The sequence below is a fragment of the Geovibrio ferrireducens genome (genome assembly GCF_026226615.1).
Lineage (GTDB): Bacteria > Chrysiogenota > Deferribacteres > Deferribacterales > Geovibrionaceae > Geovibrio > Geovibrio ferrireducens.
Genome location: NZ_JAJAPB010000001.1, coordinates 172,523 through 229,904, shown reverse-complemented (window position 1 = coordinate 229,904; position 57,382 = coordinate 172,523). Strand labels below are relative to the sequence as shown.

At 50.2% G+C, this 57,382-nt stretch carries 56 protein-coding genes, 4 tRNA genes and 1 riboswitch (2 of these 61 cut by a window edge); of the genes, 25 read left to right on the top strand and 35 right to left on the bottom strand.

The window, feature by feature from the left end; translation table 11 throughout:
* From fabG to OSQ85_RS01015, 7 genes are all read right to left on the bottom strand, one after another.
* Positions 1-123: the 5' portion of a 3-oxoacyl-[acyl-carrier-protein] reductase gene (gene fabG, locus OSQ85_RS01045; RefSeq protein WP_265820783.1), read on the bottom strand. It extends 621 nt beyond the left edge of the window; the window shows 123 of its 744 coding nt (coding positions 1-123); the start codon lies at positions 121-123; the stop codon falls past the left edge of the window.
* A gap of 428 nt (positions 124-551) precedes the next feature.
* Positions 552-1,469, bottom strand: a complete 918-nt coding sequence (fabD, locus tag OSQ85_RS01040; RefSeq protein ID WP_265820782.1) for an ACP S-malonyltransferase — start codon at positions 1,467-1,469, stop codon at positions 552-554.
* A gap of 27 nt (positions 1,470-1,496) precedes the next feature.
* A complete protein-coding gene (locus OSQ85_RS01035; protein ID WP_407649287.1) occupies positions 1,497-2,468 on the bottom strand; it encodes a beta-ketoacyl-ACP synthase III in 972 nt (323 codons plus the stop codon).
* 31 nt (positions 2,469-2,499) lie between these two features.
* Entirely contained in the window at positions 2,500-3,582 is a 1,083-nt protein-coding gene (gene plsX, locus OSQ85_RS01030) for a phosphate acyltransferase PlsX (protein ID WP_265820780.1), read from the bottom strand.
* 1 nt (position 3,583) lies between these two features.
* Positions 3,584-3,766, bottom strand: coding sequence for a 50S ribosomal protein L32 (rpmF, locus tag OSQ85_RS01025; RefSeq protein WP_265820779.1), 183 nt, complete (start codon positions 3,764-3,766; stop codon positions 3,584-3,586).
* A gap of 49 nt (positions 3,767-3,815) precedes the next feature.
* Positions 3,816-4,304 (bottom strand): DUF177 domain-containing protein, encoded by a 489-nt coding sequence (locus OSQ85_RS01020; protein ID WP_265820778.1) that lies wholly within the window; start codon positions 4,302-4,304, stop codon positions 3,816-3,818.
* A 618-nt stretch (positions 4,305-4,922) separates the two neighbouring features.
* Positions 4,923-5,759 carry a pirin family protein gene (locus OSQ85_RS01015; protein WP_265820777.1) on the bottom strand — a complete coding sequence of 279 codons (837 nt, stop codon included), beginning with the start codon at positions 5,757-5,759 and terminating at the stop codon, positions 4,923-4,925.
* A gap of 186 nt (positions 5,760-5,945) precedes the next feature.
* Here OSQ85_RS01015 and OSQ85_RS01010 point away from each other — a divergent pair, with 186 nt between their 5' ends.
* From OSQ85_RS01010 to lpxK, 4 genes are read left to right on the top strand one after another with little or no spacing between them, the layout of a single operon-like run.
* Positions 5,946-7,253, top strand: a complete 1,308-nt coding sequence (locus tag OSQ85_RS01010; protein ID WP_265820776.1) for a UDP-glucose dehydrogenase family protein — start codon at positions 5,946-5,948, stop codon at positions 7,251-7,253.
* On the top strand, positions 7,234-8,223 hold the full coding sequence (locus tag OSQ85_RS01005) for a UDP-glucuronic acid decarboxylase family protein (RefSeq protein ID WP_265820985.1): 990 nt from the start codon (positions 7,234-7,236) through the stop codon (positions 8,221-8,223). The genes OSQ85_RS01010 and OSQ85_RS01005 overlap by 20 nt, the downstream gene beginning before the upstream one ends.
* A complete protein-coding gene (locus OSQ85_RS01000; protein WP_265820775.1) occupies positions 8,216-8,980 on the top strand; it encodes a glycosyltransferase family 2 protein in 765 nt (254 codons plus the stop codon). Before OSQ85_RS01005 ends, OSQ85_RS01000 begins: the two co-directional genes overlap by 8 nt.
* Positions 8,970-9,881, top strand: a complete 912-nt coding sequence (gene lpxK / locus OSQ85_RS00995) for a tetraacyldisaccharide 4'-kinase (RefSeq protein WP_265820774.1) — start codon at positions 8,970-8,972, stop codon at positions 9,879-9,881. The genes OSQ85_RS01000 and lpxK overlap by 11 nt, the downstream gene beginning before the upstream one ends.
* Here lpxK and OSQ85_RS00990 read toward each other — a convergent pair.
* Both OSQ85_RS00990 and OSQ85_RS00985 read right to left on the bottom strand, forming a co-directional pair.
* On the bottom strand, positions 9,878-10,153 hold the full coding sequence (locus OSQ85_RS00990; protein ID WP_265820772.1) for a type II toxin-antitoxin system RelE/ParE family toxin: 276 nt from the start codon (positions 10,151-10,153) through the stop codon (positions 9,878-9,880). The two genes, lpxK and OSQ85_RS00990, sit on opposite strands and share 4 nt — an antisense overlap.
* Complete coding sequence (locus OSQ85_RS00985) at positions 10,150-10,377, bottom strand: TA system antitoxin ParD family protein (protein ID WP_265820770.1); 228 nt, start codon at positions 10,375-10,377, stop codon at positions 10,150-10,152. The genes OSQ85_RS00990 and OSQ85_RS00985 overlap by 4 nt, the downstream gene beginning before the upstream one ends.
* Positions 10,378-10,551: 174 nt before the next feature.
* Here OSQ85_RS00985 and sugE point away from each other — a divergent pair, with 174 nt between their 5' ends.
* Entirely contained in the window at positions 10,552-10,866 is a 315-nt protein-coding gene (gene sugE, locus OSQ85_RS00980; protein ID WP_265820768.1) for a quaternary ammonium compound efflux SMR transporter SugE, read from the top strand.
* Here sugE and OSQ85_RS00975 read toward each other — a convergent pair.
* From OSQ85_RS00975 to OSQ85_RS00960, 4 genes are read right to left on the bottom strand one after another with little or no spacing between them, the layout of a single operon-like run.
* Positions 10,863-12,656 (bottom strand): chloride channel protein, encoded by a 1,794-nt coding sequence (locus tag OSQ85_RS00975; RefSeq protein WP_265820767.1) that lies wholly within the window; start codon positions 12,654-12,656, stop codon positions 10,863-10,865. The two genes, sugE and OSQ85_RS00975, sit on opposite strands and share 4 nt — an antisense overlap.
* 12 nt (positions 12,657-12,668) lie before the next feature.
* Positions 12,669-13,382, bottom strand: a complete 714-nt coding sequence (locus OSQ85_RS00970; protein ID WP_265820766.1) for a class I SAM-dependent methyltransferase — start codon at positions 13,380-13,382, stop codon at positions 12,669-12,671.
* On the bottom strand, positions 13,383-14,498 hold the full coding sequence (gene metX, locus OSQ85_RS00965; protein WP_265820765.1) for a homoserine O-acetyltransferase MetX: 1,116 nt from the start codon (positions 14,496-14,498) through the stop codon (positions 13,383-13,385). It lies immediately after the preceding gene.
* A 3-nt stretch (positions 14,499-14,501) separates the two neighbouring features.
* A complete protein-coding gene (locus OSQ85_RS00960) occupies positions 14,502-15,788 on the bottom strand; it encodes an O-acetylhomoserine aminocarboxypropyltransferase/cysteine synthase family protein (RefSeq protein ID WP_265820764.1) in 1,287 nt (428 codons plus the stop codon).
* Between the two features lie 68 nt (positions 15,789-15,856).
* Positions 15,857-15,958, bottom strand: a riboswitch (SAM riboswitch).
* Between the two features lie 117 nt (positions 15,959-16,075).
* Between OSQ85_RS00960 and OSQ85_RS00955 the strand changes: the two genes are divergently transcribed.
* Positions 16,076-16,672 (top strand): hypothetical protein, encoded by a 597-nt coding sequence (locus tag OSQ85_RS00955; protein WP_265820763.1) that lies wholly within the window; start codon positions 16,076-16,078, stop codon positions 16,670-16,672.
* Positions 16,673-17,053: 381 nt separating this feature from the next.
* Here OSQ85_RS00955 and OSQ85_RS00950 read toward each other — a convergent pair whose 3' ends face one another.
* The 8 genes from OSQ85_RS00950 to OSQ85_RS00915 all read right to left on the bottom strand — a co-directional run bounded on the left by OSQ85_RS00950 (position 17,054) and on the right by OSQ85_RS00915 (position 24,054).
* Positions 17,054-17,503, bottom strand: coding sequence for a universal stress protein (locus OSQ85_RS00950; protein WP_265820762.1), 450 nt, complete (start codon positions 17,501-17,503; stop codon positions 17,054-17,056).
* 77 nt (positions 17,504-17,580) lie between these two features.
* The gene (locus OSQ85_RS00945) at positions 17,581-17,943 is read right to left on the bottom strand and encodes a response regulator transcription factor (protein WP_265820760.1); all 363 of its coding nucleotides are present in this window, start codon (positions 17,941-17,943) and stop codon (positions 17,581-17,583) included.
* On the bottom strand, positions 17,940-18,779 hold the full coding sequence (locus OSQ85_RS00940) for a TatD family hydrolase (protein WP_265820759.1): 840 nt from the start codon (positions 18,777-18,779) through the stop codon (positions 17,940-17,942). The genes OSQ85_RS00945 and OSQ85_RS00940 overlap by 4 nt, the downstream gene beginning before the upstream one ends.
* Before the next feature lie 205 nt (positions 18,780-18,984).
* Positions 18,985-20,928: a methionine--tRNA ligase gene (gene metG / locus OSQ85_RS00935; RefSeq protein WP_265820758.1), complete on the bottom strand. Its 1,944-nt coding sequence runs from the start codon at positions 20,926-20,928 to the stop codon at positions 18,985-18,987.
* Positions 20,925-21,647, bottom strand: coding sequence for a PSP1 domain-containing protein (locus OSQ85_RS00930; RefSeq protein ID WP_265820757.1), 723 nt, complete (start codon positions 21,645-21,647; stop codon positions 20,925-20,927). The genes metG and OSQ85_RS00930 overlap by 4 nt, the downstream gene beginning before the upstream one ends.
* Positions 21,634-22,509: a DNA polymerase III subunit delta' gene (locus OSQ85_RS00925; protein WP_265820756.1), complete on the bottom strand. Its 876-nt coding sequence runs from the start codon at positions 22,507-22,509 to the stop codon at positions 21,634-21,636. Before OSQ85_RS00925 ends, OSQ85_RS00930 begins: the two co-directional genes overlap by 14 nt.
* On the bottom strand, positions 22,506-23,111 hold the full coding sequence (tmk, locus tag OSQ85_RS00920) for a dTMP kinase (protein ID WP_265820984.1): 606 nt from the start codon (positions 23,109-23,111) through the stop codon (positions 22,506-22,508). The genes OSQ85_RS00925 and tmk overlap by 4 nt, the downstream gene beginning before the upstream one ends.
* A 10-nt stretch (positions 23,112-23,121) precedes the next feature.
* Positions 23,122-24,054, bottom strand: a complete 933-nt coding sequence (locus OSQ85_RS00915) for an MOSC domain-containing protein (RefSeq protein WP_265820755.1) — start codon at positions 24,052-24,054, stop codon at positions 23,122-23,124.
* A gap of 172 nt (positions 24,055-24,226) precedes the next feature.
* Here OSQ85_RS00915 and cysK point away from each other — a divergent pair, with 172 nt between their 5' ends.
* The 8 genes from cysK (at position 24,227) to OSQ85_RS00875 (ending at position 35,266) form a co-directional block, all read left to right on the top strand.
* Positions 24,227-25,165, top strand: a complete 939-nt coding sequence (cysK, locus tag OSQ85_RS00910) for a cysteine synthase A (protein ID WP_265820754.1) — start codon at positions 24,227-24,229, stop codon at positions 25,163-25,165.
* A gap of 7 nt (positions 25,166-25,172) precedes the next feature.
* Positions 25,173-26,042: a hypothetical protein gene (locus OSQ85_RS00905; protein ID WP_265820753.1), complete on the top strand. Its 870-nt coding sequence runs from the start codon at positions 25,173-25,175 to the stop codon at positions 26,040-26,042.
* A gap of 248 nt (positions 26,043-26,290) precedes the next feature.
* Positions 26,291-27,685, top strand: coding sequence for a 3-isopropylmalate dehydratase large subunit (leuC, locus tag OSQ85_RS00900; protein ID WP_265820752.1), 1,395 nt, complete (start codon positions 26,291-26,293; stop codon positions 27,683-27,685).
* Positions 27,682-28,281, top strand: coding sequence for a 3-isopropylmalate dehydratase small subunit (gene leuD, locus OSQ85_RS00895; protein ID WP_265820751.1), 600 nt, complete (start codon positions 27,682-27,684; stop codon positions 28,279-28,281). Before leuC ends, leuD begins: the two co-directional genes overlap by 4 nt.
* A gap of 391 nt (positions 28,282-28,672) precedes the next feature.
* Positions 28,673-30,736, top strand: coding sequence for a glycine--tRNA ligase subunit beta (glyS, locus tag OSQ85_RS00890; protein ID WP_265820750.1), 2,064 nt, complete (start codon positions 28,673-28,675; stop codon positions 30,734-30,736).
* Between the two features lie 25 nt (positions 30,737-30,761).
* Entirely contained in the window at positions 30,762-33,389 is a 2,628-nt protein-coding gene (ppdK, locus tag OSQ85_RS00885) for a pyruvate, phosphate dikinase (RefSeq protein ID WP_265820749.1), read from the top strand.
* 64 nt (positions 33,390-33,453) lie between these two features.
* A complete protein-coding gene (locus OSQ85_RS00880; RefSeq protein WP_265820748.1) occupies positions 33,454-34,923 on the top strand; it encodes a sensor histidine kinase in 1,470 nt (489 codons plus the stop codon).
* Complete coding sequence (locus OSQ85_RS00875) at positions 34,916-35,266, top strand: response regulator (RefSeq protein WP_265820747.1); 351 nt, start codon at positions 34,916-34,918, stop codon at positions 35,264-35,266. Before OSQ85_RS00880 ends, OSQ85_RS00875 begins: the two co-directional genes overlap by 8 nt.
* A gap of 137 nt (positions 35,267-35,403) precedes the next feature.
* Here the strand turns inward: OSQ85_RS00875 and OSQ85_RS00870 are convergent, their stop codons facing one another.
* The 5 genes from OSQ85_RS00870 to OSQ85_RS00850 all read right to left on the bottom strand — a co-directional run bounded on the left by OSQ85_RS00870 (position 35,404) and on the right by OSQ85_RS00850 (position 39,695).
* Positions 35,404-36,039, bottom strand: a complete 636-nt coding sequence (locus OSQ85_RS00870) for an acetate uptake transporter (RefSeq protein WP_407649286.1) — start codon at positions 36,037-36,039, stop codon at positions 35,404-35,406.
* A gap of 175 nt (positions 36,040-36,214) precedes the next feature.
* The gene (locus tag OSQ85_RS00865; RefSeq protein WP_265820745.1) at positions 36,215-36,868 is read right to left on the bottom strand and encodes an acetate uptake transporter; all 654 of its coding nucleotides are present in this window, start codon (positions 36,866-36,868) and stop codon (positions 36,215-36,217) included.
* A 494-nt stretch (positions 36,869-37,362) separates the two neighbouring features.
* A complete protein-coding gene (locus OSQ85_RS00860) occupies positions 37,363-37,635 on the bottom strand; it encodes an EscU/YscU/HrcU family type III secretion system export apparatus switch protein (protein WP_265820743.1) in 273 nt (90 codons plus the stop codon).
* Positions 37,610-38,914: an aspartate aminotransferase family protein gene (locus OSQ85_RS00855; RefSeq protein ID WP_265820742.1), complete on the bottom strand. Its 1,305-nt coding sequence runs from the start codon at positions 38,912-38,914 to the stop codon at positions 37,610-37,612. Before OSQ85_RS00855 ends, OSQ85_RS00860 begins: the two co-directional genes overlap by 26 nt.
* 1 nt (position 38,915) lies before the next feature.
* The gene (locus tag OSQ85_RS00850) at positions 38,916-39,695 is read right to left on the bottom strand and encodes a DUF72 domain-containing protein (protein ID WP_265820741.1); all 780 of its coding nucleotides are present in this window, start codon (positions 39,693-39,695) and stop codon (positions 38,916-38,918) included.
* Positions 39,696-39,868: 173 nt separating this feature from the next.
* Here OSQ85_RS00850 and OSQ85_RS00845 point away from each other — a divergent pair.
* The 10 genes from OSQ85_RS00845 to OSQ85_RS00800 all read left to right on the top strand — a co-directional run bounded on the left by OSQ85_RS00845 (position 39,869) and on the right by OSQ85_RS00800 (position 47,579).
* A tRNA-Arg gene (locus tag OSQ85_RS00845) sits at positions 39,869-39,942 on the top strand.
* Between the two features lie 22 nt (positions 39,943-39,964).
* A tRNA-His gene (locus OSQ85_RS00840) sits at positions 39,965-40,037 on the top strand.
* 13 nt (positions 40,038-40,050) lie between these two features.
* Positions 40,051-40,130 (top strand) — tRNA-Leu (locus OSQ85_RS00835).
* A gap of 37 nt (positions 40,131-40,167) precedes the next feature.
* Positions 40,168-40,240: transfer RNA gene (locus OSQ85_RS00830), tRNA-Gly, on the top strand.
* Between the two features lie 166 nt (positions 40,241-40,406).
* On the top strand, positions 40,407-41,765 hold the full coding sequence (tig, locus tag OSQ85_RS00825) for a trigger factor (protein ID WP_265820740.1): 1,359 nt from the start codon (positions 40,407-40,409) through the stop codon (positions 41,763-41,765).
* Between the two features lie 3 nt (positions 41,766-41,768).
* Positions 41,769-42,365 (top strand): ATP-dependent Clp endopeptidase proteolytic subunit ClpP, encoded by a 597-nt coding sequence (gene clpP / locus OSQ85_RS00820; protein WP_265820739.1) that lies wholly within the window; start codon positions 41,769-41,771, stop codon positions 42,363-42,365.
* A 139-nt stretch (positions 42,366-42,504) separates the two neighbouring features.
* Positions 42,505-43,740 (top strand): ATP-dependent Clp protease ATP-binding subunit ClpX, encoded by a 1,236-nt coding sequence (gene clpX, locus OSQ85_RS00815; protein WP_265820738.1) that lies wholly within the window; start codon positions 42,505-42,507, stop codon positions 43,738-43,740.
* A 44-nt stretch (positions 43,741-43,784) separates the two neighbouring features.
* The gene (lon, locus tag OSQ85_RS00810) at positions 43,785-46,094 is read left to right on the top strand and encodes an endopeptidase La (protein ID WP_265820737.1); all 2,310 of its coding nucleotides are present in this window, start codon (positions 43,785-43,787) and stop codon (positions 46,092-46,094) included.
* 7 nt (positions 46,095-46,101) lie between these two features.
* The gene (gene rpsU / locus OSQ85_RS00805; RefSeq protein ID WP_265820736.1) at positions 46,102-46,329 is read left to right on the top strand and encodes a 30S ribosomal protein S21; all 228 of its coding nucleotides are present in this window, start codon (positions 46,102-46,104) and stop codon (positions 46,327-46,329) included.
* Positions 46,330-46,889: 560 nt separating this feature from the next.
* Positions 46,890-47,579: a hypothetical protein gene (locus OSQ85_RS00800; protein ID WP_265820735.1), complete on the top strand. Its 690-nt coding sequence runs from the start codon at positions 46,890-46,892 to the stop codon at positions 47,577-47,579.
* Positions 47,580-47,621: 42 nt separating this feature from the next.
* Here OSQ85_RS00800 and OSQ85_RS00795 read toward each other — a convergent pair whose 3' ends face one another.
* From OSQ85_RS00795 to OSQ85_RS00760, 8 genes are all read right to left on the bottom strand, one after another.
* Positions 47,622-48,602, bottom strand: a complete 981-nt coding sequence (locus tag OSQ85_RS00795) for a hypothetical protein (RefSeq protein WP_265820733.1) — start codon at positions 48,600-48,602, stop codon at positions 47,622-47,624.
* A gap of 90 nt (positions 48,603-48,692) precedes the next feature.
* Entirely contained in the window at positions 48,693-49,286 is a 594-nt protein-coding gene (locus OSQ85_RS00790) for a lysine exporter LysO family protein (protein WP_265820732.1), read from the bottom strand.
* Positions 49,280-49,552, bottom strand: a complete 273-nt coding sequence (locus tag OSQ85_RS00785; RefSeq protein WP_265820731.1) for a LysO family transporter — start codon at positions 49,550-49,552, stop codon at positions 49,280-49,282. The genes OSQ85_RS00790 and OSQ85_RS00785 overlap by 7 nt, the downstream gene beginning before the upstream one ends.
* A 3-nt stretch (positions 49,553-49,555) precedes the next feature.
* Positions 49,556-49,960, bottom strand: a complete 405-nt coding sequence (gene mce / locus OSQ85_RS00780; RefSeq protein WP_265820730.1) for a methylmalonyl-CoA epimerase — start codon at positions 49,958-49,960, stop codon at positions 49,556-49,558.
* 207 nt (positions 49,961-50,167) lie between these two features.
* Positions 50,168-51,607, bottom strand: a complete 1,440-nt coding sequence (gene gatB / locus OSQ85_RS00775; protein ID WP_265820729.1) for an Asp-tRNA(Asn)/Glu-tRNA(Gln) amidotransferase subunit GatB — start codon at positions 51,605-51,607, stop codon at positions 50,168-50,170.
* Positions 51,608-51,610: 3 nt separating this feature from the next.
* Positions 51,611-53,074 carry an Asp-tRNA(Asn)/Glu-tRNA(Gln) amidotransferase subunit GatA gene (gene gatA, locus OSQ85_RS00770; protein WP_265820728.1) on the bottom strand — a complete coding sequence of 488 codons (1,464 nt, stop codon included), beginning with the start codon at positions 53,072-53,074 and terminating at the stop codon, positions 51,611-51,613.
* Between the two features lie 85 nt (positions 53,075-53,159).
* Positions 53,160-53,447, bottom strand: coding sequence for an Asp-tRNA(Asn)/Glu-tRNA(Gln) amidotransferase subunit GatC (gene gatC / locus OSQ85_RS00765; RefSeq protein WP_265820727.1), 288 nt, complete (start codon positions 53,445-53,447; stop codon positions 53,160-53,162).
* A 151-nt stretch (positions 53,448-53,598) separates the two neighbouring features.
* On the bottom strand, positions 53,599-55,740 hold the full coding sequence (locus OSQ85_RS00760) for an ATP-dependent helicase (protein WP_265820726.1): 2,142 nt from the start codon (positions 55,738-55,740) through the stop codon (positions 53,599-53,601).
* 227 nt (positions 55,741-55,967) lie between these two features.
* Here OSQ85_RS00760 and rsgA point away from each other — a divergent pair, with 227 nt between their 5' ends.
* Positions 55,968-57,044: a ribosome small subunit-dependent GTPase A gene (rsgA, locus tag OSQ85_RS00755; protein ID WP_265820725.1), complete on the top strand. Its 1,077-nt coding sequence runs from the start codon at positions 55,968-55,970 to the stop codon at positions 57,042-57,044.
* Positions 57,045-57,083: 39 nt separating this feature from the next.
* Here the strand turns inward: rsgA and OSQ85_RS00750 are convergent, their stop codons facing one another.
* A protein-coding gene (locus OSQ85_RS00750) for a chloride channel protein (protein ID WP_265820724.1) crosses the window boundary here: on the bottom strand, positions 57,084-57,382 show its 3' end. It continues 1,465 nt past the right edge of the window; only the last 299 of its 1,764 coding nucleotides appear in the window; its start codon lies off the right edge, out of view; it ends in the stop codon at positions 57,084-57,086.

Here is a 57,382-nt window from a genome sequence, read left to right as displayed (position 1 = left end):
CTTTGCGGGGCTGGATGAGTAGTTGACAGCAACATATGCACCCTGAGCGGCAAATGCAATAGCTATGTCTCTGCCTATGCCTCTGGATGCTCCTGTTATAAGCGCAATTTTATCTTTAAGCATACTGTTGACTCCCTGACTCTATTCGGAAACGGTACATACTGTTCTAAGATACAGTTTTTTGGGAAGAGTTTGAAAAACACTTTATTTTCGTTAAAAAAGGTTTTTCATAACAATACCTTAGTGCAAAAGTTTATAGCCTGTTCTTTGTTTAGTTCTTTCTGGGAAAACTTTTTGAAAAAAGCTTTTCCCCGCCCCTTTCAAAAACTTTTACCTGCTTCGCAAAGTGTAAACGGGTTGCATGGTCTATATTCCGTCCTCAGCTTGGCTATATCGGAAACTGTACATACTGTTCTAAGATACAGTTTTTTGGGAAGAGTTTGAGAAACACTTTTTTTTTCGTTAAAAAAGGGTTTCTCTTAACAATACCCTAGTGCAAAAGTTTATAGCCTGTTCCGCACGGCGCAACCCCTTCCATGGGGTTGTTTGGTTTATATTCCGTCCTCGTCTCCGAGGGTTCCGATGTTTCTGACTTCAATTTCTTTATTGATCTTCTTCACAAGGCCGGTGAGGACTTTGCCTGCGCCGACTTCTATTATAGCACTAACTCCGGCTGATTCCATGTTTTCAACGGATTTTGTCCAGAGAACGGGGCTTGCCACCTGCTTAACCAGCGAGTTGTACACTGTTTCCGCGTCAGTTTCAATCTCTGCGTTGACGTTGTTGAAAACAGGGGTGCGGAGGTCGTTTATTTTAATGTTTTTGAGATACTCTGCCATCTTATCCGCAGCGGGTTTCATAAGGCTGCAATGGAACGGCGCGCTCACGGGGAGGAGAACCGCCCTTTTTGCTCCGGCTTCTTTTATCTTTTCGCAGAACAGGTTAACCGCATCAACGTTTCCGGCGACTACAGTCTGTCCGGGGCAGTTGAAGTTTGCAGGTTCCACAACGGAACCGGGTGTGCTGCAGGTCTTACAGACATCAGCTATCACTGCATCGTCAGCACCCATAACGGCTGCCATTGCCCCTGTTCCCACAGGAACGGCCTCCTGCATGAACTTGCCTCTGTTGTGCACGGCGAGTACCGCATCCTCAAAGCTAATGCCGCCTGCTGCCACAAGAGCTGAGTATTCGCCGAGGGAATGCCCTGCGAAGAAGTCAGCCTTTATTTTATTCTTAACCGCTTCCCATATGCCGATGCTCATGGTGAGCAGGGCGGGCTGGGTGTTGGAGGTCAGTTTGAGTTCCTCTTCCGGTCCGTTGAACATAATGGAAGTTAGGCTGTAGCCGAGCACTTCGTCAGCTTTGTCAAAAATTCTGCGGACTTCTTCGTATCTGTCGTAAAAGTCTTTCCCCATTCCGGCAAACTGAGAGCCCTGACCGGGGAAAACCACTGCGGTTTTTGCCATGTTTTTTACCGTCCGTATTTTCGTTAATTAGAAAGTGAAAACCATGCTGCCCCAAGTGAGACCGCCGCCGAAAGCAGCGCAGGCAATGTTCATGCCTCTTTTGAGAGTGCCGTTTCTCACGACTCCGTCAAATGCGGTGGGGATGGTTGCGGCAGAGGTGTTGCCGTATTTATCAAGGTTGATGACAACTTTTTCGGGCGGAAGTTTCAGCCTTTTTGCCGTGGCATCAATAATGCGCAGGTTTGCCTGATGGGGGATAAGGAAGTCTATGTCCTCATAGGTGAGCCCGCTTGAGAGAACCGCCGCATCCGCTGCGTCTGACATGGCGCGCACGGCGATCTTGAATATTTCGTTTCCGCTCATATGGAGCAGGTGATCTTCTATGTTTCGTTCTTTTCTTTCTGCTAAAAATGTTGAGCCAAGGGAGTTCAGCGTGAGCAGATCTCCGAAGCTTCCGTCAGCGTATGCGTGTATGCTGCGTATTCCGGGGGTGCTGTCAGCGCCTATGACTGCTGCGCCCGCTCCGTCGCCGAAGAGGATGCATGTGCTTCTGTCTGACCAATCAAGCCCTGCGGTGAGCCTTTCCGCACCTATAACAAGGAGCTTTTTGGCTGCGCCTGAGCGTATGAGCCCGTTGGCTATGTTGACTGCGTATATGAAGCCTGAGCATGCGGCTGTGAGGTCGAATGCGAAACATCCTCTGATGCCCAGCATTTTCTGGACATTGCACGCGGTGGAGGGCATTGTGGTGTCCGGCGTGAGCGAGGCGACTATTATGCCGTCGATCTCTTCCGCTTTTACACCCGCCATATCCAGAGCATTCACCGCAGCGCCGTATGCCATTTCCCCGCAGGTCATGGTTTTGGCTATTCTGCGTTCTTTGATTCCGGTACGGCTGGTTATCCACTCATCGGAAGTTTCTAAGAATTTTTCAAAATCATGGTTGGTCATAACATCCGGCGGGAAACAGGAGCCGGTTCCCAGAAATCTTGAATATATATTCATCTATACCACCGCAGGCAGGCTGATTTTACTCAGCCTGCGGGTTTTTTTTCTTGAATTTACCGATGATATTATCCAAAAAAGACACATCTTTGTCAACTTCTAAAACCCCGATTGAAGCTGCGAGCTTTTCCTGAATCACCTTGTTGAGGTCGTGTTCGGCGAGCTCTTTTGCCACTCTTATGCCATTTTTCACCGCATTTGCATTTGAGCTTCCGTGCCCGATTATGCATACGCCCTCAACGCCGAGCAGGGGTGCTCCGCCGTATTCGGTATAGTCCGCTCTTTCCTTCACTCTCATAAGGGCTTTTCTCGCCATGAGTGCTCCCGCTTTTGCCCAGAAGGAGCTTGTTATCTCCTCCTTAAGCATTTTGGAGATGTACCATCCGGCAGATTCGGCAACCTTAAGAGCCACGTTTCCGGAGAAACCGTCACAGACAACCACATCGGTGGTTCCCCTGAAAAGGTCTTTTCCTTCCACATTGCCGTAAAAGTTTATTGCGTTTCCTACGGAGCGCAGGAGGGTATGGACGGATTTGGTTGTTTCATTCCCTTTAACATCTTCCTCGCCTATGCTGAGGAGGCCGATGGAGGGTCTGGAGAGTCCGAGGACTATCTGGGCGTAGACACTGCCCATTATTGCGAACTGGAAATAATTCAGCGGCTTGCAGTCAACATTTGCGCCGACATCAAGCATGACCGTGTGCCCCTTTATGTTGGGGAGAACAGCGCCGATGGCGGGTCTGTCTATACCGGGCAGAGTGCGCAGAACCATGATGGCCACAGCCATAACCGCACCAGTATTGCCAGCGCTGAAAAACGCGTCTGCGTTTCCGCTTTTAACATGCTTAAGACCTGTGTGTATGGATGAGTTTCTTTTCCCGCGCACAATCATGGAGGGGGAATCATCCATGGCTACAATGTCTTCCGCATGATCGATTTCGATTTTAGAGGAGGGGAACCTGCCGCATGAGTCGAGCTCTTTTTTGATAAGCTCTTCCCTGCCCACAAGGAGTATGTCTGCTCCGTATTCGTTGCAGGCGGCAACGGCTCCTTTTACTATCTCCTCCGGGGCGTGGTCGCCGCCCATGGCATCAACCACAATCCTCATGTCAGATTTCAGCCGTCTTGATTACCTGCACTTTTTTGTAGTATCCGCAGGAAGGGCAAACTCTGTGAGGAAGCTTAAGCTCACCGCAGTTTTCGCATTTTCCGAAGGAATGCGCCGTTGCGTGGTGGTGGCTTCTTCTGTGACCTTTTTTGCGACGTGTGGTCTTCTTCTTGGGTACACCCATTACAGTACTCCTTAATATTTTGCGCTCTCACCGCGGTTGCGGGGAGGCGTCAGTTGTTTTTAAGTTTATTAAGAGCGTCCCAGCGGGGATCGCGTTCTTTCTCTGTTTCTTCTTCTTCGTCTTTTATCAGTTCGCTGCCGCAGGGCTCAGCGCATGTTACTTTCATCGGGAGCAGCAGCAGAGCTTCCGCCTCGGTGATTTCATCAGTATCAAGCTCGTCACCGTCTATGAGGTAGGCTGAAACATCGTCATCCCCCAGCTCAATTTCATCGGGGAGGCTTTCCTCAGCGGTTTTTACTATCCTGACACCCACTTCACCCGCAAGCTCAAGGGTTATTTCCCGGAGGCATCTGTCGCAGGGCATGCTGACGCTGGCGTTTATTTTACCGTCAAGGTAAAATTCGGTTTTGTTATCCCCGATCGGGAATATGCGTCCGCTGAAAATAACGGATTGGAACTTTCCGCCTTCAAAGGCAAAGCTCCTCTCTTCCTTTATCTCCAAACCTGTGCTTTCGATGTCTTCCAGTATAATTTTCAATGCCTTAAACCTTTGTGCAAACTGCGCGTATCAGGGCTTTTGCCCTTGATTTTTAACCGTTTTTTAACATCTGTCAACAGGGCAGACTTCAAGCGGTCAAAATGAGGGAAAATCTTATATAGATTAAAATGGAAAGTCAAGATCAATCCGTCTTGCCGCAGAAAAGGGAACGTCTGTTTTGCCATAGCTCGCAGAAACCTGCGTCCTGCAGTTTCTTCTCACTCGCAGCCTGCGCAGTAAAACTGCTTGCTGCTCTGGTTACGCTTGCGTTCCTCGCATTCGCTCCGGTACGCACTCCACGGGCACATCCCTGTGCCTGAGTGCCTGAATCACGCACGGCGCAACTCCGTCCCTGGAGTCGAATACGTCATTGCGAACCCTGAAAGGGTGAAGCAATCTCTGTTTTGCCGCAGAAAAGGGAACGTCCTGTCCCTTTTCTGTACACGCTCGCGCCTTGCAGGGCAAGGCTTCGCTTCGCACGGCGCAACTCCATCCCTGGAGTTGTATACATCATTGCGAACTCCGCAGAGAAAGACTGCCACGTCGCTCCGCTCCTCGCAGTGACACAGCAGAGCGTCATTCTGAGATCCTTCATTACGCTGCTTTGGGAATTGATGCCTAGCGGTTCTTGATAAACGTGCCTCTGTCAAGCTCGTCAAAGGCGAGTTTAAGTTCCTCATCCGTGTTCATAACAATGGGGCCGCCCCATGCAATGGGTTCATTAAGCGGCTGGCCGTGAACAAGAATGAACCTTGCGCCTTTTTCAGAATATGCCCTGAATGTATCCCCTTCGGTGAAGAGAACCGCCTGTTTTGCGGCCGAAGGAGCCGAGTCCGCGAAGCTGCATTCTCCCTGCATGATATATACGAAGAGGTTTTCATCCGCAGGAGTGGTGTAAGTCCATGTATGTCCGGGTTTTGCGGTTACGTCAAGGAAGGTTACGGGGAGGTGCTCACCTTTCATTCCTCCGTGATTTCCTTTATATTCCCCTGCGACTATGGCCACCGCAGCCGAGTCATCCTCTACCTTAGCCACCAGATCCGGCGTGATGTCACGGTATGCGGGCTCGGTCATTTTCTTCCTGGCGGCGAGGTTCACCCATAGCTGCAGACCAAGCATCCGCGGGGAGGGCTGCGGCATTTCCTGATGAAGTATGCCGCTTCCGGCGGTCATCCACTGACACGCGCCGGAGGTGATCACCCCTTTGTTTCCCAGACTGTCCTGATGCTCGATCTCCCCTTCTATAAGATAAGTCACCGTCTCAATCCCTCTGTGGGGGTGCATGGGGAAGCCTTTGATGTAGTCCTCCGGATTTGTGGAATCGAAAGCGTCCAGAAGGAGGAAGGGGTCGAACTTCTCCGCGTTTCTTCTGCTCAGCACACGGTTGAGGTGCACTCCCGCCCCATCCACGGAGGCTCTGCCTGTCACTGTTTCTCTTATTGTGCGTAGTTTCATGGCTATCTCCTTCGGGTATAATATAAATATCAGAAGTGTGACCGCAAGGGCTTATACAGCCTCTCTTCCTCCCTGATTCTAGCAGATTATTCTTACTTTTTTATAAATTGACACTTATCCCGCCTGCGGGTAAAGTCCGGTTATTCGGTTTCGGAAAATACATTTTAACATTAAAGGTGATAAAATATGAAGCTTACTGTAATCGGCGCTGGCTATGTGGGCCTTGTGACTGCTGCGTGTCTTGCTGACACCGGCAACGAAGTAATGTGCGTTGAAAAGGTTTCCTCAAAGCTTGCAACCCTTAAAAACGGGGAATCGCCCATTTATGAGCCGGGACTTACGGAAGTTCTTAAGAAAAATATAGCCTCCGGTAATATACGCTTTACAGACAGTATAGAAGAGGGCGCAAAGTTCGCCGAAGCTGTTTTTCTCTGTGTGGGAACTCCGCAGAGTGATACTGGCAAGGCAGACCTCTCTCAGGTTGAGGAGGCAGCAAGGCAGATCGCAGAGGTTGCGGACGGCTACAAGCTGATCATCGAGAAATCCACAGTTCCAGTCAACACCCACAGAAGGGTGAAGATGACACTGAAAAGATATGCAAACCCGAATGTGACTTTTGATGTGGCATCAAACCCCGAATTTCTCCGCGAAGGCTCGGCGCTTTACGATTTCACCAATCCGGACAGGATAGTTGCCGGAGTTGAGAGCGAAAGGGCGGAAGCTATATTCAGAGAGCTTTACAAGCCTTTCACGGACAAGGGTTTCCCCCTGCTGATAACTACCCCCGCGGCGGCGGAGCTTATAAAGCATGCTTCAAACTCATTCCTTGCCCTTAAAATATCATATATAAATATGGTTGCGGATCTCTGCGAAAAAGTCGGCGCGGATATTGAGCTTGTGGCTGAGGGGATGGGGTATGACAAGCGCATAGGCAGGGCTTTCCTGAACGCAGGGCTCGGCTACGGCGGAAGCTGCTTCCCCAAAGACATCAAGGCTTTTATCAACATGGCGGACGAAAACGGTGTGGACTTTTCTCTCCTTGAAGAGGCTGATTTCATAAACGCTGCCAGAAGAACAAAATATCTCGCTATGGTGGAAGACCTCCTCTGGATAACAAAAGACAAGGAAATCTGCATATGGGGACTTGCCTTCAAACCCAATACGGACGATATAAGGGAAGCGCCCGCCATCGACATAGTGCGTGAGCTCGTCTCTCAGGGGGCGAAACTCCGTCTCTGCGATCCGAAGGCTGTTGAGAACTTCTCAAGACTTTTTCCCGAAGACGGGCAGATAAAATATTATGAAGATAAGTATGCTGCGGCAGACGGTGCGGACGCTGTTCTCCTCGTAACAGAGTGGAAGGAGTTTGTTGAGGCTGATGCGGCTGAGCTGAAAAAAATAATGAAGCTGCCGCTTGTCATAGACGGCAGAAATGCTTTTGATCCGAAAAAGATGAAGGAACAAGGGGTGGAATATTACAGCATCGGCAGGTAGACGGAAAACAGTCCTTATAACAGGTGCGGCCGGGTTCATAGGCAGCCATCTCTGCGACCGCTTTCTGGCGGAGGGGTGGAAGGTTATCGGCATGGATAACCTGATAACGGGCTCCATGGACAACATCGCCCACCATCTGGGGGACGATTCATTCCGGTTTATCAAATACAACGTAACAAACTATATTCATATTGAGGGCAGGGTTGATCTGGTGCTGCATTTTGCATGTCCGGCCAGCCCTGTGGATTATCTCAATTTCCCTATCCAGACCCTTAAGGTGGATTCCGTGGGAACGATGCACACCCTTGGCCTTGCCAAGGAGAAGGGGGCGAGATACGTTTTCGCCTCAACCTCAGAAGTGTACGGAGATCCGGAGGTTCACCCTCAGCCTGAAACTTACTGGGGCAATGTGAACTCCGTGGGCGTGCGCTCTGTCTATGATGAGGCGAAAAGGTTTTCCGAAGCCATGACAATGGCATACCACAGAACCCACGGCGTTGATGTGCGCATAGTGCGTATATTCAACACCTACGGTCCCAGAATGAGGCTGAATGACGGCAGGATAATACCGAACTTTGCATATCAGGCATTGCAGGGTGAGCCTGTAACCGTTTACGGTGACGGCAGCCAGACCCGCAGCTTCTGTTATATATCGGATCTGGTTGAGGGCATATACAGGACAGCAGCGCAGGAAGGGCTTGACGGTGAGATAATAAATCTCGGCAACACTGACGAATATGCCGTTGAGGACTTTGCACGGCTTATAATAGGCTTTCTCGGTTCAAAATCCGAAGTTGTTCACAAGGAGCTTCCTCAGGACGATCCGAAGAGAAGATGCCCGGACATCACAAAGGCGGAAAGAGTTCTCGGCTGGCGGCCGGTGGTGAGCATCTACGAAGGTCTCAGGCAGACAATAGAGTTTTTCAGGCATACAATAAACAAAAACGGGGGAACAAAGGAGAATGGCTAAGCTTTCTCTTTCCGTCTGCTTCATTTCTTTCAACGAAGAAGCAAACATGGAAAGAACGCTGAAAAGCGTTGCAGATATAGCATCAGAGATAATAGTGGTGGATTCGCACTCTACTGACAAAACTGTTGAGATAGCGGAAAAATTCGGCGCAAAGGTTTACAGAGAAGACTGGAAAGGCTTCGAGAAGCAGAAAAACTCCGCTCTGGAAAAATGCACACAGCCGTGGATACTTTCCCTTGACTGTGACGAGGTTCCGGACGATGCGCTCCGCCATTCCATAGTCGGTGCTGTGCTCAGCGGGGCTTTCAGCGGCTATATCCTGAGCAGGCGCACGTTTTATGCGGGAAAATTTCTCCGCTTTTCATGGCAGCCCGACCGCAAACTCCGCCTTGTAAAGGCTTCCGCACAGCCTGAATGGCGCGGCGGGGATATTCACGAATATCTTCATATCGAAGGCGAAACGGGCCGACTCGAAGGCGAATTACAGCATTTCTCATATAAAGATATAGAAGACCACATGCACAGGCTGATTAAATATGCCCGCCTTTCCGCCGGGGCATACAGGAAGAAAGGGCGGAAGATGTCTTTCTTTAAGCTCATTTTCAGCCCGCTTGGGGCATTCCTGAAAAAATATATACTCCGTCTGGGTTTTCTGGACGGGTTCCGGGGATTTCTCGCCGCATTCAGCAGCCTTCTTTATGTATTTCTCAAATATGTTTTCCTCTGGGAACTGGAGATGAAAGACCGTGATTCCTAAAGTTATCTCTGTCGGGAATATATCCCTCGGCGGCACAGGCAAAACCCCTTTCACAATCAGGCTCACTAACTATTTCCTCGCTCAGGGGAAAAAGGTCTGCGTACTTTCCAGAGGGTATAAGGGGAAGATAGGGCTTGAAACCAATGTAATCTCCGACGGGGAGAATATACTCATAAAACCGCCGCTGGCTGCGGATGAGCCGTATATGATAGCGGAAAACTGCAAAGGGGCGATCGTCATCACCGGAAAAGAGAGGGCAGACAGCGCCGCTTACGCTATGGAGCATTTCAGGCCGGATCTGTTTATACTGGACGATGGCTTTCAGCATAAAAGGATGCACAGGGATCTTGACATTCTCCTGCTGGATCACAGAAAGCCGATTTCAACAGGACTCCCTTTCCCTTTCGGCTATCTGCGGGAGTTTCCGAAAGGAATACGCCGGGCGGACATCATAGTTTTTACCAGAGCCGATAATACCGAAGTGCCGAGCAATGTTGTGCCGCTGGTGAAGGACAAGCCTGTTTTTTTCAGCCATATAGAGTTCAGGGGTATAAGAACAGCGGACGGATCGCTCCTCTCTGCTGACGACATGGCGGGGAGAAAGTGCCTCGGCTTTTCGGGCATAGCAGGCGGCGGCAGATTTTTTGCCTTTCTCTATGAAAACGGCGTAAACATCGTAAAAAACAGACAGTTCCCCGACCATATGCACTACTGCTGCGGAACTCTGGACAAGCTGGAGAATATAGCGGAGCATTATAAGCTGGATATGATAATAACCACCCAGAAGGACTTTGTAAAAATACCCGAAGACCGCAGACATAAATATGCCTATGCCGAGATTGATATAGCGCTCAATGACGAGGCGGGATTTTTCGGAGAGATAGCGAAAAAAATAGGCTAAAGGCTGTTTTTCAGGTCTCTGTAGAAGTTTTCGTGCGGGGCAATGAAAATAAGCCTCAGGGTTTTGTCATTAAATTCGTAGGCTATAAGATAAAGCTGGTTTGTCAGTCTGCATTTGTAAACATAAATTCCTGCCAGATCCCCCTTTTTCTGCTCACCGGAATCAGGCGATGAGGCAAGCTTCCTCACCTCTTCATCCAGCGCAGTTATTTGCTTTTTATCCAGTTTCTTTTTCTGCCTCGCGAAGGCAGGGGACTGAACTACCTGCCTCAAGCTCCTTCTCCGAAGATATACGGCTCACAGCCCGACTGCTCCGCCTCTTCTCTGGCAAGCATTATTGCCTTGATCATGGAAAAGGGCATATCCGGATTCTGCTCAGCGGCTTTCCCCATTTTTGCCCAGAACTCTATCTGCGCGGATAAAGATCTGTTCTCTGCTTTAGCGTGTATTTTTGCACTCTTTATTATTTCATCACTTATTTTGACAGCCTGAGACATACTGCACCTCTGGAGTAAATATAGACGCTGTGCGACTTAATGCAACTAAAAGTTGCTCTGGTTACGCTTGACTTTGGTGCATAAAAACCTGATCTTAAAATCTGTCGATGTGAGGACGGCCTCACCTCTCGGTTACATCAGGGGACGGCCCCGCTTTTTTAAATGAGGTTTAAAATGGCGTGGACTGCTCTTTTCATCGCAGGACTTTTTGAAATCATCTGGGCTCTGGGGCTCAAATACAGTCAGGGCTTCTCAAAACCGCTTCCGTCAGTTATCACAATAGCCGCAATGTTCGTAAGCTTTTACCTTCTCTCATATTCAATGAAGACTCTCCCCATGGGCACAGCTTACGCTGTCTGGACGGGAATAGGAGCAACGGGCATTTTCATCTGCGGGGTGATTTTTCTCAGTGAGCCGCTCACCCTTGTCAGAGGTTTGTCTGTTCTGCTTATCGCAGCGGGGATAGCGGGATTGAAGATAGCGGGTTAGAAGTCCGCCTCCTGCTCGTTCTCGGATTTGCGTTTGCGGAGCACCTTGTTGTATGTGGATATGATGTCCCTTCTTGTGATGATGCCGATGAGGATATTGTCCTTGTCTGTGTCAACCACGGGGAGAAGCTCAATATTCTTGAAGCCTATCATCTCTATGGCATCCGCCAGATTATGGGAGGGCTTGATCACCGGTATGTCCTTCTCGCAGACCTCTCCGGCAACTACAATGCTCTCCAGCCCTTCCTCAAACACGAACTCCCGTATCTCCTCAAAAAGGAGAACGCCAACCAGTTCGCCGTTTTCCTTCACAACGGGGAAGTTGTTATGCTTGGTTGCGGAAATGAAGTGGACTATGTCGCTGAACTTCATATCCTCTCTGAGGACGATGGGGTCAGGGCGCATAATGTCTTTCACTCTGATGTCCTGAAGCACCTGAAGGAAAAACTCGCCCTTGTGTATGGGTGAATCGCTGCGGAATTCGACCTGATTGCGGTACATGGTGGTTTTGCGGAGAAGAAGGAAAGCAAGTGTGCTCACCCACATTGAGGGTACAAGCAGGTGGTAGTTCCCCGTCATCTCACTTACCATGATAATGGTGGAGAGGGGCGCGCTTGCTATCCCTGCGAAAAAGCCGGCCATGCCCACAACAACGTAAGCGCCCGGCTCAGGGGCAATCACCGGAACGGTCATGTTAAGCGCCAGACCTATGAAGCCGCCGACAGAAGCGCCTATAACCATTGAGGGTCCAAATATGCCTGCACTGCCGCCGCTGCCTATGCTGAAAGATGTGGTGAGTATTTTAGCGAATATAAGCACAAACAGAAACAGAATGCTTAAATGAACATTCATAGCAAGTTCGATATTGGCGTAGCCGCCGCCGATCGCCTCCGGCAGCCAGAAGCCTATTATTCCGGTAAGCAGACCGCCGATTGCTGGTTTGAAGTAAGGGGAGATCTTCATTTTTTTGAAAGCAGCCGTTATCCGGTAAAAGGTGTTGACATACAGCCAGCCGAAAAAAGCGCAGGCAAAACCGAGAATGGTGTATCCGGCGAGTTCCAGAGGGCTGTCAAACCGGAAGCCCTGAGTGGCAAACAGCGGGTCCCACCCGAAGAATGAGCAGAAAACCGAGTAAGCTATGATTGATGTTATGGTTGAGGGCAGGAGAATCTCAAACTCCATGTCAGAGCTGCTGTAGAGAACTTCTGCTGCGAAAATAGCACCGGCGAGCGGTGAGCGGAATATTGCACCCACACCCGCACCCATCCCTGCGGCGGTGAGGATTCGTTTCTCTCTGTCCGTAAGGTTCAGCACCCGTCCGAGGAATGAGCCGAAGCCCGCACCTATCTGCGCTATGGGGCCTTCACGTCCGCCGGAACCGCCTGTGCCTATGGTTATGGAACTTGCTATTGTTTTTATGAGAGGAACATTCCATCTGATGTAGCCGTTTTTATGGTGAATAGCCTTTATTGCTGCATCTGTTCCGTGCCCTTCTGCCTCCGGTGCGAACCTGTAGACGAGAAAACCGCTGATCAGTCCGCCCAGAGCGGGGAGAAAGAGGACTATCCATCTGTTGAAGGGGGTTGATGCGTGGCCGAAGAATGCCGGTTCTCCCGCTGTTTCCTCCACTCTCATACCGCCGAGGTAGTCGAGGAAAATATAGGAGCAGCCCTGAAGCATCAGAAAGAAGATAATTGCGCCTAAGCCCGCCACTATACCCACAAGCGAGCCCAGTATAAACCATCTGCCTATTACAGGCAGGTTGAATTCCTTGAGCCTGAATTTAAACACTGACCTTCCTTATCACACGGAGCGGAAAACGAAAAACCCTTTCTTATCCGTGTATGCGGAGATTTTGCCGTAGGTTTTCTCAACCTCCAGCTCTTTCTGTATATCATCCGGCAGTTCTTTAAAGGCGTTTTCTATGCGCTCAACCGCCTCCGGCCCTTCTGCGAGCCTTCCAGCCCATTCGGGGAAGTCATGCTTTTTGAAAATACAGGTGTAGTCTATCAGGCGGAAGTCGTTCCGGGCAAAGCCCAGTATCTCATCCAGCCTGTAGCTGCGCACATGTGTGCTGTCTCTTATGTATTCTATTACATTGAGGTAGGAATCCTCAACATCCACAATATTGTCGATTATGATCATCCAGCCCAGCGGACGAAGAATGCGCTTCGCCTCACGGAAGAACAGTTCGGGGCTTTTGAAGTGGTGCATGGCTATGCGGCAGGTCACAATGTCGAAGGTGTTGTCCGCGTAGGGGAGGTTTTCCGCAACAGCGCACACGGGAAGATTAAGGCCGAACTTATCCTTAGCTGTTTTCAGCATGGGCATGCTGGGGTCAAGGGTATAACGCCTCTTAGCCGGAACAGCCGCCGCGCAGTGCCCTGCGCCTGTGGCCACATCCAGCAGGCATTCAAACTCTTTGTTTTTGAAGTTTTTTCTTATGAGGTCAAGGTCGTCACCCTTGATGTGATCGGAGCTTATGTAGTAGTTGAACGCCGCTTCGTTGAATCCCATTTACAGCCCTCTGTCAGCGAAAAATTCCCTTATCAGCCTGTCCAGCTCTTCAAACTCAAGGAGGAAGGCATCATGTCCGTAGTTGGATTGTATGTTATACCAGAAGGCCTTTTTGCCCTGATGTTTCATTATATCATAAATTTCCTCTGTAAGATACGGGGGGAAAAGGAAATCCGATGAAACAGATACCAGAAGGGTGTCCGCTCTGATGAGTTCCACCGCATCCGCCAGTGAGCCCCGCCCGTATGAGAGGTCGAAAATATCCATTGCTTTCAGCACATAAAGGTAAGTGTTGGCATCGAAAAATTCGGTAAACTTATACCCGTTGTAGCGGAGGTAGTTTTCCACCTCGAAGAAGCCGTTAAAGTCGTAAAAACCTTCAAATGCCGAATATCTGCGTCCGAATTTATCGTTAAACGCCGGATCGGAAAGGTATGTTATGTGCCCCGCCATGCGTGCTATTGCCAGCCCGTCCACCGGGAACTCCCCTTCGTAGTAGTCCCCTTTGTTCCATCTGGGATCTTTGGTGATGGAGAAACGGGCAATGCTGTTGAAGGCTATCGCCATGGGGGTTATGGCGTGGGTGGTGGCAATGGGGATCAGGGTTTTCATCATGTCCGGAAAAGTCGCTCCCCATTCCAGAACCTGCATGCCGCCCATTGAGCCTCCGGCAACAGCCACGAGCTGCTCAATGCCTAAGTGGTCTATGAGCCTTTTTTGCAGCTTCACCATATCTTTCACTGACGCCACGGGAAAGCTGATGCCGTATCTCTTGCCCGTGGAAGGGTCTATGGAGGAGGGGCCTGTGGTTCCGAAGCAGCTTCCGAGGAAGTTGGAGCATATGACAAAGTATTTTTCCGTATCAAAGGTTTTACCGGGCCCGATCATCGAATCCCACCAGCCGGGCTTCTGCTCATCCGCCCTGTGAAAGCCCGCTGCATGGGCGCTTCCTGTCAGGGCGTGGCAGATAAGGATAGCGTTGGACTTATCAATGTTAAGCTTGCCGTATGTCTCGTAACAGCAGGTGACTGATGAAAGCACCCTGCCGCTTTCAAAGGAGAAGTCATCCCTGAATGTGACATACTGCGGTTTTACTATGCCAGCGGAGTTTTCCATATATTATGCCTTCTTAGCTTTCGCAAATGCCTGTTCTATATCGGCTATTATGTCGTCTATGTGCTCTATGCCCACAGAGAGGCGGATAAGCCCGTCCGTTATGCCCGCTTTTGCCTTCTGTTCCGCATTAAGCTGGCGGTGAGTGGTGCTTGCGGGGTGTGTGACCAGAGTTCTCGTATCGCCCAGATTGGTGAGGTGGGTGGCAAGCTCCACGCCTTCTATAAAGGCTCTGCCTGCTTTCTGTCCGCCCTTGATGCCGAAGCTGAGCATTGCTCCTGTTCCTTTGGGCATGTATTTCCGGGCTCTTTCGCAGTTCGGGTTTCCTTCAAGCTCTGGGAAGTTCACCCAGTCCACCATGTCGCTTTTCTGTAAATAAGCGGCGAGTTTCCGGGCATTTTCCACATGCCTTTCCATACGCACATGCAGAGTCTCAAGCCCCTGAAGAAGGAGAAAGGCGTTCATGGGGCTCATGCAGCCGCCTATGTCACGCATAGTCTGTACGCGCATCTTGACCGCAAGTGCCATATTGCCGAAGCGCTCAGAATACACCATGCCGTGGTAGCTGGGATCCGGAGTGGTGAATGAGGGGAAGCGCCCGCTCTTTGCCCAGTCGAACGTGCCGAGGTCAACGGCTATGCCTCCCATTGAGTTTCCGTGCCCGCCGAGGAACTTGGTAACGGAGTGGATCACCACATCCGCGCCGAACTCCTTAGGACGGCAGAGAAAAGGGGTGGGGTACGTATTGTCTATAACGAGGGGCAGACCGTTTTCATGGGCTATTGCGGCTATCGCCTCAAAGTCTGCAATGTCGTTTCCGGGGTTAGCCACAGTCTCAAGGTAAACCGCCTTTGTTTTATCATTTATCAGAGCTTTGATCTCATCGGGGTTATTCTGGTCAAAAGGGCGGAAGGTAATCCCCATTTTTTTGAAAGTGTGGAAAAACAGATTGTTTGTTCCGCCGTAAAGTCTGTTGGTGGTGATTATTTCGTCTCCGGCTTCTGCTATGGTGGAGAAAACCATGAACTCGGCAAACTGGCCGGATGATGCGGCAACGGCTCCTGTTCCGCCCTCAAGCATGGCAATCCTGTTTTCCAGCACCTCGACAGTGGGGTTGTTCAGGCGGGTGTATATGTAGCCTGCCTCTTCAAGGTCAAACAGTTTTGCAGCATGATCCGCATCACGGAACTTGTATGCGGTTGTCTGGTATATGGGAACGGCTCTGGCTCCCGTAACCGGGTCGGGTGTCTGTCCGCCGTGGACTGCTATGGTTTCGATGCGGTGCTTGCTCATAGGTTGCCTCCTGAAACAAAAAAAGCCTCTATCCCTGAGGGAAAGAGGCGTTAGAGTAGTCTTAACGGTTCTTATCTCCCCCATCGTGCAGGGCAGGAATTAGCACCTTTCCTCAAAGGGCGGTTGCTGTGGTTTCAACGGGCCTGTCCCTCCACCACTCTTGATAAGTATAAAGTTTGCAATATTACATCCGTTTTTATTGTGAAGTCAATGGAATGTTTTGCTTGGTCGGCTGTCTTTTGTCTGGTAGTTTAAAAAAATACAGCATTAAGAGCGGAGGGATGATTTTGAACGGTATGATCAGAGCAGTGGTTATAGCAGCAGCGGTTGTGCTCGCTGTATTCGGAGGAACTGCGGCATTCAAATATTACAAAAAGTCGGCGAAGGCGGAAAAAGGCGTGACCGATGTTGTTCTGGAGCAGAACTGGGTAAAGCGGGAAGTGGGTAGAACCGGTGTGAAGATACTGGCTCCGGACAATATGCGGGATCTCTCCTTTGCTGCCGTAATAGCTGATAATGCCACATCTCAGGATGTGCGGCAGTTTTCTCTGGGAAGTTTCGGGTTTACCGTGCTTGCGGTTGAGACAGAAAACGAAATCAGCGGTGAGGCTTTTTCAGCGGATCTGGTGAATAAAATAAAAGGCTCAGGCGCCGCATCCTCTTTTGAGTATGAGATAAAGCCGGAGAGAGTCGGGGGCAGTTCCGGCTGGCGGCTTTCAGGCACTGCCAATGCCGGAGGGCAGAAGATCAGGGTTGAGGCACTGAGTTTTTCCGCGGGGAAACTCCTGCGGCACATAGCGGTGAGCTTTGACGGGAATGATGACAAGCTTGAGAAGCTGACGGCAAGGATAATGGATTCGGCAGAGATAGAGCAGAGGCACTAGGTATTATTATACAGAGAGATTCTTCGGCCTTGGCCTCAGAATGACGCACAGCGTTCAGCTACGGCCGCGTCATTCTGAGCATCAGCGAAGAATCTCCTTATATTGAGAGTTCTCCCTACTTCGCCGTGCGGAGCGAAGGCAGGTTTATCCTGCCGCGAGCGTGCCTTACAATCTGACAGGATGTTCTGATTGTAAGGCTGATTAACCTTCTTACTTCGCAGGTCTTACGGTAAATACCGGGCAGGGCGCTTTACGGACGACTTTTTCAGCCGCAGTTCCATGGATGGAACTGCGCCGTGCGGAGCGAAGGCAGGTTTATCCTGCTGCGAGCGTGCCTTACAATCTGGCAGGATGTTCTGATTGTAAGGCTGATTAATCTCCCTACTTCGCAGGCCTTACTGTAAATACCGGGCAGGGTGCTTTACGGACGACTTTTTCAGCAGTCGACCCGAAAAGAACATGGTCAAGCCCTGTTCTGCCGTGTGTGCCGATCACTATCATATCCGCGGCTGTATCTTTTGCGTGTTTGGTTATTTCTATGAACGGCGTGCCTTTGATCAGCTTAGTGGTGTAGTTGACACCTTTAAGCGAGGGCTGGCTCTGTATGAAGTCATCAAGCTGCTTTGCCGAGCCTGTTTCTATGTCGGTTGAGAGGGACTGCATAGTCACCTGCGGCAGGTAGAAGGAGACCACCTGAGTTTCGTCAAACATAACATGCAGTATTTCAAGCTCCGCTCCGAACTGTCTGGCGAGTTCAGCGGCATATTCAAGGGCAACTTTTGAAGGCTCGGAAAAATCCGTGGGGTAAAGTATTTTTTTAATCTTTATCATCACTGTCCTCCGTATATGTAATAAATTATTATGATAAATCTATTATATACCTTAGCGGACAGTTAAGAAAGGCTAAATCAGCCGGGAATTACTCTTTTGATAACATCCATCAGCTCACCGAACTGGAAAGGCTTGTAGATGACATCCAGCGCACCAAGCTGATAGGCAGAGAGCATGTTCTGCATGTTTTCATTACCCGTTATCACCAGTACAGGGACGCTGCTTCCGTTGTTTCTAAGTTTGTGCAGAAACTGGAGACCGTCCGTTGCGGGCATCATCAGATCCGTCACCACAAGGTCAAACTCCTGCTCATGGAGCTTATCAAGGGCGAAGCGCCCGTTTTCCACAGTATCAACCTCGTAGTTTTGTTCACTGAGGAGGGATGCGAGGCCTTCGCGCTCGTACCTGTTGTCCTCCACAATCAAAATTCTCTTTTTCATAACCTGTCCCCGAACAGTGACTGAAAGTTGTTTTCCAGAAGCTCAGCCGTTTCCCTGAGGCTCATACCAAGCTCAGCGGCTACTGTTTCCGCTGTGTAGGCCGTGTATGCGGGCTCGTTTGTTCTGCCTCTGTAGGGAGCGGGTGTGAGATAAGGGGCATCAGTCTCGATCAGCAGCCTGTTCCTCGGCACAAACTGGAGAGTTCTGCGCAGTTCTTCCGATTTGGGGTATGTGACCACCCCGGCGTAAGAAATATAAAACCCGTTATCCAGCGCATACCGCAGGAGATCAGTATCTCCGCTGAAACAGTGGATTATGCCGCTCTTTTCCCTGACGGGCAGTTCCGCCTTCAGTATCTCGATTAGGCGGGCGGTTGAGTCTCTGTTGTGTATAATAACGGGCATGCCCGTATCTTCCGCAAGTCCGAGGAGTGAGGCGAAGCATTTTTCCTGTGTTTCCCTCGGTGAGTGGTCGTAGTAAAAGTCCAGCCCTATTTCGCCCAGTGCTATGACCTTCGGTGCTTTTAAGAGTTCCCTCAGGCTGTCTATGCCGTCAGTGGGAAAGCCGCTTGTGTCATGGGGGTGTACACCGACAGAGGCATACACGTTTTCATATTCCGCCGCAAACTGAACTGCCCGGCCGCTGTCTTCGACATCAATGCCGATGGTGACAATACGTCCGATTTTATGCTCCGCCGCCCTTGCCAGCACAGCCTCCGCATCATCGGAGAGGGGCTGCATGTGTATATGAGCATGGGAGTCCGTAAAAAAGCTGTCAAGTCCGGCTAATTTATCCAGAAATGCCCTGTGTTCGGGCGTATCTTTTTTGGGAATCATTCTTAATCTGTTCCTGTGTTTTTATTAAAATGCATATCGGCCCCGTAAAGATCAAGGCCGAAGAACAGATTATTTTATTTATATGCTTGTGTCAATATTATTGATAGACAATATCATTCCTGCGGCTGCCCACCCACATCTGCCGCCGGGAACTGCCGCAGCGGCTTCTGCTTTCGGGATGTAAGCCTTCAGGGGCTCCGGTCTGCTATTTAATCGGAGTGCCCGCAGTTATGCCGTCAGGGAGAATCAGCACATGGTGATGTTCGCCGTCAAAAGCCGCCAGAACCATCCCTTCGGATGTGATTCCCATGAGCTTTGCGGGTTTGAGGTTTGCCACCACAGCAACTGTTTTGCCCTTGAGATCTTCCGGTGCGTAGCTTTTGGCTATGCCCGCAACTATGGTTCTCTCGCTGTTTTCACCGAGGGAGACTTTCAGTCTGAGGAGCTTTTCGCTTTTCTCAACCCTTTCAGCGTCAAGGATTTTACCTGCTTTGAGAGCAACTTTCTGAAAATCAGCGAACTCAATGGCGACTGATATGGCCTCAGGTTTTGCCGCTTCCTCTTTTTTAGCTTCGGGAGTGCGGGTTTTCTGTATGTTTTCCAGCATCTCTTTTTCGTCTATTCTGGGGAAAAGCTGCACAGCTTTGTCCAGGAGTGCGCCGGGTTTTAGCCCGCCTCTTTTCTTAAGCTCTTCAATCGGTGCGGGAGTTATTTCAGGCTCAAGCCCAAGCTGGGTGCGCATGCTCCCTGCCGTTTCGGGCATAAAGGGGGAGATGAGCGTGGCTATGAGCCTTGCACCGTCGAGGATTTTATAGAGAACGGAACCGAGCCTGTCCTTGTGCGCCTCGTCTTTGGCAAGAGCCCAAGGGGCGGTGTCGTCAATGTATTTGTTGAAGGCGCTCACCAGTTCCCAGAGGCTTATGAGAGCCTTGTTGAACGCGAGCCCTTCCAGATGCTTCTCAACATCGGCAAAAACTGCGTCAATCTTTGCGTCCATTGCCTCGTCCAGCGGATCGCCGGTTTTGTATTCCGGCAGAACCCCGCCGAAGTAGCGGGTAAGCATGCCGAGGGTACGGTTAAGCAGATTGCCCAGATCGTTTGCCAGATCGCCGTTTATGCGGTGGATAAGTGCTTTGAAGGAGAAGTCTCCGTCCAGCCCGAAGGGAACCTCACGGAGGAGGAAATACCTGATGGCATCCACTCCGAAGGTGTCCGCCAGCCAGTAGGGGTCAATGGCGTTGCCGAGGGATTTGGACATCTTCTGCCCCTCAACAGTCCACCAGCCGTGGGCGAAAACGCTTTTCGGCAGGGGAAGCCCTGCGCTCATGAGCATCGTAGGCCAGTATACGGTGTGAAAGCGGAGAATATCCTTGCCCACAACATGGTATGTGGCAGGCCAGAATTTTCTGAAATTTTCACCGTCGTCCTTGTAGCCGAGGGCGGTTATATAGTTGGTGAGGGCATCGATCCACACATAGATGACATGTGCGGGGTCATTCGGCACGGGTATGCCCCATTTGAATGACATGCGGCTCACTGAGAGATCCTTAAGCCCCTCCCTGATGAATGAGATAATCTCATTGCGTCTGGATTCGGGTTTTATGAAGTCGGGGTTGTCCTGAATATGTTTCAGGAGTGCGTCCCCGTATTTGCTCATACGGAAGAAGTAGCTGGGCTCCTTAAGCTTCTCTGTGGTTCTGCCGCAGGAGGGGCAGCAGTTTCCGTCCAGAAGCTGGGTCTCTGTCCAGTAGGTCTCGCAGGGGGTGCAGTACCAGCCTTCGTAGTGGCCGAGGTAGATGTCGCCGTTTTCCTGCATTGTTTTAAAGAGCTTCTGTACTGAGTCTTTATGTATCTGATCCGTTGTGCGGATAAAGTCGTCATTGGAGATATTGAGCTTTTCCCAGAGTCCGGCAAAGCGCTGAACCACGCCGTCGGCGAGCTCCTTGGGAGTTATGCCTCTCTTCTCTGCGGCCTGCTCTATCTTCTGGCCGTGTTCGTCAGTTCCGGTGAGGAAGAAGACCTCATGTCCTGTGAGGCGCTTGAAGCGGGAAACAGCATCACACGCAACCGTTGTATATGCGTGGCCGATGTGGGGCACGTCATTTACATAGTAAATCGGTGTTGTGATATAAAAAGGCTGTTTGGTCATATGTTTCCTCCTTCGTCTTCCGCCCTGCCCAGAGTGAACTCAACTTTTGCCGTGTTGCCGTTTTCGTCTATGATGCCGGAGTAGGACTCCTTTTCATAGAGCAGGCAGCACATCAGCCTTCCGCATACCCCGGATATTTTTGTGGGGTTGAGGATAAGGTTCTGGTCTTTTGCCATTTTTATGGAGATGTTGTCGAATTTTCTTAAAAAAGTGGAGCAGCAGAACTCCTTTCCGCAGAGTCCGAAACCGCCGAGCATCTTGGTTGCGTCCCTGACGCCCACCTGACGCATTTCGATACGGGTGCGGAAAACACGGGCAAGATCACGCACAAGGGCGCGGAAATCCACACGGCCGTCTGAGGTGAAGAAGAAGGTGAGTTTGCTTCTGTCCAGAGTGTACTCCGCCTTAAGCAGCTTCATGTCAAGGCTGTGCTTTACCACAAGCTCCTTGCACTCGGCAAATGCGGCGGGCTCCTCCTCTATGTTTTTGGCACGTCTTGCGTAGTCTTCCTCTGTTGCTTTGCGGATAACCTTCTTCATCTCGTCCATGTTTTTAATGACCATAGGACGGGGGGACAGGATAACCGCGGCGATGTCCTCGCCTTTTTCAGTTTCCACTACAACGTGTTCGCCATGCTTGGTTTCTATCCCGCAGGATAAAAAGTCATATATTTTTCCGGCGGGCTTAAACGCCACTCCGGTAACTTCAATCTCTTTCAATTAGAACCTCTGTTATTTTCGTGAACAGGTCAAACCTGAAAATGTCAAGATTAACATTATAGTTAAGCCTCTGCAAAATATCCAGCAAATAGTTTGAAAACTCAAGCAGAACGGGATCTCCCGTACTTCTGTATTTTTCCAGAATGAAGCCGTAAAGAACGGATGAGAAAATTCTTATATCATCTTTTTCTTTCAGACTTTCCAGACGTTTGTACAGTTTTTCACCGCTGAGATCCTCAAAAAGCATCCATTTTTCGGAGGCGTTGTTGTCCAGAAAATAAAGAGCCTGCGCCACTGAGCCCGCTGCAAGCTTCACAGCGGCATCGTAATTCGAAACATCGGGGCGCAGCTTCCTGATTATGCTCACCACCTCCTCATCACTGAGGCGGGAGAATTCTATGTGAATGCACCTTGAGCGTATTGTGGGCAGAAGGCGGTCATATTTGTCGGTAATGAGGAAAAACACAGTGTTCTCCCCCGGTTCCTCAAGGGTCTTGAGGAAGGCGTTGGAGGCTTCGGTGCGCATGTTATGGGCATTGTCTATTATAAAAATCTTGTGGTTTGCCGAATGGGGGCTCATGAATGCGGTTTCCGCTATTCTGCGTACTTTCTCAATGGGGATGGAGTCATCTTCGAATATGTGGAGATCAGGATGGTTCAGTGCGTCAACCTGCGCTGAGTGTCGGGATGCGGATTCCTCAAACAGGCCGCATCCGCAGAAGAGCGAACGGGCAATCTCACGGGCGAGGAGCTTTTTGCCGCAGCTCTCCTTCCCGCTGAAAATATATGCATGTACAAGCTTTTCCGATTTCAGGGCCTTGGAGAATATCTCCCTTTCCCTTTCATGGCCTATGTATCTCATTTTATGCTGCTGAGTACGCGGGAGAATACTTCTTCTACAGTTCCCAGACCTTCCACCACACGGACATAGCCGTTTTTCTCTGCGAAGGTGAGAAAGCCGTTGCGCACATTGCGGAAAAATTCATATGGAAGCTGCTCGAACTTGCCTTCGGATTCCTCTTTGCCGTCTTCAATAAGGCGCGCCTTTGCCCTTGTTATGCATGCTATGGGCTCGTTATCGATTATAACCGCCGCATCGGGCACAACCTTGAGGGCTATGCGCTCCAGAGAGGTGTACACGCTTTCCGGTATGCCTCTCCCGAAGACCTGATAGGCGAAGGTGGAAGCGGTGAAGCGGTCGCTTATCACCACCATTCCCTCGTTTAACGCGGGGATAACCTTCTTGGTGAGGTGCTCCAGCCTGTCCACAAAGAAGAGCATCATCTCCGATTCGGGCTCAAGCTCGTATTTGCTGGAAAGAAGTCTGGCTCTCAGTTCGGCTCCGATTTCGGTTCCGCCCGGTTCACGGGTGAGGAGCACCTTGCGTCCCAAAGCCCCGAAGTGCTCGGCAAGCTTAATGCAGTGGGTGCTCTTTCCGCAGCCGTCTATTCCGTCCAGCGCTATGTAAAGTCCGTTATTTTGCTGCGCAGTCAGCAGGATCCCCCTGAAGTTTTTTTATGGCGTGGGGGAGAGCCTTTATCACGACCTCAAGATTCTCAAGGGCTCCTTTAGGGCTTCCCGGCACATTTAATATTATACTCCCGTTTCTGGTTCCGCAAACTGCTCTTGATAAAAGAGCGTGGGGAGTCTTTCTGAAACTTTCCATGCGCATGGCTTCCTCGAAGCCGGGCAGACGCTTCTCTATCATCTCCAGAGTGGCATCGGGCGCTATGTCACGGGGGGAGAGCCCGGTGGAGCCGTTGGTTATCACAAGGTCAAACCCCTGAATATCTACGAGATATTTTATTATGTTCTTAAGCTGGTCAACCTCATCGGGGATAAGCTCAAGCCTTGTGAAGGAGGGGTTGAGTTCCTTCTTCACCATTTCTATGATGGCGGGGCCTGTCTCATCCGTGCGCTCGCCTTTGCTCCCCTTATCGCTGAGGGTCACAACGGCAACGGTGATGTTCTCCTTCGGGAGTTTTTCCGCAGCGTCGCCGAGGGTTACTGTTCCGTTCCCTTTTACGATGCCGAATATCCCTTCACGGGGCATAACGCAGTCGCCTGCGGCGTGGTAAATGGCGCATCTGTTATGGCAGAGCTTGCCGAGCTGGGAGATAACGAACTCGACATTATTTATGCGGAGCCTTTCGCCCACTTTCATGCTCACAAGATCAACGCCGATCGTGGTGATGTTCTCCGCGAAGTCGCCGCCTTTGACCTTGAGGCCTTTTGCCACCATTTTATCAATACTTTCCTGAGCAAGGAAGCTGACCTGTCTGTGCCATTTGCCCGCATGGGCATCGGTTGTTATGCCGAAATCGTTTTTCATCTCAACGGAGTTTACGGGTGTTTTCTGTACCCCTTTCTTCTCGCTGATGTTTATTGAATGAACTTTACCTGACAATTTGGACCTCCGGTTCAAATAAAGAATGTGTGTGCCGCCTCTGCTGACGGTCGTTTGTTTTCACAGTATTCATCCGGAAGGAAAATTAAAGTAAAAACTTTTATTTTTCCGAATTTACATGCAAAATAAATAATTCAGTTCCTAATGTCAATGAACCTTGAAGGAGTCACCGATGAGAGTGTTCGAAAACAACCCCGCTTCCATAGGCGGTACGCCGCTTGTGAAGCTTAACAAAATATGCGCGGCGGATAATACTTTTCTGGTCAAGATAGAAGGGCGCAACCCCGCGTACTCTGTAAAATGCAGGATAGGCGCTGCTCTCCTCTGGGATGCTCTGGAAAAGGGGACGCTTAAAAAAGGGATGACGGTAATAGAACCCACCAGCGGCAACACAGGGATCGGCCTTGCCTACGCCGGAGCCGCGATGGGGATAAAAGTTGCCCTGATCATGCCCGACAACATGAGCGCGGAACGAAGAATGCTGATGAACGCCTTCGGGGCGGAGTGCATACTCACTGACGGTAATCTCGGCATGAAAGGCGCAGTGGACAAGGCTGTGGAACTGGCGCAGAAAGAGCCGGACAGATATTACCTTCCCCAGCAGTTTGAAAACCCCGCAAACCCCGCAGTCCACCGCAGGACAACAGGCGTTGAGATATGGAACGATACTGACGGTCAGGTGGATGTGATTGTATCAGGCATAGGCACAGGCGGGACAATCACAGGCATTGCCCAGTATCTCAAGCTGGATAAAAAGAAGGATGTACTCGCTGTGGGTGTTGAGCCTGAGGGCAGCCCGGTTATCAGTCAGTTTATGGCGGGCAGACCGATGGTTCCCGGACCCCACAAGATTCAGGGGATCGGAGCAGGCTTTATACCGAAAACTCTGGATGTGAGCCTTATTGATAAAATGGTTACTGTGCCGGATGATGCCGCATATGACTGGACAAAAAGACTCGCCGCGGAAGAGGGCGTTCTCGCCGGAATCTCCTCCGGCGCAGCGGTTTGGGCAGCGGACACCGCAGCCAGGGAACTCGGTCTCCATGGAAAAACAATTGTGATAATCCTGCCCGATTCAGGGGAAAGGTATTTGTCTGCGAATATATTCTAGGTGAACTATGCGTGTTTCTGCCGTTTTGCTGTTCTGTCTGTTTGTCTTTGCCGCTTCCGCCGCAGAGAAAAACCCGTTTGAAGCGCTCTACCCCTCCGCTTCTTCCGTTACTGCGGAGGAGCTGGGGATATTTTTTGAAAAAAATACGGTAAACTGCTCCTCAAAGGCTTCCGTAAAAGGTTTTCTCGCTCTTTCAAGGGTTGTTTACGGCTATGAGGAGGGGAACATATACGCTGAAGCGTTCCGTACAAATTTTAAGAAATGCCCCGATGTCTTCATGGCGGAGCTTGCTGCCGCTCAGGACGATGTTCAGGCATGCGTAATATTCCGCCTGACCAACTCGGAGAGCGAGGATGATTCATTTGACGAGAAACTGACCGGTTACCTGACCGGAGAAAAATATGCGGGCATTGCAGAAATATACGATGCCTCGCCACTGTGTCAGTTTGATGAAAAAATCACAGGTAAATTTGATTTTGCATTCGTTTTTGAAAACTTCGACCGCCTCGCTCCGGCTGAGACAGAGACCGCATACTCACAGTATTATCCCGAAGTCTTCCTCTGCAAAAACAAAGCACAGGTTAAGAACTTTCTCAGAATCTCCCGCCTTCCCCTTGAGGAGGACGCACTGGACAGATATTACTCCACCCTTGCCCTCACGCTGATCCGCAGCCCCGAATGTTTCCTCACGGAGCTTGCCGCATCGCCTGAGCCTGTGCGTAGCTGCGTGGTTTCATACCTGAAATCAACACCGTTTAATAACCAGACTGAAATAGCGCTCACCCTCGGACTGTTCGAGGCAAACCCCAAATTCACCGGAATACTGGGGCTTTATTTCAATGCCGAACCGGAATGCGAGGTCTTTGAGGAGAAATAGACAGGTTACAACATCGCTAAACAAATTTAAGCAAAACCAAACATTATCCTTTACATTTGTTCATGTACATTGTAGATTTTATTGAATTCAGAAATTCAGTTTTTTGGGAAGAGTTTGAGAAACACTTTTTTTTCGTTAAAAAAGGGTTTCTCAGTAATATTAATATTTTCCGGGGAAACTTTTTAGGAACAAAGTTCCCCCGAACCCCCTCAAAAACTCACTTTCCCTTTAAACAAGGAGATATAGCGATGGGCAAAAATCTTTTTCAGAAAGTATGGGAAAAGCACCTTGTGCGTGAGCTTCCCAGCGGTCAGTCCCAGCTTTTCATCGGGCTGCATCTTATTCACGAAGTCACCAGCCCGCAGGCTTTTGCCATGATAAGGGAGCTTGGGCTCAAGGTGGCTTATCCGGACAGGACATACGCAACCTGTGACCACATTATCCCCACGGACGGGCGTGAGCGCCCTTTTGCCGATTCCATGGCAGAGGAGATGATGCAGGCTATAGAGGCTAATACAAAGGAATTCGGCATAAAGTTTTTCAACCCTGAGTCAGGTGCGCAGGGTGTTGTGCATATAGTCGGTCCTGAGCAGGGGCTTACCCAGCCGGGGATGACCGTTGCCTGCGGTGATTCGCACACGGCGACACACGGCGCTTTCGGCGCAATCGCCTTCGGGATAGGCACAAGCCAGGTGCGTGATGTTCTCGCCACGCAGACAATGACGATCTCACCGTTTAAGGTGAGGAAGATTGAGATAAAGGGCAGACTGGGTGAAATGGTCACGTCAAAGGACGTTATCCTGCATGTAATCCGCAGGCTGGGTGTTAACGGCGGTCTGGGCTATGCTTACGAGTTCTGCGGCGAGGCTGTGAAGAACATGAGCATGGAAGCGAGAATGACCCTCTGTAACATGGCGATTGAGGGCGGTGCAAGGGTAGGCTATATCAACCCCGATGAGGTGACTTTCGAATATCTCAAGGGACGGCCTTACGCTCCTAAGGGTGAAGAGTTTGAAAAGCGCAGGGAATACTGGAAGAGCATAGCCTCCGATGCTGACGCTGAGTATGATGATGTTGTGGTTTTTGACGCAGCAGAGATAGAGCCCATGGTCACATGGGGAATCAACCCAGAGCAGGGCATAGGCATTTCGGAAAGCATACCCGCACCTGTGAACGAGACTATGAAGGAAGCCCTTGAATATATGAAGTTCGGCGCTGGCGATAAGATGGAAGGCAAAAAAATAGATGTCTGCTTCATCGGAAGCTGCACCAACGGACGCATAGAGGATTTCCGTCTGGCGGCGAAATACCTTAAGGGGCGGAAGGTTGCTTCCCATGTGAGGGCACTTGCTGTTCCCGGCTCTTACGAGGTTAAGGCACTTGCGGAGAAAGAGGGGCTGGACACTGTTTTCAGGGAAGCGGGTTTCGAATGGCGTGAGCCCGGCTGCTCCATGTGCCTTGCCATGAATCCCGACAGGCTCAAAGGGGATCAGATAAGCGCATCCACCTCAAACAGAAACTTCAAGGGACGTCAGGGTTCCTCCACAGGCAGAACACTGCTTGTGAGCCCGGTTATGGCTGCCGCAGCGGCTGTTGAGGGCTGTATTGCCGACTGCAGAAAAACCTTCGGGGGTGTTAAATGAAGCTTGAAGCGATAAAACAGGTAAAGGGCACGGCTGTTCCCGTTCCCGGAGATGATATAGACACGGACAGAATTATCCCCGCCAGATACCTCAAGTGCGTCACTTTTGACGGTCTTGGACTTGCGCTCTTCTTTGACGAGCGTTTCGGTGAGGGGGGCAAACCCCTCGGACATCCGGTGGATGCTCCTGAGTACAGAGGCGCAAGGTTCATCATCAGCGGCAATAACTTCGGCTGCGGTTCCTCCCGTGAGCATGCCCCGCAGGCAATCATCCGTGCGGGCTATGATGTTATAATCGCCGGAAGCTACGCAGAGATATTCTTCGGCAACTCAACCACGCTGGGCATAGTCTGCGTAACTCTCCCTGATGCGGAAAGGGCGGAGCTCATGGCACTGGTCAAAAAAGAGCCCAAAGCGGAATTTGTGCTTGATGTGGAGGGCAGAACGCTCACCGCAGGGGGCAAAACATATAATGTGGGCATAAAGGACGGCGCAAGAAAGGCTTTCCTCGACTGCACATATGACTCACTGGCGCAGCTTCTCTCCGGCAGAGCGCAGACAGCTGAGCTTGAGGCGGCACTGCCTTACAGGTTTTGACCATAAACGCTGAGCGGTACATCCTGTCCGCTCAGCGTACACGCTCGCGCCGAACTTCGCTCCGCAAAGGCAAAACACCCCTCTTTCTTAAAGAGGGGCAGGGGGGAGATTGATAGTATTAATCGCGCATCTCCGGATTTTGTCATTACCTTTGCCGCGGAGCAGATGTGAGCCCGTCTGCTCTCCCGTGTTAATCTGTTTAAATACTTTCCCGGAAATTAATTCTTTCTGAAAACACTCATTCCATGTTTTATTCTTCAAACAGCTTCACATACGCCAAAAAAAGCGGATTATTTGCTTGAAAAGCCCTTTCCTAAGTTATATAAAGGTTGGATTGTCTGAAAAATGATAAATTGGATATTAAAATAAATCGGTACTTAAAGGGTGAAGAATGTCTTACTATTTTCTCGAAATAGGCAGTGAAGAGATTCCCGCAGGGTTTATAGGCAAATCCTGTGATTTTCTTAAAAGCGAGTTTGAAAAGCAGCTTAAGGAAAACAACATAGCATACGCAGGGGTTAAAACGGACGGAACGCCCCGCAGGATGTATGTTTATGTCACGGGCATAGCGGAGAAACAGGCGGACTCGGAGGAGTTCATCATGGGCCCCCCCGCTTCCATAGCTTACGATGCTGACGGAAACCTCACCAAAGCCGGACAGGGGTTCGCAGCTTCAAAAGGCATTAAGACAGAAGACCTTAAACGCACCAAGACCGATAAAGGCGAATATATCTCAGGGGTTAAAAAATCCGTCGGCGTTGAAACCGCTGAGGTGCTTAAGGATCTTGTACCCCGCATTATAAAATCTATACCCTTTCAGAAATCCATGCGCTGGGGAAGCACAGACTTCCGCTTCGCCCGCCCTGTTCACTGGTTTATCTCCCTCTTCGGCGGAGAGGTTCTCCCCTTCGAGATTGACGGCATTCAGGCAGACCGCTACACATACGGACACAGAATCATGTGCCCCTCACGCTTTGAGGTTAAGGACTATGACAGCTATGTGAAAGCCCTTGCCGATGCCCGTGTCACGGTGAACACCGAAAGCCGCAAAGAACAGATAATGATACAGATAAAAGCCCTTGAGGAGAAGCACGGTTTCCGTGTGGATGTGGATGCCGATCTCCTTGACACTGTGAGCAACCTTGTTGAGGCTCCGGTGGCGGTTCTCGGCAGCTTTTCGGAGGACTTCCTCAAGCTCCCCCCCGAAGTGCTTATCACTTCCATGAAAAACCATCAGAAATACTTCTACGTAAACGATAAAAACGGCAAACTGCTTAACTATTTCATAGGCATATCAAATACCGAGCCGCAGAGCACGGAGCTCATCCGCAAAGGGTACGAAAGGGTTCTGAGGGCAAGGCTTACGGATGCCAAGTTCTTCTATGAAAACGACATAAATGTTCCCCTCGCCCAGAGAACAGAGGAACTCAGAAAGGTTGTTTACCAGGAAAAACTCGGCACTTCCTATGCCAAAATGGAGCGTTTCAGGGCAGTAGCCGCTTATCTCGCCGAAACACTGAATAAACAGGCGAAGGAAACAGCGGACAGAGCCGCATATCTCTGCAAGGCTGACCTGCTCAGCGAAATGGTGTACGAGTTCCCTGAACTTCAGGGTATAATGGGAAGAGAATACGCAGCTCTCCAGAAAGAGAATGCGAATGTGGTTCAGGCTATATTTGAGCATTATCTGCCCCGCTTCGCCGGAGACAGGCTGCCCGAAACTGCGGAAGGCGCATTTGTTTCCATGGCGGACAAGCTGGACACTGTGTGCGGCTGCTTCGCCATAGGGCTTATCCCCAGCGGAAGCAACGACCCCTACGCCCTGCGCCGCAGCACCATAGGAATTTTACAGATTATAAGAACCAAGGGTTACAGGCTTGACCTTGACAGGCTCATAGAAAAAAGCCTTTCCGTGCTTGCGGGTGCGGTGAGGTTTGACACGGAAAAAGCAGCCGCAGCAGTGAAGGAGTTCATCCTCCAGAGGCTTAAGCAGCTTCTCGTCAGCGAAGGGGTTGACGGCGAATGCTTCGATGCGGCATCAGGACTTTCTTCTGACGTGATCACGCTTGAAAAGTGCGCCCGTGCGCTTGCCAAGTACAGAAGCAGCGCAGAGTTCGGCGTGATCTCACAGGGGTATAAACGTATCAACAACATATTGAAAAAGCAGGAATGGAACACAGACGCAGTTAATCCCGCCCTTTTTGAGAAAGAGGAAGAAAAAGCCCTCGCTGATCTCCTTGCGGAGAAAAAGCAGGCGACAGCAGAGCTTATTAATAAGGAAGACTTTGAGACAGCGTTAAGCGGGCTCTTGGCTTTCAGCAAGCCTGTGGATGCCTTTTTCGAGGCTGTTATGGTAATGGCCGAAGACGAAAAGGTGAAAAACAACAGGCTGAGCCTCCTTACCGGACTGCGGAACATTTTCAGTCTGGCCGGAGACCTTTCAAAATTAGCTTAAACCACAATATACTGGGGGTTAGTAAATGTCTAAAAAATGGGTGTATTTCTTCGGCAACGGAAAAGCCGAAGGCAAAGGTACCGACAAGGAGCTTCTCGGCGGAAAAGGCGCCGGACTTGCCGAGATGACGAATATCTCCATCCCTGTTCCTCCCGGCTTCACCATCACCACGGAAGCCTGCGTAGAATACTACTCGAATAATCAGCAGTACCCTGCCGGGCTTGCGGATCAGATGCTTGAGGCTATGACCAAGCTTGAAGCGGCAGTGGGTAAAAAATTCGGCGATATTTCATCGCCTCTGCTTGTTTCTGTCCGCTCAGGAGCGAGAGTTTCAATGCCGGGTATGATGGACACCGTCCTCAACCTCGGCCTCAATGATGAGACTGTGAAAGGGCTTGCCTCTTCCTCCGGTAATGAGCGCTTTGCCTATGACTCCTACAGAAGGTTCATCCAGATGTTCGGGGATGTTGTCCTCGGTGTGGGTCACGGCAAGTTTGAAAGGCTTCTTTCCGACCTGAAAAAGTCAAAAAATGTAGATGAAGATACCAAGCTGGAAGCAGCCGACCTGAAAAAACTTGTTGAGCAGTATAAGGATGTTGTTTCAACGGAGACAGGAAGAAACTTCCCTCAGGAACCGAAGGAGCAGCTTAAGCTTGCAGTTAACGCAGTTTTTGAATCCTGGAACAACCAGAGGGCGAAGACCTACAGAAAGATCAATAAAATACCCCATGAGTGGGGAACGGGCGTAAACGTTCAGGCCATGGTTTTCGGCAACATGGGTAATGACTGCGGAACAGGAGTCGCCTTCACAAGGAACCCCTCCACGGGCGATAAGGAGTTCTTCGGCGAATTCCTCATAAACGCTCAGGGTGAGGACGTTGTGGCGGGTATAAGAACCCCGAACCCGATCGTTGAGCTGAAAAGCATAATGCCGGAGGCGTTTGCCCAGCTTGAGCAGGTTTACCAGACCCTTGAAAAACACTACAAAGATGTTCAGGACATAGAGTTCACCATAGAGAAGAACAAGCTGTATATGCTCCAGACACGTTCAGGAAAGCGTACTGCCAAGGCAGCGGTTAAGATAGCCTATGACATGTTCAAGGAAGGGCTTATCGATAAGAAGACCGCCGTCCTCCGTGTGGCTCCCCAGCAGGTTGACCAGCTTCTGCACCCTATGATTGACCCCAAGTCTTCATATGATTCAGTGGCGAAAGGGCTTCCCGCTTCACCCGGCGCTGCCGTGGGCAAGGCTGTTTTCACCGCGGAAGAGGCTGAAAGCTGGGCGCAGAGAGGCGAGGCCGTTATCCTGGTGAGGAAGGAAACCTCCCCTGAGGATATAGGCGGAATGCATGCCGCTCAGGGTATTCTCACCGCTACAGGCGGGATGACCAGCCATGCGGCAGTTGTTGCCAGAGGAATGGGCAAGTGCTGCGTTGCGGGCTGCGGTTCAATCAATATAGATGAAAAAGGCAAAAAATTCACCGTGGGCGGCCACCTCATTAAAGAGGGCGACTTCATAACAATCAACGGAACCACCGGTGAAGTTATACTCGGCCAGATAGAGCTTATAGAACCCTCGCTTTCAGGCGAGTTTGCAGAGATTCTCACATGGGCTGACGAATTCCGTACGCTGGGAGTGAGAGCCAATGCCGATACCCCGCATGATGCTCAGGTTGCCCGTGATTTCGGCGCACAGGGCATAGGCCTCTGCCGCACGGAGCATATGTTTTTCGACGGCGACAGAATTGATGCGGTGCGTGAGATGATCCTCGCCTCTGATGTTGACGGACGCAAGAAAGCCCTTGAGAAGGTCAAGCCTTACCAGAGGGAGGATTTCGAAGGTCTGTTTAAGGTTATGGAGGGTCTGCCCGTTACTATCAGGCTCCTTGACCCGCCCCTTCATGAGTTCATCCCCCACACTGATGAGGATGTGCAGAAGGTTTCAAAGGCATCAGGCATTGCCTTTGACGCACTCAAGAGAAAGGCGCAGGAGCTCCACGAGTTCAACCCCATGCTGGGACACCGCGGCTGCCGCCTTGCTGTCACCTTCCCTGAAATATACGAAATGCAGGCATACGCCATCTTCGAGGCTGCATGCAAGCTGAAAAAAGAGGGAGCAAACGTAATCCCCGAAGTAATGATACCCCTTGTGGGTCACTATAAAGAGCTTGAGGAACTGAAGGAGCTTGTGGACAACGTAGCCGCTGAGGTTATGGACAAAACAGGCGTTAAGGTTGACTATCTCGTGGGAACAATGATTGAGCTTCCCAGAGCCGCTCTCACAGCGGATGAGATAGCTGCCCATGCGCAGTTCTTCTCTTTCGGCACAAACGACCTCACCCAGACCACTCTCGGCATAAGCCGTGACGATGCGGGCAAGTTCCTGCCCCAGTATGTGGAGAAAGGAATCTTCAAGGAAGACCCTTTTGTTTCCATTGACCAGTCAGGCGTAGGCCAGCTTGTGGAGATGGGTGTCGCCAAAGGGCGCTCTGTCCGGAAAGAGCTTAAAACCGGGATATGCGGCGAGCACGGCGGTGATCCCGATTCCATCGCCTTCTGCCAGAAAGCGGGGCTTAACTATGTAAGCTGCTCTCCCTACAGGGTTCCTGTGGCGAGGCTTGCTGCCGCTCACGCTGCACTTAAGGGTAAATAAAATTTTACGGGGGCTTTATGCCCCCTTTTTTTCAATTACAATACAATGATTCAGGTCGTGTTTTATGACTCCGGATGCCCGTTTTGTCCGTCTGCTGGAAAACTCTCTCGGCGTTAGTATTCTTTCGTGCACTGTCACTTTCTCCGCTAAAACACGCACTCTCCTCGAAAGCGGTGAGACAGGGGATTATCTCCTTGAAATTAAAGGAGAAAATTTCTCATGCACTATTGCGGGCAGAGGCAGAATAAATGAAGAAAAAGCCCGTTTGGTAGTCACGGATGCGGTGAATCTGTACGGTGATTTGTTCAGGGAGCATATTCCCTCCGAGTGCGCCCGCCGCGCGGAGATATTAGGCAGCATAGTCAGCGGCGAAAGCATAGACAGCGTGCTTAACGAGCTTGTTCAGATGATTATCTCCTCCCCGTTGTTCGATTCCGCCGGGGTTTTTCTGCTGAATGAAATCCTTCTGGAGGTCAGGGGGCTTGTATATGCCGGAGACTGCGGAGGCAAAGCCGGAGAGGGCATACGCTTCCGGAGCAGGAAGATCAGGCTTACGAAAAAAAGCCCTCTGTCAGATGTTATGTACTTCGGCAGATGCGAAAGGCTGAACCTAGATGAAATAGACGACTGGAGGGGCATGCAGGACTGCCTTAAGGGTGAGGCATACGCCAGCCCGCTCATCAATATGGACGGCACTGCGGCAGGAATTGTAATAGCCACAGGCAGCGGCGGTTATTCTGAAGAGGCTGCTGCTGTTTTACAGTTTTACTCCAATCTCTGCTCCATTGCCATCAGCAACGCAAATATGCGCGGCGAACTCATACGCCTTAAAACCTATGAGGAAGATTTCGAAAAAGTTGACTATGTCTCCAAGGACCTTGTGAAAATGGGCATGCTGGCGGCCACTGTCGCCCACGAGCTTAAAAATCCGCTGGTTGCCATAGGCGGTTTCGCAAAAAGGCTTGCGGCTTTCGGCTCCGACCCGCGTATGGATAATTATATAGCCATGATTCAGTCTGAGGTGACAAGGCTTGAAAACCTCGTTACGGAGATTCTTGACTACTCCAAAAGTGTTGACCTCAAAATAGAGAAGATCCACCTTGACAGCGTTGTGAATGAAACCCTCAGGCTGCTTTCCGAAAATATAAGCATAGGGATGATACACGTGAGCAAGTCAGTTGACCCTGAAATAACTGTTTATGCTGATAAAAACAGGTTTATTCAGGTGTTGATAAATGTTATCATAAATGCTATTCAGGTAATGCCGAGCGGCGGCGACTTAAAAATAAGTGCTGAAGAAAGTTCGGAAACGATTATACTTTATATTAAAGATACGGGGGGCGGTGTACCTGACTGCGAGATGGAAAAGATTTTCGAGCCTTTCCACTCAAGCAAGCAGGACGGCACAGGACTGGGGCTCTCCCTCTCCAAAAAAATTATGACAGCTCACGGCGGACAGATCACTGTTACCAATGACAGTACCGGTGCAGTTTTCTCTCTTATTCTGCCGAAAACCGGAGGATTTGATGACTAAAAAAATACTGCTTGTGGATGATGACAAGGGTATTATTCAATACTACAGTGAACTCCTTGAAAGCAACGGATACGAGGTTCAGGTCGCCATGGACGGAGAACAGGCTCTGACTGCTCTGGGTGCTGGTCTGCCTGATCTTGTGCTGCTGGATGTGAACATGCCCGGCAAAAGCGGGCTGGACATACTGAAAGAGGTCAAGGACGCAAACGAGAAGCTCCCTGTTTTTCTGCTGACTGCCTATGAGCAGTACAAGAGAAACTTCTCCTCCCTGTATGCGGATGAGTACCTTACCAAGGCAAAAAAGCCCGAAGTGATTCTTAAGAAAATAAGCGACTACATATAAAATGCAAAAAGCCGCCCGGCGCAGGGCGGCTTTTTTCGTGCAAGGGGTTAACACGGAAGATTATGTCTTTGTATAAAGGTAAGACAGATGCCCCTTGGGAAGATTCATTTATTTTTCAAAAAAATTTTAAGCGTATTCTATTTAAACTCACCCAAAGGGAGAATCTCTCTTTTGTAAACCTCGCCGAGTATCTGTGCTGCCCCGGTATAAACCGCTGACAGCCCGCATAATATACCTATGTAGCCCGCAGCGGTTTTAAGTGTGGCACTCTCCAGCATATCCGCCGCACCGAGCATGAAAAAAAGCAGTGTGAGCAGAAAGAAAACAACAGTCAGGGCGCGGCTTATCCTGAATGTGCCCACAAAAAGTATGAGAGTGAAAAACCCCCAGAAGAAAAGAAACGAGGCAAGGGCACTGGAATCCGGAGCCTCAGCAAAGCCTAATCTGGGGAAAGTCAGCATCCCGACAAGGGTTATCCAGAAGAAGCCGTAGGAAATGAACGCCACTGTTCCGAAGGTATTTTTCTTTTTCCACTCCATCATTCCTGCGATGATCTGCGCCGCTCCGCCATAGAAAAGCCCCATGGCAATTATCATGCTGCCAAGGCCGAAAAGACCGATGTTGTGAAGATTAAGGAGGATGGTAGTGAGACCGAAGCCCATGAGCCCAAGGGGGGCAGGGTTTGCTGTTGTGTCCCTTATGGCGGTCTCTTCCTGAATAAGGGCTGAGATAGCGTGTTCACGCACATAGGTGCGCAGGGCAATGAGCGCCATGTCAGCGTACTTGGCGGAGCCGTGCTCAAGCACGATTCCGCCGTCATGAGTTACGCTGAAACCTGCGACGCTGCTGCCGTGAAAATCGGTTACAGTGCCTCTCCCTCTGCGTATGTCCACAGTCCATCCGGCAAAGGAGAGAGGGCCAGTTTCCAGTCTGGTATAGTCCATCTGCTTAGTCTATTGCTCCCAGCGGGAGAACTTCACGGCCGTATATTTCGTTGAGTATCTGAGCCGCTCCGGCATAAACAGCCAGTGCTCCGCAGAGAACGCCTTCGTATCCGGCTATGGTTTTTATGGCGGGGTTGCCTGTCATGTCGCCCACAGCAAGGAGGAAGAAAAGAACAGTCAGCGAGCCGAAGATAGCTATCATAGTGTAGTTCATTTTAAAAGTGCCGAGGAAAAGTATAAGAGTAAAGAATCCCCAGAAGAAAAGGAACGAAGCCATGGCTGTTGCATCAGGAGCCTCAGCGAAGCCGAATTTGGGGAAAACTATGAGACCCACAAGGGTTATCCAGAAAAAACCATATGATATGAATGCCACAGTGCCGAAGGTGTTTTTCTTTTTCCACTCCATTATCCCGGCGATAATCTGTGCTATGCCGCCGTAGAAAATGCCCATGGAAAGAATCATGCTTCCCAGACCGAACAGGCCGATGTTGTGCAGGTTGAGAAGGATTGTTGTGAGGCCGAAACCCATAAGGCCGAGGGGCGCAGGGTTGGCTGTGGTGTCTTTGATAACCGTTTCGGCGAAGCTTGCTGCTTCACTTACCTTTTTGCTCACCGCCTCAGCGGGGGTAATCTGTTTGGTCAATTCCTGTTTTGCCATTAGTGAACCTCCATTCTATATTTAAGAATTAAAATCCGACCGATTTAATAAGTTATGAACAATGAATTATTATTTTTCCTGTGTATATATTATATAAAACCTCCCTGCAATAGCAAATTTCAGCCACAAGCAGGGCATTGCGCAGTGATCATCGGTTTATAACTATGTTCTTTATAAGTAAAGTTACAGTAAGTTACTATTAATTTTAGTGAAAAAAGTTAACATTGTTTATTATTAATATAAAGTTAATAATTCTGCTATTGGCTGTAATATAAATAATGTTCTAAAAGATGACTGGCGAAAACAGGCGGCTATAGCCGTTATAGGAATTTCATATCGGTTCTCGATTTATGAAATAAATTAATTCACAATAAATTTTGTGTTTTCAGTTTACAGAGCAGGACGGAATTATAAATCAGTTATATAATACGGAATAAAAAGGGTTTAATACTGAAAGCGAAAAAAACATTATGAACTGAAAAGGCTTAGAAATATTAAAGTCTTGCGTTTATGCGGTAGATTTCGGCGAGGAGCTGGGCGACTGCCTTATACATATTCTCAGGTATCTCCTCATGGAGATCCAGCGTTGCCAGAACCTCCACAAGGTCTTTATCCTCTTTTATCTGGATGTCATGTTCCTTGGCTTTTTCAATGATTTTTTCCGCGATCACCCCTGTCCCCTTGGCCAGAAGCCTGGGTGCGCTGTCCTTTGACGGGTCATAGCCGATAGCGGCGGCTTTTTTACGGAAGAATTTGCCTTCCTTCACTGAATACTGCCTCCAGAGAGTCTTCGTAGGCTTTTATTATTATATCGGACAATCCTGCGGTTTTGAGATGGGCAAAGCTCAAGGCGCCGCCGGAATGCATGGTGAATACTCCGTTCAGTATCATTGCGGTTTTAAAAAGCTTCTCGGTCTCCCTGTCCATGGCGGGGAGCAGCCTTGAGGGTCTGCATGTCACTTCCTGAGGGACATCGTTGAGGAAATGCAGAAAGAAGAAGGAGCCGAACCCTGTTACGCAGGCTTTTGCGGTAAATTTACTCACAGAGGCCTTTATGCGCTCCCTGATTGTGTCTCCGGCGCTGTTCAGTGCTGTGTAGTCCGCCTTTTTCAGGGTGGTGAGCGTGTTGAAGCCTGCGTTCATCGTCACGGGAGAGGCAGAAAAGGTTCCGCCGCCCACAACAATTTTTTTATCTGTGATAGTGCTCATTATCTCTTTTCTGCCGCCGTATGCGCCTATTGCCAGTCCGCCGCCTATGATTTTCCCCATGGTGAACATATCCGGCTTTACACCCGTAAGCGGCCATATGCTGCCGAAACGGAAGCGGAATCCTGTGATCACTTCATCGAAAATAAGCACAGTGCCGGTGCGGTCGCAGAATTCGCGGAGCATGCGGAGATATTCCTCTTTTGCGGGTATGCCTCCGCCTGCGCCTATCACAGGCTCAATTATGATTGCAGCCGCATTGTCATCCACCTTGGAGAGGACATCAGCGGTTGCCTCCATATTGTTAAAAGGGAGCGATATGGTTCCGCCTGAGCCGGTCAGTCTGTTGAAAGGGGGTTTGATGTCGTATGAAAGCTCACTGTTCGCGCCGTGCCAGCCGCCCTCAATCTTGAGGACAAGCTCCCTGCCTGTGTAAGCCTTGGCTGTGCGCACGGCATACATTGTGGCCTCCGTGCCGGAGGTGCAGAAGCGCATTAACTCCATTTCGGGCACTGCGCTCTTTATTAAGGAAGCGAGCCTTATCTGCTGTTCGTTGAGTGTTCCGGTATGTGTGCCGTTCTCCGCCGCCTCGCGAAGGGCTGCTGCTGTTTCGGGTGAGGCGTGGCCTAAGATGTTGCCGTAATGCCCGCACCAGAGATCAAGGAGCGTTACCCCGTCTATGGTCTGGAGATATGCGCCCTCTGCGCTGTCGGTCACGAAAGGAAAGGGCTCAAACCTTCTTATATCGTGGCAGATGCCTCCGGGGAAAAGCTCAAGGGCTTTTCTGTATTCTCTTTCGGAGGCAGGAAACATGGCTGTGTATCTATCAGAGAGGCGCATCTCATTCTTCCGTCATTCCGGCGAAATACTTTGCATTGTAAGCTCCCTGTGCCCTGACAACATTGCAGAAGGAGACAAAAATCTCTTTGGAGACCGAGGTGACGGTTGATATTCCTTCCTTGATCTCCTCAAGCTCAGGCTTGATATAGCTGTAGTCCAGAACCTTTTTAGCGGGCAGAGTCCAGCCTTTATTCCGTCCGTAAAGGCGGAAGTAGGCGCGCTGGTTCGGCGCACAGGGTATGAACGGGGGCAGGTTGGGGTTGCGGGGCATGTCCGCCACCACAAGTCCTACGGCGTTGTTGCGCAGGTCGTCTATCTGTTTCTCCCTGTGCCAGCCTCTGGGAAGCTCAGCGAAGAAAGGGAGATCCGAAAAGCTGTCACGCAGGCGGAGTATTCTGTCCAGATTCTCTTTTGACGGCTTGAATGTGTGATGGAAATCGGCAAGCCAGCATTTGATCCTGCCCGTTTCCATGAGCGGCTGCATCCCCTCGCGGAATTCGCGCACTTTTGCCCTGTCCAGCCTTTCCTTGAGAAAGTCCTTAAAGAGGCGGACCGAGTAGTGGAGTCTGTCCCCGCCGTTTTCGGCTATCCTTGCTGTGGTTTCCGCAGTGGGTACAGCGTAAAAGGGGTATGTTATCTCCACAAAGTTCAGCCCGAAGCTGTTTGCATAGTAGTCAAGAAACTGTTCATTCTTAAGGTATTGGGGATAAAGGGTTCCGAGCCAGTCGTCATGCTTGTAGCCACTCGTCCCTATATATATAGGTGTACCGTCTAAAAACAACTTATAACCTCCGCTGTCTGCCTTGAAAGTATTGTTTTTTCGCTGGCTAGGCAAGGGAAATATTAGGGGGTTTCAGGCGCGGGCGGATTAATGTCGGTTTTAATTTTCTGATCTCTTTAAAAAATGTTGACTTTTCCTCATCGTTTTGATAAAAGCTTGTTTCCTGTAACAGAGCGCTCATAGCTCAACAGGATAGAGCAACGGACTTCTAATCCGTAGGTTGGAGGTTCGAGTCCTCCTGAGCGCGTTGAGTAAGAACGGATAATATGGTGGGTGTAGCTCAGTTGGTAGAGTACAGGATTGTGATTCCTGTTGTCGCGGGTTCAATCCCCGTCACTCACCCTTATTCGCCCTTGCGAGTGTGGCGGAATGGTAGACGCGCTTGACTTAGGATCAAGTGCCTTTGGCGTGGGGGTTCAAGTCCCTTCACTCGCACTTGTGTCTTAATCAGGTCTGTCATAGATTTTTGTAAGCGGGTGTAGCTCAGTTGGTAGAGCGCAACCTTGCCAAGGTTGAGGTCGCCGGTTCGAGCCCGGTCACCCGCTTTTTCCACGCTTCCTTAAATCTCAGCGGAAAGTCCGTAAGCTCCATATTATGTTTTTTTGATCGATTGCAAAGCCGGGGGAACCCCTTGGGCTTTGTTTTGTCATTTTATAAAAAAATCAAATATAAAAGATGCATTCCCGCACTGTTTATCTTAAGGAGAAGTCAATGAAAGTTGAAGTGAGAGACGCCGAGAAATCCCAGAAGGAGCTTTCCGTAGAACTTTCTGTGGAAAAATACGAGCAGGTCTTTGAGGCTGAATACAAAAAAGTCGCTCAGAAAGCCAAAATCGCAGGTTTCAGACAGGGTAAAGCACCCAAGGATAAGATCCTGAAAGAACACGGACACGCGGTTAAGGTTCAGGCTCTCGAAAAACTTATCAACGACTCTGTTTTTGCAGCCATCCAGCAGCAGGATATTAAAGCTCTCGGTGCTCCCGAAATAAAAGATGTTAAGTTTGAAGACGGCGAACCCATCACATTCAAGGCGTATGTGGATGTTTTCCCCGCAATAGAAGTGAGCAAGTTTGAAGGCTATGACTTCATTAAGGAAAAAGTTACCGTTACTGATACTGATGTTGAGCAGGTTATAGAGAACATCAGAAAGAATCAGGTAAGCTATGAGCCCGTTGCTGACAGAGCAGTTCAGGACGGCGACATGACGGTAATCGATTTCGAAGGCCGCAAAGACGGCGAGGTTATTCCCTCCGCAACTGCGCAGAACTACTCCCTTGAAATCGGCTCCGGCGCTTTCATCCCCGGATTCGAGGCTCAGCTTATCGGCATGAAAACCGGTGAGCAGAAAGACATCGAAGTCACCTTCCCCGAAAAATACCACGAGCCCAGCCTCGCAGGTCAGCCTATTACCTTCGGCATCAATATGAAGGAGATCAAGGCGAAGGTTCTTCCCGCACTTGATGATGATTTTGCTCAGGCTGTTGATGAAAAATTCGAAAGCTTCGCAGATCTCAGAGAAACAATCAAAACCGAACTTGAGGAAAGCTCAGAGCGTCAGGCTGATGACAAACTCCTCAACGATATTATAGAGAAAGTAATAGCCGAGAACTCATTCAGCATACCTCAGGCTATGGTAAGGGAGCAGGCTTACAGACTTGCAGACCAGACCCTCCAGCAGTACATGTCTTACGGCATGGATCCCGCCCGTTTCGGCATCTCCAAGGAGAAAATAGCCGAACAGCACATGGAAACTGCCGAAAAACAGGTTAAAGGCGCACTGATCATCAACCACATCACTGAGAAATTCGCCCTTACCGTTACAGATGAAGATGTTGAGAAAACAATAGAGAAATATGCGAAGATGAGCAAAATGACCCCTGCCGACTACAGAACAGAGGTTGAAAAGCACAACGGCATGAACTCACTGAGAAACTCCATCAACACAGATAAAGTTACAGCTTTCCTTGCCGGAAAAAATAATGTTACACTCAAAGAAATCACTAAAGAAGAATTAGAGGCAAGACTTAAAGCTGAGCAGGAGAATGCGGAAGAAACTGCCTCCGGAGAGTAATTTATGAAGGAAACAAACGCTTACGTCCCCTTTGTCATAGAGCAGACAGGCAGAGGGGAACGCTCCTACGACATATACTCAAGGCTTCTGAAAGACAGAATTGTCTTTCTCGGCACACCTATTGACGATATGGTGGCGAACCTTATCATAGCGCAGCTTCTTTTCCTTGAAGCAGAAGATCCTGAGAAGGACATATTCCTCTATATCAACAGCCCCGGCGGTGTAATCACCAGCGGGTTCGCGATTATGGATACCATGAACTATATCAAGCCTGCGGTATCTACAATATGTCTCGGTCAGGCGGCCAGCATGGGTGCTGTTCTTCTTGCATGCGGCGCAAAGGGCAAAAGGTTTGCCGTACCGAATGCAAGGATAATGATTCACCAGCCTCTGGGCGGTTTTCAGGGGCAGGCTACGGATATTGAAATCCATGCCCGCGAAGTGGGACGCATGAAGAAGCTCCTCAACGAGATTCTCGCCGAGCGTTCCGGCAGAAGCGTACAGGAACTTGAGAAGGACTCCGACCGCGACTTTTTCATGAGCAGCACCGAGGCTAAAGAATACGGCCTTATTGACGATGTTATTGTGAAAAGAGGCTGATTTTAGTCTTATACAAATATAAGGTTGAAATTTGCAGGCAGGCAGGTATCTTGATCAGAATGCGGCACAGTGCAGAAGCTCTGTGCCTGTTTCCGCGTGTAGTTGCCTGCGGAAGCGCCTTTAACGGGAGCGTATTTTTATGAAAAAAAGTAAAGAATCACTCAACTGCTCTTTCTGCGGCAAAAGTCAGGAAGAGGTCAAAAAGCTTATTGCAGGGCCAGATGTTTATATCTGCAATGAGTGCATAGAACTCTGCAACGAAATACTGAGCGAAGACAATTTTGAGGAACAGGGAACCAAAGACCTGAACCTGCTCACTCCCAGAGAACTCAGCAAAAAGCTGGATGATTACGTAATCGGCCAGCAGCAGGCGAAAAAGGTTCTCAGCGTTGCGGTGCACAACCACTACAAGCGTATTCTCCACGGCAGCAAGACCGAAGTCGAACTTGAGAAAAGCAACATTCTCCTCCTCGGCCCCACCGGAACAGGCAAGACCCTTCTCGCCAGAACCCTCGCGAAGATACTGAATGTTCCCTTCGCAATCGCCGATGCCACAACCCTTACGGAAGCGGGCTATGTGGGTGAGGATGTGGAAAACGTTGTTCTTAAGCTTCTCCAGAACGCTGACTATGATGTTGAGCGCGCCCAGAAGGGGATTATCTTCATCGATGAGATAGACAAAATCTCCAAGAAGACCGACAGCCCTTCCATCACCAGAGATGTAAGCGGCGAGGGTGTTCAGCAGGCACTGCTTAAAATAATCGAAGGTACGGTGGCAAACGTTCCCCCTCAGGGCGGACGCAAGCACCCGAATCAGGAATATATTCAGGTGGACACTTCCAACATCCTTTTCATATGCGGCGGCGCCTTTGAAGGCATCGAGGACATAGTGAAAAGGAGAATGGGCGAGAAAACCCTCGGTTTCAGCTCCAAAATAGATGAAACAAGGGAAATGAAGCGCTATGAACTCCTTAAGAACGTTCGCCCCGAAGACCTCGGCAAGTACGGACTTATACCTGAGTTCATAGGCAGGCTCCCCGTTACCGCCGCTCTTGAGGATCTCAACGAGGACGCGCTTATCCGTATCCTTGTGGAGCCCAAAAACTCCCTTCTCCGCCAGTATAAGGAGATGTTCGCATTTGATGACGTGAAGCTTGAGTTCACCAACTCCGCCCTTAAGGCTGTGGCAAAGCAGGCACTCACCAGAAAAACCGGAGCAAGGGGTCTGCGCTCCATCCTTGAGGAATCCATGATGGACATCATGTATGAGGTTCCCTCCCTCAAGAATGTTAAAGAGTGTGTGGTGAATGAAGATGTCATCACCGGAAAAGCAAAGCCGATAATAATCTATGAAAATCAGAAAGAGACGGCCTAGCCCGTCTCTTTTTCCTTTTTAATTCCTCCATACAGGTGTCATAAGTGAGCATAAGCGAGCAATACGCCCTTATCCCTCTCAGGGATATGGTTATATACCCAGGTATGATTACCCCCGTTTTCCTCGGCAGAAAAAAATCAGTCGAGGCAGTTGAAATAGCAGATTCCACAGACAGACGAATATTTTTCACCCTCCAGAAGGACCTCACGGTCAACGAACCGGGCATGGCCGATCTTAACGAAACAGGCACAATAGCAAAGGTTCTCCAGGTGCTCAAGCTTCCTGACGGCTCCATAAAAATACTTGTGGAAGGGCTTACCAGAGGGAGAGTCGAGAAGTTTTTCGATGAACCCGAATGTCTTTATGCGGAAGTGCGCCCTGTAATAGAAAGGGAAGAGTACGAAAACACAGAGGCTATGACCGCCGGGCTGATGAAAGCTTTTAACGAATATGCAGAACTTTCGGGCAAGGTTGATCCGGGTGTGCGGGAAAATATCAAAAACATGCGCGATCTGGAAACACTTACGTGGATGATAGCGGGAAGTGTGCATGTCAAAAATGAAACCCATCAGGAAATCCTTGAGATAAACAGTCTGCCTGAGCGTGTGGAAAAGGTTATGGAAACCCTTTTCACAGAGATAGAGCTGATCCGTATTGACGAAAGGATCAAAAAGAAGGTCAAAACCCAGATGGCCAAGGCTCAGAGGGAATATTACCTCGGAGAACAGATTAAGGCTATAAACAAGGAACTCGGCAGGGACGAAGATCCCAAGGCCGAGGCGGACGAGATAGAATCGAAGATAAAGGAATCCCTTATGCCGGACGAGGTGCGGGAAAAGGCGATGAAGGAGCTGAAAAAGTTCCGCAGCATGCCCGCAATGAGCTCCGAGACCACCGTTTCCAGAAACTATCTGGACTGGCTGGTGAGCATCCCGTGGGGTAAAACCACAGAGGACAACCTTGATATAACAAGGGCGGAGGAGATACTCAACCGGGATCACTTCGGCCTTGAAAAACCCAAAGAACGCATTCTGGAATACCTTGCCGTGCGCTCCCTCTCCAAAAAGCTGAAAGGTCCCATAATCTGTTTTGCGGGCCCTCCCGGTGTGGGCAAAACGTCCCTCGCGCGCTCCATCGCCGAATCCATGGGGAGAAAGTTTGTCCGCATGAGTCTGGGCGGAATGAGAGACGAGGCGGAAATCCGCGGCCACAGAAGAACCTATGTAGGTGCTCTTCCCGGCAAAATAATTCAGTCCATAAAAAAATCAGGCAGCATGAACCCTGTGTTCCTGCTGGATGAAATAGATAAACTCGGCTCCGACTACAGAGGTGATCCTTCAAGTGCGCTGCTTGAAACCCTTGACCCTGAGCAGAACTCCACATTTATGGATCACTACATGGAGGTGGAGTTTGACCTCTCCAAGGTGCTTTTCATAACCACCGCAAACAGCGTGGAGAGCATACCTGCTCCCCTGCTGGACAGGATGGAGATAATCGGCCTTGCCGGGTACACGGAAAAGGAAAAGTTCAGCATCGCAAAAAACTTCCTCATCCCAAAACAGCTTGAGGAGCACAGCCTCACAGCGGAGCAGGTGAAAATAGCCGATTCCGCAGTCAGTGAGATAATAAAAAGCTACACGCGCGAGGCGGGGGTTCGTACCCTTGAGCGCGAGATAGCCTCTGTCATCCGCAAGGCGGCGAGGCTCATCGTCCAGAATAAAAAGAAGAAGACCGTAAAAATAAACGCCGAGACTGTTGAGAAAATGCTCGGCAAGAAGAAATACCGCCATGAGGAGCTCAGAGAGGACGAGGACAAAGGCATAGCCACCGGGCTCGCATGGACACCATACGGCGGCGATATTCTCCAGATAGAGGTATCTGTCTTCCCCGGAAGCGGAAAGCTGGAACTCACAGGGAAGCTTGGCGAGGTTATGAGTGAATCCGCAAGAACTGCCCTCTCTGTCGTGAAAAGCAGGGCGGATAAGTTCGGTATTCCGGCTTATATGTTTAAGGATAATGATATACACCTCCACGTCCCCGAAGGTGCAGTGCCGAAGGACGGCCCCTCCGCAGGGATAACCATGACAACGGCGCTTATGTCCGCCCTTTCGGGACTCAAGGTGAACTGCCGTATAGCCATGACCGGGGAAATAACTCTCAGAGGCAGAGTTCTTCCCGTGGGCGGAATAAAGGAAAAGGTGCTCGCCGCACACAGAGCCGGAGTGAAGGAGATCATACTTCCGTCCGCAAATGAAAAGGACTTGACAGATATTCCGGCTGATGTTAAAAACGAAACTCGGTTCCATCTTTTCGAGAGTATTGATCAGGTGCTTGAAACCGTAATTATCAAATAAAAAGGATGTGATTACTTTGGCTACTAACGCAGCAGTTAGGGTTGAGGGCGATAACGTTGATTACGCACTCAAACTTCTGAAGAAGAAAGTAGAGCGTGAAGGTCTTATCAGAGAGATCAAAAAACACACCTACTATGAGAAACCTACGGAAGTCCGCAGGAAGAAACTTCTCAAAGCCAGAAGGAAGCAGCAGAAGCTTCAGAGAAAGCTTCAAGAAAAGTACAAGTACTATTAAAGTTTCCGTTGTATAACGGTCTTTATACTTAAGGCGGCGCATTTGAATGCGCCGCCTTTCTTATTTTATAATGTCAAATTTTCCATCCATGGAAATTTGACATACACGCTCGCGCCGCATAAATGCGGCTTCGCTACGCACGGCGCAACTCCCTTCCTAGGGAATGTTTTGCTCCGGTTACGCTTACGTTTCGTCTTTGCTGATGATAATTCAGAAACAGTACATCCTGTCCGTTTCTTCACTCGCTCGCGCCGCAATGAATGCGGCTTCGCTACGCACGGCGCAACTCCGACCATGGAGTTGCATGCTCCCCGGTACGCACTCCACGGGCACGTCCATGTGCCTGAATTCCTACCGTACGGCGCGCTCCCTTTCTTGGGAGCGTTTATGTCATTGCGAATCCCTGAAAGGGTGAAGCAATCTCTAGGTATTCTTAAAACCACTCACCAATGACCGAATATTAGGGAAAAAATATTATCTTTCTGTTAAATATAAAAAACAGTTTGAAATGTGTTAAGATAATAAAGGTCAGTCATATTCAATCTATTGCGAGGTGTCAGATGAGAAAACTGCTTTTATGCTTGTTGATTGCTGTGAGTCTGTTTGTTTACGGATGCAGCGGGGATGACGGAAGTGACGGTGTACAGGGTGTTGTCGGAGAACAGGGTGAAGCAGGAGCACCGGGAGCAGCAGGTATTCAGGGTCCAGTAGGTCCGGCGGGACCGCAGGGAGAACAGGGTGAACCTGGCCCAACAGGCCCGGCAGGCCCTCAGGGTGTACAGGGAACAGCAGGTTCTGACGGAGCGACGTATGTTCTTGCAGCTCCGGTTTACTCGGCTGATGTGAGTGTGGCAATCAGCAGTAATGTTGTTTTCAACAGTGTTCTTTATTCCGCAGGGAACGTCAGTTACAACAGTATTACAGGCATAGTGACTTTTAATGTAACGGGCAGATACATTGTTAACTGGAATGTTTCAACGGACGGGCTTATCGGGCCTATCAACACTGCAACGGCTGATGTAAGCTTCGCGCTCATCTCCTCACAAGGGGATAACATCGCGTCTGCCGGCCTTCTGAGCACAGGGCAGATAAGCGGATTCGGCATAATAGATGTGGTTGCTGCTCCGGTAACTATGTCTCTTGTGAACGATTCAAGCAATGCTGTTCAGCTTGCTGATGTAACGCCTAAGGCTAACCTTATGATAAACAGCTCTGACGGGGCAGTCTCTCTTCTGGTTTCAAGAAACTAAACAGACGGCTGATACGGTTTCTGCCGTATCAGCCTTTTTTAATCACTGAAACATGCTCCGGTTTTTCACATTGCGCACACGCAGTTCAAGAATCTGTCCGCCGTCATCTCTCACACAGGCCTGAAATGTTTTGTCAGAATCTACAATGCAGTCATCGTCCGGTTCAATGCCGTATGAAACCGATGACCAGCCTCTGTACATTGTGATGAAGTTCATCGACAGGGATGACCATGTGGTCTGAAAATCCGCAGGGGAAACAGAAGATGGCTTTTTCGCGAACACATAGTAACGCTGAAGCTGAGGGGAATCCTCATCATAATAGCTCAGCGTAAAGACAGTTTTCCCTGCATCCATCCAGCCGATCAGCCCGTAGGTCTCCTCCATTGTGACAAGACCGGTGCTGTCAATACCGAAGGTTCCGCTGAAAGCTGATGTCACTTCGGAATTGTTCGTGAGCGAGCCTGTGAATGTTCCGTCCGCACCCGCCGTTACTGCTCCCTTCGCAAACCATTGAATACCGGAATATGAAATGGCTACAAACTCCCATTCACCCTGTAAATCACTGATGTTATATGCTGAACCTCTTTTCAGTTCAAGACCCAGAAAGTATTTTCTGTATTCGTACTCATTGAAATAGGGAATGATCGTTTTGCCGTGGTCAAGGAAGCCGTAATACAGGTTATCATCCGATGCGCCGCCGGTTCCCGGTATTGTCATTTCCGGTGAGATAATCATATCGACTCTGGAACCGTCATTGATAACCTCCACCGTGTAGCTGGTTCCCGCCTGTCTGCTGCTGAGAGTGCTGCTGACATTTCCGTTTGAACTGTAAGTGAGTTCACCTCTGTCAATGAAGATGTCCGGGTCGCTTCCGAAGCCGCTTACGTTCCAGACTCCCGCCATGTCCGCAGGGGAGTAACCGGTGCTGCCCGTGCCGCCGGTTTCCGATGAACTGCTTCCGCTGTTGCATGCAGAAAGCACTGATACTGAGAGCACTATTAATAAAATTCTGAAATACCGCATCACACACCTCTATTAAATTTATAAATAATTCTAACAGAGGTGTTGATAGAACGTATGTGAATAATTACATTTATGCGTAAAAGGCTGCGGTCAGATAAAAAGCTGGATGATAAATGGTGTCAGGGTGGTCAGCACAACCCCCTGTACAAAGCCGATGAGTGCCGCGCGTCTTCCCGCGAACTTCTCTATCACCGGCAGAGTAACATCCATGGTGGTAGCCCCGCCCGGAGCAATTGCCGCATACTGACCGAAGTATTTCGCTATGAAAGGCACACAGACAAGGGTCAGGCTCTCTCTGATAACATTTGAAAGGAAGGCGATAGCGCCTAGTTCCGCACTTTTCACCTTGGCCAGTATAACCGCCGAAAACGAATACCACCCGAAGCCCGAAGCTACCGCCATAGCGTCCATAGCGGAGAGCTTAATCACGAACGAACAGAGGAAACCGCCGAATATGGTTCCGGCTATTGTCCCCGCAGGGACAATGATAAGGTATCTGTCCGGCTTGAGGGTGGCCTTAAGCCCGGCTCTGGAAGTGCCCAGATCAAAGCCTATGAGAAACAGCATGAGATAAAGCATCGCCTCCACCAGCATGCCGTTGTTATTGACAAGCACCTCAGGGAGAAGACCGTTGAAAGAAAGAAAAGCCCCTGCAAAAACAGAAGCAACAAGCACTATCAGCATTCTTTTTTACCGAATAAACGAACAAACAGCAGGACAAACGCCACGCTGAAAACTATGACAAATACGGATATGATAAAGGACGTAAGTCCGAAATCAGCTAATTTTTCAAGTATATGCGGGTCTTTGCCGAGGTTTACGCCCATAAAAAACAGTAATCCCACAAGGCTGAATGTGAAAAGATGCCTCCGCACACGCCCGTGGTAACCCTCAGGCAGAAAAAGAGACGGAATCAGCCCGGCTATGACCGCCAGAATGTAGTACAGCATAGCTTAATGAGCACCTTCCTGCGAAAGCTCCGTCAGGACACCGTTCACGCTTTTAGGGTGAACAAAGGCTATCTGCATTCCGTGAGCGCCGGGTTTGGGCTCCTCGTCAATGAGCTTTATCCCCTCAGACCTGAGCTTGTCCAGAGCGGTTTTTACACAGGGAACCCTGTAGGCTATGTGGTGGATGCCCTCGCCCTTCTTTTCAAGATACTTGGCGATGGGGCTCTCCTCACTCGTGGGCTCCAGAAGCTCAATGTTCACGCCGCCGACATTGATGAACGCCACACGCACCTTCTGAGTGGGGACTTCCTCAAAATGATCAGCACCCGCACCCATGACACCGTAAAATTTCAGCGCCTCGTCCAGATTCCTGACCGCTATTCCGATGTGATCAATCTTTTCCAGCATAAAATCACCTGTGTGGTTTTATTTATAGAGAGTTCCTGTAAGGTTTTTATTATGAGAAACCCCTTTTTTACGGAAAAAAGTGTTTCTCAAACTCTTCCCAAAAAACGGAACTGCTTACGCAGGAACAAGTTTCTTGGGGAGAGAGTCTGAGAGTACCCTTTCTTTTTCTTTAAAGAAAGGGTGCTTTCAGTTTAGGGAATAACTGGGTTATCCCAGAAGTTTAGCGATAATATCGTTTACCATCTGCGGGTTTGCTTTCCCTTTTGAGAGTTTCATAACCTGTCCGACGAAGAACCCCTGTAGGCGTTTTTCGCCGTTTTTATATCTTTCGGCTTCTGCGGGGCTTGAGTCTATGACCTGTTGCACGATCGCCTCAAGCTCGCCGGAGTCGGAGTTCTGCACCAGCCCCTGTTCCTCAACAATTTTGGCGGGGTTTTTGCCTGAGTCTATAACGGCTTTGTAAACGTCTTTGGCTATTTTGCCGCTGATTTTGCCGCTGTCTATCAGGCTTACCAGTTCCGCAAGCTGGGATGGGGATATGCCCGCATCTGATATGCCGCATTGTTTTTCGTTCAGTGTGCTGAGCACTTCTGAGAGGATCCAGTTTGCGATCATTTTCGGGTTATTGAAGCCTTTGAGTGCTTCCTCAAAGTAGTCCGCGTATGCCTTTTCCGCTGTGAGGGCTATGGCATCGTGCTCAGGCAGTGCGTATTCGCTCATGAAGCGTGCCATCTTCGCATCGGGCAGTTCGGGGAGCGTGGCGCGCACGGCTTCCACATAGTCCGCATTGAGGACAATGGGCACAAGGTCAGGGTCGGGGAAGTAGCGGTAGTCGTTCGCCTCCTCCTTGCTGCGCATGGAGACGGTGATCCCTTTTGCCGCATCCCAGAGCCTTGTTTCCTGTACAATGCGTCCGCCCTCGTTCAGAACCTTTTCCTGACGGCGTATTTCGTATTCTATCGCCTTCTGCACGTTGCGGAAGGAGTTCATGTTCTTGATCTCTGCCTTGGTTCCGAGTTCCTGCTGACCGACAGGACGTATGGAGACGTTTGCGTCACAGCGGAGTGAACCCTCCTCCATGTTGCAGTCTGCAATATCCAGATATTTCAGTATGGATTTGAGCTTTGTGAGGTAGGCTCTGGCTTCTTCGCCGGTTCTCATGTCCGGCTCGGAGACTATCTCCATAAGGGGTGTTCCCGTGCGGTTGAGGTCTATGAAGCTGTTTCCTGCGGAACCGAGGTTTTCACCGTGGATGGATTTGCCCGCATCCTCTTCTATGTGGATTCGGGTGAGGCTGATTACCTTTTTGCTTCCGTCCTCAAGCTCTATGTGCACTTCGCCGCCGATGCATGTGGGCAGCTCATACTGTGAGATCTGATAGTTTTTCGGCAGGTCGGGGTAGAAGTAGTTCTTGCGGGCGAAAATGCTTTTCTCCGCAATGCGGCATCCCACGGCGAGCCCCGCCTTGACAGTATATTCCACAACCTTTTCGTTCAGCACGGGGAGTGTGCCGGGCATACCGAGGCATATGGGGCATACCTGCGAGTTTGCTTCCGCTCCGAAGGCGGTGGAGCAGGAGCAGAATATTTTTGATTTTGTTGAGAGCTGAGCGTGTACCTCAAGCCCTATGACAGCTTCGTATTTCATGATCTATTCCTTAAATCCTTCGGGTACGTCAGTTGATACGCCTGAGGCCTGCTGAAAGGCGTGGGCTATGTTCATTATTTTTCCTTCCTCGAAATACTTGCCGAGGATCTGCATCCCCACGGGGAGCCCCTTGCCGTCAAATCCGCATGGGACAGAGAGTCCGCAGCCGCCGTAGAGGTTCAGGGAGATGGTGTATATATCGCTCAGGTACATCTCAAGGGGGTTGGATGACTTCTCGCCGAATTTAAAAGCGGTCGAGGGGGAGGTGGGGCAGATGATGGCGTCCACTTTCTCGAATGCCTTTTCAAAGTCCTGCTTAATCAGCGTACGCACCTTTTGTGCTTTTATGTAGTATGCATCATAATAGCCTGCGCTGAGCACGTATGTTCCGAGCATTATCCTGCGTTTGACCTCCGCCCCGAAGCCTTCTGAGCGGGTCGCTGTGTACATGTCGTACAGGTTTTCGCTCTCGGCTCTGTAGCCGTATTTCACGCCGTCAAAGCGGGCAAGGTTGCTTGAGGCTTCCGCTGTGGCGATTATGTAGTAAACAGATACGGCGTAATCTGTATGGGGCATGCTTATTTCCACAGGTTCGCAGCCCAGTTCCCTGAGCTTGGCTATTCCCGCTTCCACTCTGGCTTTCACCACGGGGTCGAGCCCTTCTGCGAAAAACTCCGTGGGTATGCCTATCTTAAGCCCTTTCACATAGCCTGTGAGATCAAGGGTGTAGTCTTTCTTCGCAACAGGAGCGGATGTGGAGTCCTTAGGGTCATGCCCTGCGATTGCGGAAAGCACCATTGCGCCGTCTTCCGCTGAGCGGGAGAATGTGCCTATCTGGTCAAGGCTGGAGGCGAAGGCGATGAGCCCGAAACGGGAAACTGTGCCGTATGTGGGTTTGAGGCCTACTATTCCGCAGAGGGAGGCGGGCTGGCGTATGGAGCCGCCCGTATCGCTTCCGAGGGAAACAGGGGTGAGCCCCGCAGCAACAGAGGCCGCAGAACCGCCGCTTGAGCCGCCGGGAACACGGGAGAGATCCCACGGGTTGCGTGTCTGTTTATAGTAAGAGGTTTCGTTGGAGGAACCCATAGCAAACTCGTCCATGCTGAGCTTGCCGAGGACAACCATCCCCTCTTTTCTGAGCAGTTCCGTTACTGTGGCGTTATAAGGCGCACGGAAATTTTTCAGTATGCGGGATGAGCAGGTGGTGGGCATGTCATCAGTCACTATGAGATCTTTAAGTGCTATGGGAATACCCGCCAGAGCCGGGAGATTTTCGCCCTTCGCTCTTCTCGCATCAATCTCTTCCGCCTGTTTCAGGGCATTTTCGTTGATATGCAGAAAAGCCTGAAGATCTCCGTCATACTTCTGTATCCTGTCTGAATAAAATGAAACCAGCTCTTTCGAGGAAAGTTTTTTATCTTTCAGAGCCGTGCTCATTTCTTTGAGAGTCATGCTTAAAATACTCATTCTATCACCATGTTAAAAGTAAGGTCTTGTTTTCTCAGACTCCTTTCAAAGAAACCGGGTTTTTTACCTGCGTCAGCAGCCCCGGTCATTCTATCACTCTCGGAACCTTGAAATGGCCGTGTTCGGCTTCGGGAGCGTTTGCGAGGGCTCTTTCCGTGCCGAGGGAGGGTCTGGCTTCGTCCGCTCTCGTTACGCTGTAAAGATCAAGGACGTGAGATGTGGGCTCAACACCCGCCACGTCAAGCTCCTCAAGCTTTTTTATGTAGCCGAGAATGGAACCCAGTTCATCTGCGAGCTTCTCAACTTCCGCGTCATCAACTTTCAGACGGGCAAGCTTGGCTATGTGCCTTACGTCTTTATCGGTTATGGACATCTGTATAACCCCTTGTAATATTTGATTTTCTGTTTCTGCCATGTTTTCAGGGGAACTCCTTACGTAAAATCCCCCGAACCCCCTGAAACCGAAGTTTCATGCGGGGCAAAAATAACATTATATCCCTACATGCACAGTATTTTCAAGTTTTTCATTCATCAGTGAAGGTGAGGAAGGCGGTGACTATTTTTTTCAGCCCTCCGGCGTTTTTGAAAAACACCTCGGCCTTTTCCGCTGCTCCTTCCCCGCTGGTGCTTATAACTATCCCTTCGCCGAATTTTTCATGGCGCACCTTTTTCCCTGCCTTTGTCTGGCTTGAGGCGCTGCTGCCTGCTGTCTGCGCCGGTTTTCTCACCTGAGGCTGAAAGCGGTCGAACTGACGGCTTGAGGGTGCAAAGGCCGCTTTCGCTTTGGCGAACCCCATCTCCTCCAGAAAGTACGAGCGGGCGCTCACGGTTCTGTTTCCGTACATAATCCGTGATTCAGCGCAGGTGACATACAGGTTGCGCTTTGCCCTTGTTATGCCCACATAGCAGAGCCTGCGCTCCTCCTCAAGGAGTTCGGGCTCATCAATGCTGCCGTAAAGGGGGAAGAGGCCGTTTTCAAGCCCTGTGAGGAAAACAGTGTCAAACTCAAGCCCCTTTGCGGAGTGGATTGTCATGAGACTTACCCTGTCCCCGGCGGCTTCGTCCGTGGAGGTGCTGAGGGATGTGCTGGCGAGGAAGTCGGTGAGTGTGCCTTCGGGTGAAGTTTCCTCGAATGCCACTGCGGCGTTGTAAAGCTCGAATATGTTTTCTATGCGCTTTTTCGCTTCCTCTTCGCTCTCGTTTGCGAGAACATAGTCCTTATAGCCTGTGCGTTCTATGACTGCGTTAACCATGTCGCTGACCTTTGTGAGGGATGCAAGGTGGTCAAGTATGCCGATATACTGGCGGAAGGCCTCCTGCTGGCTTCTGCCGAAAGAGGAGAACATCTGCTTCACCGCCTCGGTGAGGCTGACTGCGTTTTTGGAGGCAAAGTCCTTTATTTTGTCTATGGATGTTGTGCCTATGCCCCTTGAGGGGGTGGTGAGGCTTCGGGAGAAAGACACGCTGTCGAAGCTGTTGTCAAAGAAGCGCAGATAGCTCAGCAGATCCTTGATCTCACGCCTCTGGTAGAAGGCTGTGCCGCCGACCACTTTGTATGGTATGCCCGCCTTGTTGAGGTTTACCTCAAAGTTTCGTGACTGTGCGTTGGTGCGGTAGAGAACTGCCATATCACCGTAATTTATGCCTTCTCCGGCGTATTTCACGATCATTTTCGTCACAAAATCAGCTTCTGTGGTTTCATTCAGGAGTGAGTGGTGCTCAAGCGCCCCTTCTGTTTCAAGGTGAGCGGTGAGTTCCTTGCCCCTGCGCATAGCATTGTTTTTAATCAGGGTATTTGCCCGTGCGATAATATCTGCCGTGCTGCGGTAGTTTTCCGTAAGCTTCACTATTTCCACATCGGAGAAATGCCTGTCAAATTCGAGGATATTGCGGATGTCCGCCCCACGCCAGCCGTATATCGATTGGTCGTCATCGCCCACAACGCAGATTTTGCCCGTTTTTCCGGCAAGAAGGCGCAGGAACATGAACTGAATCGCATTGGTATCCTGATACTCGTCCACAAGGATATGCTCAAACATGGAGGAGTAATACTGCCTTACCTCTTCGGAAACCTCAAACATGCGGATGGTGAGGCTGAGCATATCATCGAAGTCAATGAGAAACTGTTCCTCAAGGCGTCTCTGATATTCCCTGAACACCTCGTCCACCCTGTGGAAGGCTCCCGCATCGGGAATCTGCCCTTCAACATACTGAGGGGTGTTCTTAAACCAGCTTATCTTGTTCATATACTGTTTGGGCGGGTATTTCTTATGGTCAATTTTCAGTGTCTTGATGACCTCACGGAAAAGAGCCATGCGGTCGTCCTGATCTATTACGCCGAAGCCGGGTTTAAGCCCGACTGCGGAGCCGTCCCTGCGGAGAATGCGCAGTGATATGCTGTGGAAAGTGCCCATCCAGACCGAGGCAGCGGCAGTGCCGACAAGCCCGCGCAGACGGTGCTTCATTTCTTCCGCCGCCTTGTTGGTGAAGGTCACGGCGAGGATGCGCTCAGGCTCAACGCCAATTTCATTTATAAGGTAAGCTATGCGGTAGGTGATAACCCTTGTTTTTCCCGTTCCCGCTCCGGCGAGGACAAGAAGCGGGGTATCAGTGCGCACCACGGCTTCGTACTGGCCTTTGTTCAGTTCGTTTTTGTAATTGATCATTATAATTCGGACACCTTTTAATTAATTGGGTTAATTATAGGGAAAACGGGCGATTAAAAGAACCCTTTTTTTGCGGATATGCTATAAACAGATATGAATACAGCTTAAGGAGGCTTTTTTATGATGCAGAAAGAATACACAGGAATTGCCGCAGCCTGAGGAGGGCGCGGAGAGAGGCATCTCCTGACACCCTCCGGATGACGGGTTTTAATATTTCGGAGGATGAAATGAGCAGCATAGATTTAAAAAAATACGGACTTAATGAAGAACTGACCGGTGAAGCGGCTGAATATGAAGGAATGTTCATCGCCAGAGTTTCCGGTCAGCATCACAATTTATATAAGGTAATCACCGAAAAGGGCGAGATTCAGACAGCCGTGACAGGCAGACTGCGCCATGAGGCGGAAACCGGGGCGGATTTTCCCGCTGTGGGCGACTGGGTCATGGTTGACAGAACGGAAGGAAGCAGAGGAGATGCCGCTATACACGGTATTCTCGCCCGCAGAAGCCTGTTCGTGAGGCAGGCAGCCGGAACCGCCGGAGGCTTGCAGGTGGTCGCCGCCAATGTTGACACTGTCTTCATCTGCATGGCGCTGAACGCGGATTTTAATCTGCGCAGGCTTGAGCGGTATCTCGCCGCCGCATGGGAGAGCAGGGCAAAGCCCGTTATAATCCTCACCAAGGCGGATCTGTGTGCGGATCTGGTTGAAAAGCTGGATGAAACACAAGCCGTCAGCGGCGGAGCGGAGATTGTCATCTGCTCATCCTTTGAGGAGAACGGCTGGCAGGCAGTGAGAAAATATATAGCGGAAGGGGAGACAGTAGCCTTCATCGGCTCCTCCGGTGTGGGGAAATCCACGCTGATTAACAGGCTTATGGGGCGTGATGTCCTTGCGGTGAACGAAATCCGTTCCGGTGATGATAAGGGCAGGCATACCACAACCAGCCGGGAGATGATGCTTCTGCCGGAGGGCGGAACGGTGATAGATACTCCCGGAATGAGAGAACTGCACCTTTACGCCGCGGATCTGGAAAAGGCTTTTGAGGACATAGAGCGGCTTGCCGCAAACTGCCGCTTCCGCGACTGTACCCACATGACAGAACCCGGATGCGCCGTCAGGGCGGCTGTAGAGGAAGGCGGGCTGGGTGAAGGCCGCCTCGCCGGATATTTCAAGCTCCGCAGGGAGATGGCTTACGACGGGCTGAGCTCCCGCCAGACCGAGCAGGAGAAGATAAAACGGATGTTCGGCGGCAGGGGTGAGATGAAACAGCTCAAGAAGTATGTGAAAAACAAGAGAAAATGATTTCAGCAGGGTGCGTCTTAACAGGGCGCACCCTTATTTTTAGTCAGTGATGCCCGCAACCCGTTTGTTGTAGGCTATAATAAGATCACCCCTGCGCAGCAGGCCGATGAACCTGAGTCCGTCAGACGTATTTTCCACAACGGGGAGCGCTTCCAGATCCTTTTTGCCCAGCTTTTCCATGGCTTCCGTCAGTGTGTTTTCCGGCTCAAGGTAGATTATGTTCTTCCTCGTGCATATATCCCCTGCCACTACAATATCCTCAAGCCCCTGTTCAAAGAGCACTTCCTTAATATCCACAAGGGAGATCATGCCGATGAGGCAGTTATTGCCGTCCAGAA

Coding starts and splice junctions, on each gene's coding strand:
- fabD (WP_265820782.1), bottom strand. CDS start 1,469: ATGGCAAAAACCGCAGTGGTTTTCCCCGGTCAGGGCTCTCAGTTTGCC.
- plsX (WP_265820780.1), bottom strand. CDS start 3,582: ATGAGGATTGTGGTTGATGCCATGGGCGGCGACCACGCCCCGGAGGAG.
- rpmF (WP_265820779.1), bottom strand. CDS start 3,766: ATGGGTGTACCCAAGAAGAAGACCACACGTCGCAAAAAAGGTCACAGA.
- OSQ85_RS01015 (WP_265820777.1), bottom strand. CDS start 5,759: ATGAAACTACGCACAATAAGAGAAACAGTGACAGGCAGAGCCTCCGTG.
- OSQ85_RS01010 (WP_265820776.1), top strand. CDS start 5,946: ATGAAGCTTACTGTAATCGGCGCTGGCTATGTGGGCCTTGTGACTGCT.
- OSQ85_RS01000 (WP_265820775.1), top strand. CDS start 8,216: ATGGCTAAGCTTTCTCTTTCCGTCTGCTTCATTTCTTTCAACGAAGAA.
- OSQ85_RS00985 (WP_265820770.1), bottom strand. CDS start 10,377: ATGTCTCAGGCTGTCAAAATAAGTGATGAAATAATAAAGAGTGCAAAA.
- sugE (WP_265820768.1), top strand. CDS start 10,552: ATGGCGTGGACTGCTCTTTTCATCGCAGGACTTTTTGAAATCATCTGG.
- OSQ85_RS00970 (WP_265820766.1), bottom strand. CDS start 13,382: ATGGGATTCAACGAAGCGGCGTTCAACTACTACATAAGCTCCGATCAC.
- metX (WP_265820765.1), bottom strand. CDS start 14,498: ATGGAAAACTCCGCTGGCATAGTAAAACCGCAGTATGTCACATTCAGG.
- OSQ85_RS00960 (WP_265820764.1), bottom strand. CDS start 15,788: ATGAGCAAGCACCGCATCGAAACCATAGCAGTCCACGGCGGACAGACA.
- OSQ85_RS00950 (WP_265820762.1), bottom strand. CDS start 17,503: ATGATAAAGATTAAAAAAATACTTTACCCCACGGATTTTTCCGAGCCT.
- OSQ85_RS00945 (WP_265820760.1), bottom strand. CDS start 17,943: ATGAAAAAGAGAATTTTGATTGTGGAGGACAACAGGTACGAGCGCGAA.
- OSQ85_RS00940 (WP_265820759.1), bottom strand. CDS start 18,779: ATGATTCCCAAAAAAGATACGCCCGAACACAGGGCATTTCTGGATAAA.
- metG (WP_265820758.1), bottom strand. CDS start 20,928: ATGACCAAACAGCCTTTTTATATCACAACACCGATTTACTATGTAAAT.
- OSQ85_RS00925 (WP_265820756.1), bottom strand. CDS start 22,509: ATGAGATACATAGGCCATGAAAGGGAAAGGGAGATATTCTCCAAGGCC.
- cysK (WP_265820754.1), top strand. CDS start 24,227: ATGAGAGTGTTCGAAAACAACCCCGCTTCCATAGGCGGTACGCCGCTT.
- OSQ85_RS00905 (WP_265820753.1), top strand. CDS start 25,173: ATGCGTGTTTCTGCCGTTTTGCTGTTCTGTCTGTTTGTCTTTGCCGCT.
- leuC (WP_265820752.1), top strand. CDS start 26,291: ATGGGCAAAAATCTTTTTCAGAAAGTATGGGAAAAGCACCTTGTGCGT.
- leuD (WP_265820751.1), top strand. CDS start 27,682: ATGAAGCTTGAAGCGATAAAACAGGTAAAGGGCACGGCTGTTCCCGTT.
- glyS (WP_265820750.1), top strand. CDS start 28,673: ATGTCTTACTATTTTCTCGAAATAGGCAGTGAAGAGATTCCCGCAGGG.
- ppdK (WP_265820749.1), top strand. CDS start 30,762: ATGTCTAAAAAATGGGTGTATTTCTTCGGCAACGGAAAAGCCGAAGGC.
- OSQ85_RS00880 (WP_265820748.1), top strand. CDS start 33,454: ATGACTCCGGATGCCCGTTTTGTCCGTCTGCTGGAAAACTCTCTCGGC.
- OSQ85_RS00875 (WP_265820747.1), top strand. CDS start 34,916: ATGACTAAAAAAATACTGCTTGTGGATGATGACAAGGGTATTATTCAA.
- OSQ85_RS00870 (WP_407649286.1), bottom strand. CDS start 36,039: ATGGCGCTCATTGCCCTGCGCACCTATGTGCGTGAACACGCTATCTCA.
- OSQ85_RS00865 (WP_265820745.1), bottom strand. CDS start 36,868: ATGGCAAAACAGGAATTGACCAAACAGATTACCCCCGCTGAGGCGGTG.
- OSQ85_RS00855 (WP_265820742.1), bottom strand. CDS start 38,914: ATGCGCCTCTCTGATAGATACACAGCCATGTTTCCTGCCTCCGAAAGA.
- tig (WP_265820740.1), top strand. CDS start 40,407: ATGAAAGTTGAAGTGAGAGACGCCGAGAAATCCCAGAAGGAGCTTTCC.
- clpP (WP_265820739.1), top strand. CDS start 41,769: ATGAAGGAAACAAACGCTTACGTCCCCTTTGTCATAGAGCAGACAGGC.
- clpX (WP_265820738.1), top strand. CDS start 42,505: ATGAAAAAAAGTAAAGAATCACTCAACTGCTCTTTCTGCGGCAAAAGT.
- OSQ85_RS00800 (WP_265820735.1), top strand. CDS start 46,890: ATGAGAAAACTGCTTTTATGCTTGTTGATTGCTGTGAGTCTGTTTGTT.
- OSQ85_RS00795 (WP_265820733.1), bottom strand. CDS start 48,602: ATGCGGTATTTCAGAATTTTATTAATAGTGCTCTCAGTATCAGTGCTT.
- OSQ85_RS00790 (WP_265820732.1), bottom strand. CDS start 49,286: ATGCTGATAGTGCTTGTTGCTTCTGTTTTTGCAGGGGCTTTTCTTTCT.
- OSQ85_RS00785 (WP_265820731.1), bottom strand. CDS start 49,552: ATGCTGTACTACATTCTGGCGGTCATAGCCGGGCTGATTCCGTCTCTT.
- mce (WP_265820730.1), bottom strand. CDS start 49,960: ATGCTGGAAAAGATTGATCACATCGGAATAGCGGTCAGGAATCTGGAC.
- gatB (WP_265820729.1), bottom strand. CDS start 51,607: ATGAAATACGAAGCTGTCATAGGGCTTGAGGTACACGCTCAGCTCTCA.
- gatA (WP_265820728.1), bottom strand. CDS start 53,074: ATGAGTATTTTAAGCATGACTCTCAAAGAAATGAGCACGGCTCTGAAA.
- gatC (WP_265820727.1), bottom strand. CDS start 53,447: ATGTCCATAACCGATAAAGACGTAAGGCACATAGCCAAGCTTGCCCGT.
- OSQ85_RS00760 (WP_265820726.1), bottom strand. CDS start 55,740: ATGATCAATTACAAAAACGAACTGAACAAAGGCCAGTACGAAGCCGTG.
- rsgA (WP_265820725.1), top strand. CDS start 55,968: ATGAGCAGCATAGATTTAAAAAAATACGGACTTAATGAAGAACTGACC.